Below are 49742 nucleotides of genomic sequence, written 5' to 3'. Positions count from 1 at the left end.
AATTTGTTATTTATGTGTAGTTTTAATGCGTGTAGATATAACAAAGCTTGCAGGGAAATTTATGAACGAATAGTGGCCAAAGGAAAGAGCAAAAAATTGACTTTAATTGCCGTATGTAATAAGTTATTGAAACAGGCTTTTGCGATAGCAAAATCAGGACTATTTTATGATGATTCTCATAGAAGTAATTTAGTAAAAAATTAACCTAGATTTACTTGTTTTTTACCACAGTACTTTGTTGTGTGCAGTTATTTTAACCGATTTTTTAATGTTTCGACAACTGTCAGTAACAAATTTTGAACAGGTTCTAATAGCATTCTTTGATGTTCTTCAAGATTTTTATATCCGTGTACCAAATTGCATCTAACATTATATATTACGCTTAATACTGCTTTTGCTCTGATTGAATTATCTTGTTCATTCACTAAATTTTTAGATAACTGTTTGTCAAATTCTTCTTGACCAATTCCGTCTTTTAAATTTATATGAAATATTTCGTTATCTATTAAATCCGAGATTGCCTTGATATCATCAATTCTATTATCATCTTTCAAATTATCAATTATCAAGTCTGCACCAATAAAATCTCTTACAAAAACTGTTGCTTTTTCATAATCAGAGATTCTATTCAGTTCTTTATTTTTAGCTTTTTCAATTCTAAAAGCATCATTGTAAAGTCGATTGTAAATTGGATATAAAGTTTGAAACCTATTAAAAAAATCGGTCAGTTCATCTCCGTTAATTTTTTTCAATTCCTTTTCCCAATTATTTATATAGTCTATTGTCTCGTTAGTCATTATTTTTCTTTCAGATATTTTTTAAGGTCTTCTGCTAATATTCCGCCTGTTATAAGTTTATCTATTAAGTCGTCTGGTAATATAAACCAAGTTGAATGTCCGCGTGAATTTGGTTCTCCCAAGCATACATTTTTTCCGCTAATTTTATCTTTATCGTGAATTTCATTCTCGGTAATATTCCAACGCACTCCAATTACGTCATTTCCGTTCCATTTCAGTTTAGCCACAGAATACTCGCCAGGAACTGCACCGCCATTGTACAAGACAGTTACATTTTTTACATTTTTCCTCGGGCTTAATACGTTCGCTGGGTTATTTATTCGATACGGCATTTTTCAAATTTTTAATGTTTAGCAGAATGTTTGTTTTAATTGCACACAACATGCGAATAAACGCATGGCGTTTATCTACACTATATCACTACTTCAAATATAACTAAATTATCGGTCTTCTAAAACAACAAGAATGGCAAAGAGCAGGGGAGGGAACCACAAAACCTAAAGCGACTTGTCTCCTATGATAGGGCCGCAAAGAGGGTAAGGCATCAATAAAAAACCCGCTTTAATAGCAGTTTTGCCATTGCTAAATCAGGCTTGCCATACTAGGAAGAATGGGGCCAAATTTAATGTAGAAAAGAGTTGGTTTTTATTTACTTTAATAACTTTAAACTCATCTTTTGATGGATCATCTTACTTTGCTAAAGACAGGATAGGGAAGTGATAGGCAAGAAAATTTACTGCAGTAGTTTTTTATTAAGTTTGGTCATCATGACTTCTTCTCGCTTTTTTTGGTATATTTCGTTGAGTTCGCGGGAGTAATCATCGAGTTCTTGGGAAGCCTTTTGTATAAATTTACTATACTTTCTAAGGTCTTTTTCATTCAAATTCTTCTCTTCCTGTAATAGGTTGTTAATCCCCAGCAAATTGGCCACGGGACGACGGAGTACATGCGATAGATCATATACTATATTTTCCATTGCTTTTTCATATTCTAAATGGCTGGTAATGTCTTCAATGTTTCCATACCAAGTTACACTTCCGTCCTGATGTAGCTCTGGATTTACTTTTAAAAGGTGCCATTTATTTTCGCAGTGGTTGAGTTTATATTCAATGACTTGTCTTTTTTTACTGTTAAGTAATTCTTGTAGGTGAACTTTAAATTTTTCACGATGCTCCGGATGAATAAGCTTGATAAACCACTCCGGTCGCTCAATAAATTTCTGAGGGTCCTTAATCATGGGGAATAATTTCTTGATGCCCCTGCTCACAAACTCTATTTTTACCTTATCGGAAGAAGGATAGAACTTTAGCTGAAAGATTAAATGAGGAACGTGATCGGTAAGGTTTTTTAACTTTTGAGCATTTTTGGCAATGGTATTTTGCTGATCTAATAAAGCTCTTCTATCGTTTAAAAATTTCATGACTTTATCCCCAATAATTTTTAAAGATTTTTTTTGGTCTTCATTTAAACAATAAGGTTGCTCGTGCAATACACTTAACGTACCCAGTACATGGCCGTTAGGTGATTTTAACGTAACTCCAGCATAATAATTTATGGTTTGTGTACCTAACGCCAAGGGTTCGCTAAAATGTTCATCTTCCGCAAGGTTTTTCACTTCAATAAAATGATAATTACCCTTTAAAATATGCTCTACAAAAGGATGCCGATTTTTATATTGGTTAATTTCTAAGCCTACTTTGGCTTTATACCAATTCCGATCTCTATCTATAAAACTAATTAAGGCAAAGGGGGTATTACAGCTAAGCGCAGCCAATTCGGCAAAATCATCTAATTCTTTTTCTTGTGGAGTATCCAAGATTTGATAGGTATATAATTCTTTGAGCCTATTCGATTGTTTCATGGTTACTCATTTAGGAATTACTAAAACTATTTAAAACAAGATAGAAAAGCAAATTAATTCAGGATTTATATTTTTTTTGGATATTTTGTTGAAATTATCATAGTAAAAAACATAATAAGGTGTTAATTTAATAATCGCTAAACCTTGTGGAATGAGATAGATAGAGATCATTAAAATACTAAAATTTACATGGAATAACTTGTTAGTTAATGGACCTCAGTTGAGGCTTACATCTCCTAATTTAACGACAGCTCTATAAGAATGCGAAAAAAACAGGAAGTTTTAATGAGGGAAAAGGCGTGCCAAGATAGATAAAGTAAGAAAACCTTTCCTCATGAATCAACTAAGCCTCTGCTTTTTAAAACAGAGGCTTAGTAGTAACTCAAGGATAAAGCTAAACTATAGCAGAACCCTTGAAAATTTTTCTTCTAAAGTAAACATAAACAGGATCACCTTAAGCTTAGCTTGAAGACAAGCTCGTTTTTATAACTCTTATGCTTTGACTACCATTTTTCCTTTGTTTTTCCCATCAAATAAATCGATAAAAGCTTGAGGGATATTCTCAAAACCTTCTACGATGGTTTCCTCATAATGAAGTTGATCTTCTTGTAGCCATTGGGCCAATTGTTGGGCAGCTTCTTTAAATTTATCGGCATAATTGCTTACAATAAAGCCTTGCATTAATGCACTGTTCTTTACTAAAAAAGGCTGTACAGCTAAAGCTTTTGGAGTTTCGGTTTTATTATAAACGGCAATAGCACCACAAATAACGATACGTGCCATTTTATTGATATGAAAAAGTACAGCATCAGAAATTTCGCCGCCTACATTATCAAAATAAATATCTACACCATCAGGACAGGCTTTGCCAATTGCTTCTTTCATATTTTCGGTAGTTTTATAGTTAATACCACCATCAAAACCAAACTTGGAAGTAAGCATTTCTATTTTTTCATCGCTTCCGGCAATTCCTACGACTTTTAATCCAAGTATTTTCCCTATTTGCCCAACGACGCTTCCTACAGCTCCTGCAGCGCCCGAAACCAATAAAGTTTCGCCTTTCTGGGGTTGGCCTATTTCGTTTAATCCTAAATAAGCCGTAAGACCAGTAAGCCCTAAAATACCCAAATAAGCAGAGAGTGGGGCTTGATCAGGATTTACTTTTTGGAGGTTATCGGTACTTACTACTTGTTTCTTTTTCCAAGCCATATTTCCCGATACATAATCTCCTTCTTTAAAGTTTTCGTGTTTAGACTCGAGTACTTTAGCAACGATATTAGAACTTATAGGTTCATTCAGCTCAAACGGAGGAACGTAGGATTTTTCATCTCTCATCCTTCCGCGCAGGTAAGGATCTACAGAAACGTAGAGCGCTTCTACTAAAAGTTCCTGTTCACCGGGAGTACCTACTTCTTGTTCTACAAATTTAAAATCAGATTCCTGAGGTTTTCCTTCAGGACGGTTGTTCAATAAAATGGTATTGCTCATCTTTTTTTATTAAAGTTAGGGCTTTCTCCTTAGCTTTATTCATAAATAAGACGGTTTAAAGTTTGTTTAACAAGGGAAACAATAGGGGAGCGTAGGTTGTAGGAAATAGGTGTGAGGTATTAAGAAAAGCTTAGTTCGTGTTTAAGAGTTCACTAAGGGGGGTGCCGTCTACTTCTACCTCTTTTAAAACCACCGATCCATCTTTTACAAATACCACTGCATAAACATTTTTGGTAGAATCTAGCGTCATCTCCCGTTGAAGTTTTTCCGCTTGGGGAGCTTTAAATTCATTCATATAAAATTCGTCAAAAGGATAATTTAGCTGTATGCTGCAATCCCGCGTATAGTGACTGGAGCGGACTTTAAAATAGTTATTTTTACCGGTATTGGGAGCGTTGGGGTGAATGGATTTTATTTGAGCATAGCCTGTTTCATCGGTAGTAAGCAATACATAAATCTCCTGTCCGGTCATCCAAGGTTCTATATGGGGAACGGTAAAGGAATCTTCCTCATAGATCAAGCGAATGTATTTTCCCTTTAAGGGGTGCGAAGGGTCAATGGGTTTTATTTTAAATTTATAGGATTTCCCGGATACAAGAATTTCTTCTTTTTCCCAAATCATATGAGCGGGTATATACCACTGGGCGATTACCATCACCATAAATAAAGGCAAGAGTATTTTTTTATGCAGCATTTTGCTTTTTTCGTTGAAGGGTTAAATAATTTGCAGCAAAAAAACCGGCTCCCACAAGTAGAAATAAAACTCCACGGACGATAAAACTTAAATTGGTATCAAAAAACCGGCAAATAATTAATACAGTAATAATGCTAAGCCCAAAGTTAAGAATCCCAAAATGAGGTTTTTTATTGCCTAGTCGAATGGTATATAGCCCTAAAATTAATAAATATATATTGATGATAACGGCCCCTAAGGAGAGGTGAATTCCTGTGAAAAATATACCTATACAAATGATATAACTGATCTGATAAGGGGATATTTTAAAAACTTTTTTTGTCTGGATATATTGTTGCACTATAAAATAACCTGCTGCCAAGCTAAAAGCCAAGCCTAGTAGAAATTCTGGGGAAGTAAAAAAATTATGTGCGAGTAGTTCTGAGCTAAAAGATTTCCAAATACCATCCCTAAAACTTAATATAAATAATATCACCAAGGTGCCACCATATCCCACAAACGCATAAGCTACTTGAAGACTGGATGTACTTTTAAATGTATTGATCTTGGATAGCCCTAAGAAAAATGCAAACATGCTTAGGTAGGTAATGTAAATAAACGGTTGATGTTGATGGGAAAAAGCACCTAAAACCATCAGCAACGATAAAGCGATCCCCCAGCTCTGGAAGGCTAACGCATGGGTGTTTTTACTTTTCTTAATTACATGATAACCATAAAAAGGAAGTATAGCTATCAATAAAAGCCCGTATAAATAGGGTGGGGCGGTAGGATAATTAAAATATCCTACTAAGAAAGCATAAAAGGTGATCCAACCAAGGTAGAGTAAAAAAGCGATACTGGAATTTAATAAGTAAATGAGCGGTAAGGCCAAGAGCATCCACGTAAGCATAAAACTTTGGGAATCACCTTGAATATGATAAATCTGACTCACCAAGGAAATACTAACACCAATGGCCAAAAATAAAAAAGACGCTACGCCTTCCCGCCAAGCGATATGGGTATATTTCTTAAACATCACATATAAGGCAAGAACTTGCCCTATAGCGAGGGGGATAAATGCAAAAAAGCTTTTAAGGCCAGTAGAAAAATTGTCCCAGTTATGAGCAATAATTAAGATAATGCCCAAGCCTATCAAGATTGCTCCTAAAACACCGAAGATGATATAGAGTTGGTTGGGGGAACTTTGGTTTTTTTGAAGGTAATAGTGCTTGATCTTATTAGCAGTTTCAGTACTAATAACATTTTGTTCGATCAGTTCTTCTAATTCGTGATAAATTTTCATGCGATAGTTTGAAGGGGCTAGGCATACTCAAATATACTATTTTACTTGAATTTGAATAAAGATGGCCACCTCCAGCTTCCGTTATTTTAAGGGATTTCAAATAAAGTTTTAAAATAGATAGCCTACCGATAGCATGACGACTGAGTTTTTATAGGAATAATCTTCAAACACTTCTTGTAGCCCATAAACATAGCGGGTCTGTACAAATATTGCATGGTTAAAGTAATAACTGAGCCCTCCAGCAAGGCCTAAATCTGTACTATTAGGATCAGATTCAATTTCTTCTCCATCAATACTGGTTTTATCACTTACCAAAAAACTAATTTGCGGACCTATTTCTACGCGTAACTTTTTAAAGACTATAAGTTGAGCTACCAAAGGCACTTCTAGGTAAGAGAGTTTACTTTCGGTATAATAGCTTTTAAAACTTCCTGAACCTATTTCAGTTTTCGTAAATGCCCCGCCCTTTTGAAGATAGTGTAACTCCGCCTGCACCGCAAAAATATCGGTTGCTTGATAATTCACCAATCCTCCTACTTGAAAACCATGAAGATCTGTATTGGTAGAATTTTTGGTGTGAAAACCACTTAGGTTAGCCCCTGCTTTAATACCATAAGTCCAAGGGCTTTGAGCAAATAAGCTCACTGAACTGAATAAGACTAAAAGAATAAAGTAAGTTTTTTTCATAAAAAATTAGTTATAGTAAGATTAGTAGTTTAACTCTTTACTGACTTCTTTCCAACGTAAGAGTTCTTGTTCTCGGTTTTTTAAACGTTTGTAAGCGCGCTGGTCTTGCCAAGCGAATATAAAATGGGCAATTATAGCCACGCTACAATAGCCGATAAAAATACAAATTACTAATTGATAGTAGGGGAGATCACTAAGTGCCAATGCTGAAGTTCCGGAACCTTTATAGCCGGTATGATAAAAAGGAGAAGTGAGCGAAACAAATAATCCTATCACTAAAACTTTCCATTTATTTCTAATAAAATAATGACGTTCTTGAAGATTGACAGCTATTTTGCGTTGTACTGCTTCTAACTCTTTTTCCCTAAAAAAGCTCATATCTTTTACGTTGTATAGGGACGAAAATAAGTATTTTTTATAAAATTCTATTTTGATTAAATGGAAAGGAAGATGTACTTCAAGTAAGCTATAAATTTTCTGAGCATACATTATTGACAACCCTCTAGAAATATAAAAGATTATTTTTTCTAAGTAAAGCCTATAAATTTTTTAGTGCCTTCTAATGCTATAACTATTAAAACTTCTAGCGGCATTCATCTGCTGAAGCCAAAAAACAAAAGGGATAATAAATAATACGGTTCCTATCAATCCAAAGGCTAACCAGATCACTATAGAAAGAAGGGTAGAAGCTCCAAAAGCAATAAATAAGTGAAAACTGTTTACTTCTGCACGAATTTTATGAAGTGGTTTTTTCTCTAATTTTTCACAATGTTGACAGTTTACCTGCATTTCGTCACCATATTTCATTTGTAATTTTCCACGATCGGTAGCAGAGGATTTAATCTTTATTTCTTCTCCGCATCCGGAACAATGGGTATATAGTTTCATAGGCTTAGTGTAGGTGTATTAGGTGAAGTTATAAAGTAACATAATTTTTAAAAGGCATCGATTTAAAACTTTATTAAAATAAAAAAACATTTTATGCCGTTAATCCAAAAATTAGTTTCACCTTTGTCACTTAATAATTAATATTTTATAATGAATAAAGGAACAGTAAAATTCTTTAACGAAAGTAAAGGATTTGGATTTATCACCGAAGAAGGTGAAGAAAAAGACCATTTTGTACACATTAGTGGATTGGTAGATGAAATTCGTGAAGGGGATGAAGTAAAATTTGACCTAGAACAAGGGAAAAAAGGATTAAATGCAGTTAACGTAGAAGTTATCTAGTATATTCTTTTATAAACGAGTAAAGCCTATCTAATTTTAGATAGGCTTTTTTTATGCGCTATCATTTCTAAAATAGAATAAAAAAAACAGGGTTTATCGCCCTGTTTTTTTTATTTATCAAGAGAGAAATAATCTTTTATTTCAAGTTATATTTCTTTAAAATGACTTTATCATTTGTAGGATCATAAGTTTCTACAATAAAGTTTCCATCATTATCAAAATAACCAAAGGCATTTTCGTTCTCTTTTACTAAGATATATGATTCACGATCGGGCATTTTTCTAATTTTCCCATAAATTTTGGTTTCCCCATCTTTTTGCTGATGCATCATATAACCATTAGCATCAGGTTTAATGATGTAGTTCTTACCGTCACTAATAAACGTAGTTGATTCAATGATCTTTACTGGATCTCTTCTTACGGCTTGATTAGTTTGATTATTGTTTTCTACCTCTAACTTTTGTTCGGCAGTATATTTTTTTTCTTTAATAGCTACCTCTTCTCCCTTCGAAGATTTGACTTTTGTTTTAGTAGTGACCGTTTTTGTCATTTTATCTTCGTTTTGGGCAAAACCAAAAGCGAAGCTGATTAAGGCTATACTTAAAATTAATTTTTTCATAATCAATTGTTTATAAAGTTTGATTTCAAAATTAGGGCAAGAGAATGTTAAAATCTGGTAAGGGAAGGCTAATATTTAGCTAAACTTTATTTGTAAGGCTTCTTGTAATTAAAGGTCTAAAAAAGTAAATCAAATTGTATATTTGTCGCTGGTTAAAAAAATATAATTGAATGAAAGCAGGTATTGTAGGCTTACCTAATGTAGGAAAATCAACATTGTTTAATTGTTTATCCAATGCAAAGGCGCAAAGTGCTAACTTTCCGTTTTGCACCATAGAACCTAATATTGGAGTGGTAAATGTACCAGATCCAAGGTTAAAAAAATTGGAAGAGTTGGTGAACCCGCAGCGAGTACTTCCCGCCACAGTAGATATCGTAGATATTGCCGGTTTGGTAAAAGGAGCCAGTAAAGGAGAAGGTTTAGGAAATCAGTTTTTAGGGAATATTAGGGAAACCGATGCCATTTTGCACGTATTGCGATGCTTTGATAATGATAATGTAGTTCACGTAGATGGAAGTGTAGATCCCATTCGTGATAAAGACACCATAGATATGGAGCTTCAACTTAAAGATTTGGAGACCGTAGAAAAGAAATTAGAAAAAGTAAAAAGAGCCGCCAAAACCGGAAACAAAGAAGCCCAGAAAGAAGAAGCTACTTTATTAAAGCTAAAGGAAGGCTTGGAGTCCGGAATCTCTGTAAGGGCTATAGCTATAGATGAAGACGATAGAAAGGAATTTGTTAAACCCTTACAATTTATTACCGATAAACCGGTGATGTATGTATGTAATGTAGATGAAGGTTCGGCTGTAACTGGTAACAAATATGTAGAACAAGTGAAGGAAGCCGTAAAGGATGAAAATGCAGAAGTATTGGTGTTGGCCGTAGGCATAGAAGCAGATATTGCTGAATTGGAAGATTATGAAGAACGACAAATGTTTCTAGAAGATGTAGGTTTAGATGAACCCGGCTCAGCAAAACTTATTCGTGCCGCCTATAAACTATTGAATCAGCAAACTTATTTTACAGCCGGAGTGAAAGAAGTAAGGGCTTGGACCGTTAATGTAGGAGCTACAGCACCCCAGGCCGCAGGGGTTATTCATACCGATTTTGAAAAAGGATTTATTAGAGCAGAAGTGATCTCCTATGAAGATTATGTTAAGTTTGGTAGTGAAGCAAAGGTAAAAGAAGCAGGGAAATTAGGAGTAGAAGGGAAAGAGTATATTGTGAAAGATGGAGATGTGATGCATTTTAGGTTTAATGTTTAATTTTTATAGTATATTGTATTTCTATAGAAAAGCCAATAGAGTATAGCTATTTGAAAAAAAATATTTTCATACTATTATTTTTAATGCAATTGACTTCGATTGCACAGGAAAATAAAGTTTCTTCAGATTCATTACGGTTTTACTTAAATAAAGCATATGATTACAATACCCAAGCAGATTTTGTTAAATCTGTTCAAACCGGTAGAAAACTTTTAGAAAAAGCCTATCAACAAAATGATTCGGCTTACATAGCAGAAGCCTATTATCTGTTGGGTTTTAATGATGAAACGGTACAAGATTATGATGGGGCTAAGGAAAAATACCTTAAAGCCTTAAAAATTGCTGAAAATATAAAAGATAGTACTTTAATCATCGATATCTATAATGAATTAGGAAACTTATACTCTCAAAACGACAAAAAATTTGAAGAATCTGAGAAGTACTATTTAAAAGCACTTGAATTATCTAAAAAGCTTCAACGTCCTACCATCTATTTTTATATAAATTTAAGTTGGAATTATCTTGAGCGAAATCTAATCTCCAAAGCGCGTGACTATATTCCTTATTTAAGAGATTACTTAAAGCAAGAAACCCCTGAGCTTTCAGAGGATAACAAAATTATTAATATAGCAAATATTTATTTTGTATTGGGTTGGTATGAAGGGAAAATTGGTAATACCAATTTAGGCTTAAACTATCTCGACAAAGCCATAGAAATAACGACCAAAAATAAATTATACGAAGAAGCCAGTGAGGCCTATAAGCAAAAAGCTCTATTGCTTAAAGCAAATGGAGAACAAGAAAAAGCTTATGACAGTTTAGAAAAGCATGTAGAATATTACACTAAATTATTAAACAAAAAAACTTTAGAGAAGCTACAAAGCGAACAAGTAAAATACGAAGTTAATGAGTATGAAAGGGCTTTAGCCACTTCGCAAAAAGAAAAAGAGTTGGCTAAATCGGTAGCTGCCTCTAAAAATAAGTTAAATATTCTTTTTATTGTCTTATTAGGGATTTTAATAATCTCTATTTTTATAATCTATAAGGCTTATCAAAATAAAAAACAACTCAATAAAAACCTTAACGAAAGTAATGCAGAGTTAATTAAAGCTAAAAAAGAAGCAGAAATTGCTGTTGAAGTAAAAGCGAGCTTTATCTCTAATATAAGTCATGAACTAAGAACACCACTTCATGGAGTAGTAGGGATCACTTCTCTTTTATTAGCAGAAAAAAATATTTCAGAAAGCAATAAAGAATTGCTTAGATCATTAAAATTTTCCGGAGATTATTTATTAGGGCTTATTAGTAATGTTTTGCTAATGAGTAAGATAGATAATAAAAAAATAAAGGTAAAACCAGAAGCCACCAACTTAAACAGGTTGGTGGAGAATATAAAAAGTGCCGTTAAATTTTCTGCAGATCAGAACGAGGTAATGGTCAATTTTGCCATCGATAAAAATGTTCCCCCTAAAGTGATTTTAGATGGGAAAATGGTTTCTGAAATTTTGATTAACCTGGTAGAAAATGCGACTAAATTTGCCAAAGGAGGTCAGGTAAATGTAATGATTAAAAAAGTAGTGAGTGAAGAACACATAGAAAACCTAATGCTCCGATTTATTGTAGAAGATGATGGAATAGGAATTCCAGATGATAAAAAAGAGCTTATTTTTCAAAAATTCTCTCAGGTAGTAGTAAGCAAGAATGGAATGGAGGGAGGTTCTGGAATAGGTTTGTCTATCGTAAAAAGCTTATTGCTCCAATTAGGCAGTAACATTCATTTAGAAAGTGAGGTGGGAAAAGGTTCTACCTTTTATTTTGATTTACAAGCTAAGCTTCCATCCAAAAAGGATGGGGTTGTAATTCAATCAGATCAAATGATTGATAAATACAACGATAAAAAAATACTGTTGGTAGAAGATAATGCCATTAATAAAATGGTTATTGAAAAATTCTTATCCCCCTACAATTTTAAAGTAGATACCATTACCGATGGAAAGGAAGGCTTTAAAGTTATTCAAGAAAAAGATTATGATATCGTTTTACTCGATATTAATATCCCTTCTATGAATGGTTACGAACTAGCAAGAAAATCTAGGGAGTTAGGGATAAAAACACCTATTATTGCCGTCACCGCTTCTGAGTTAAGTGAAATAAAAGATGACGTGTATGCCGCAGGAATGGATGATATTCTTATCAAACCATTTCAAAAAGAAAAGCTTATCAAAAAAATTGGTAAGCACCTCGGTTAATCCGTCAATAACTTTGTTAATTATTTTTGGAAAAAGGGGTTTCTAAATTCCCTTAATCGTACTATATTAGCCTACATTCCCTAACATTTATGACTGAAGAAACAAAGTACACAGAAGAAAATATACGTTCGCTCGATTGGAAAGAGCATATTAGAATGCGTCCAGGTATGTATATTGGAAAACTGGGCGATGGTTCTAGTGCAGATGATGGTATTTATATTCTATTAAAAGAGGTCCTCGACAACTCTATTGATGAATTTGTAATGGGATCTGGGAAAACCATAGAGGTTTCCATTCAAAATAACCGTGTCATTGTACGCGATTACGGAAGGGGAATTCCCTTAGGAAAAGTAGTCGATGTTGTCTCTAAGATGAATACCGGAGGTAAATATGACACCAAAGCCTTTAAAAAGTCGGTAGGATTAAACGGGGTGGGAACCAAAGCTGTTAATGCCCTTTCTAATTATTTTAGAGTAGAATCTACCAGGGACGGAAAATCTGCTTCTGCTGAATTTGAGCAGGGGAACCTCACCAATGAAGAGTTTTTAGACGAAACTTCCCGAAGAAAAGGAACCAAAGTTACGTTTACTCCTGATGAAGTCATTTTTAAAAACTACAAATACAGAAATGAATATGTAGAAAAAATGCTGAAAAACTATGTGTACCTTAATCCCGGGTTAACCATAGTTTTTAATGGCGAAAAATTTTATTCTGAAGACGGATTAAAAGATTTACTTTCCGATAGTATTCATGAAGATGATCGGATGTTTCCCATTATTCATTTACGGGGAAACGATATAGAAGTAGCGATCACCTACAACAAATCACAATATAGCGAAGAATACCATTCTTTTGTAAATGGTCAACATACCACACAGGGAGGTACCCATCAATCGGCTTTTAGGGAAGCTGTGGTAAAAACCGTTCGGGAATTTTACAATAAAAACTACGATGCTTCCGATATTAGAAAATCTATTGTTTCTGCCGTGAGCATTAAGGTTATGGAACCGGTTTTTGAAAGTCAGACCAAAACAAAGTTAGGCTCTACAGACATGGGAGGTGAACTTCCTACCGTAAGGACCTACATCTTAGACTTTGTCAAAAGAAACTTGGATAACTATTTACATAGAAACACAGAAACCGCTGAAAAGCTACAAAGAAAAATACTTCAGGCAGAGCGCGAGCGTAAAGACCTTTCCGGTATTCGAAAACTGGCAAAAGAGCGCGCTAAGAAAGCGAGTCTTCATAATAAAAAATTAAGGGATTGCCGCGTTCATTTAGGAGACGTAAAAAAACAAAGAAACTTAGAAACTACCCTTTTTATTACAGAGGGAGATTCTGCAAGTGGTAGTATTACCAAATCACGCGATGTAAATACCCAAGCGGTTTTCAGTTTAAAAGGAAAACCCTTGAACAGTTATGGCTTATCTAAAAAAATTGTTTACGAAAATGAAGAATTCAATTTACTGCAAGCCGCTTTAAATATCGAAGATTCATTAGACGATTTACGATATAACAATATTGTTATTGCGACCGATGCCGATGTAGATGGAATGCACATCCGTTTATTATTAATTACTTTCTTTTTACAGTTTTTTCCGGAATTAATTAAAAAAGGGCATCTATATATTTTACAGACTCCCTTGTTTAGGGTGAGAAACAAGAAGGAAACCATTTATTGTTATTCTGAAACAGAAAAACAACAAGCCATCAAAAAACTCAATGGAAAGGTTGAAATCACACGATTTAAAGGATTGGGTGAAATTTCCCCTGATGAGTTTAAACATTTTATTGGCGACGATATAAGGTTAGACCCTGTAATGTTAGATAAAGACACGGGAATAGAAGAATTACTAAGTTTTTATATGGGTAAAAACACCGCTGACCGTCAAGGTTTTATTATTGATAATTTGAAAGTTGAATTAGATGTAGTTGAAACCAATTAATTACAAAAAATGAGTTTTAATAATTGTAATTTAGATACGGATCGATTTTTATTTATATTTTTTTGAATATGATGGGGAAGCCCTTTGTTTTAGATGTTTAGGTATTTTTAGTTCAGAAAGAATTAATTACCACAAAAAAAGCAGAGTTTCCCAGTGTTAAATTAAAAGTTATATTATTATAAAAAGTTGTATGTCTATGTAAAATACAGTAGAATACCTAAAAAGTAACAAAAATATCTTTCGATATTATTTTTGTAAAAACGAAGCGTATCCGTTTACTGATCGCTTCTTTAAATAAAGTTGTTTCTAAAAATAAGAAATAAGTTAAATGTCCCAAGATAACGAACCTCAAGACCAACAACCCTTAGAAGAGAATACTAACCAAGAGGTAATTACTAAAATTACCGGAATGTATAAAGATTGGTTCTTAGACTATGCTTCTTATGTGATTTTAGAACGTGCCGTTCCTGCTATTGAAGATGGCTTTAAACCCGTACATCGTAGGATCATGCAATCCATGAAAGATTTAGATGATGGACGGTACAACAAAGTAGCCAACATCGTTGGGCATACTATGCAGTATCACCCGCATGGGGATGCCAGTATTGGAGATGCCATGGTTCAAGTAGGGCAAAAAGAACTCTTAATAGATACCCAAGGAAACTGGGGGAATATTCTTACCGGAGATAGTGCTGCGGCTCCTAGGTACATAGAAGCAAGGCTTTCTAAATTTGCCTTGGAAGTACTTTACAGTCCTAAAGTGACCGAGTGGCAAGCTTCTTATGATGGACGAAGAAAAGAACCGATTAATTTACCGGTTAAGTTTCCGTTACTTTTGAATCAAGGAGCTGAAGGAATTGCCGTTGGCTTGAGTACAAAAATTTTACCTCATAATTTTAATGAACTTATCGATGCTTCCGTCAATCATTTAAAAGGAAAGCGTTTTAAAATCTATCCAGATTTTCCTACGGCCGGTGAGATGGATATCAGTAATTATAATGATGGCTTAAGAGGAGGGAAAGTTCGTGTTCGTGCGAAAATTAACCAACAAGATAAAAATACCCTAGTCATTACTGAAATTCCTTACAGTACGACTACTTCAACTTTAATAGAATCCATTATTAAGGCCAATGAAAAGGGAAAAATAAAGATCAAACATATAGAAGATAATACGGCAGAACATGTCGAAATTTTAATTCATCTTCCCAATAATATTTCTCCAGATAAAACCATTGATGCGCTATTTGCATTTACCAATTGCGAAATTTCCATTTCGCCCTTGTGTTGTGTGATTATAGATCATAAACCGCACTTTATTGGAGTTTCAGAAATACTTCGCTTAAGCACAGACCATACTGTCGAGTTACTTAAAAAAGAACTGGAGATAAAGTATGATGAATTACAAGAACAATGGCATTTTGCTTCCCTTGAAAGAATTTTCATTGAAAAAAGAATTTATCGGGAAATTGAAGAAGAAGAAACTTGGGATGGCGTCATAAGAGCCATCGATGAAGGTTTAAAACCTCATATTGCTCATTTAAAAAGAGCCGTAAACGAAGAAGATATAACGCGACTCACCGAAATACGTATTAAACGAATTTCTAAATTCGATTTAGATAAAGCCCAACAAAAAATTGAAGCTTTAGAAGATGAAATAACACAAGTTCAATACAACTTAGATCACCTTATTGAATTTTCTATCTCCTATTTTGAAAAACTAAAGAAAGATTACGGGGGAGGACGCGAGCGTAAAACAGAAATTCGCCTATTTGAAGATATAGAAGCTACCAAAGTAGTGATTAGAAATACCAAGCTCTATGTGAATAGAAAAGAAGGCTTTGTGGGTACTTCTCTAAAAAAGGACGAATATGTGACCGATTGTAGCGATATAGACGATATTATCTGCTTTATGGAAGATGGAACGATGATGGTCACCAAAGTAGATACCAAAGCTTTTGTGGGTAAGAATATAATTCACGTAGCCGTTTTTAAGAAAAAAGATAAACGTACCATTTACAATATGATTTATAAAGATGGAGGTAAAGGTACTACGTATATAAAACGTTTTGCCGTAACTTCTATCACTCGAGATAAAATCTACGATGTAGCTAAAGGAAGATCGGGGAGCAAAGTCTTCTATTTTTCTGCAAATCCGAATGGAGAAGCCGAAAAAGTAACCGTTTACCTAAGGCAAGTAGGCAGTATTAAAAAATTGAAATTTGAAGTAGATTTTGCAGACCAATTAATTAAAGGACGTGGAGCTAAAGGTAACATTGTCACTAAGCATCCTGTGAAGAAAGTAGAACTGAAAGAAGAAGGGGTTTCTACCTTAAAGCCTAGAAAAATTTGGTTTGATGAAGTCGTAAAAAGGCTAAATGTGGAAGGACGAGGAGATTTACTTGGTTCCTTTAAAGGAGAAGATAGATTGTTGTTGGTGACCCAAAATGGAATTATAAAAACCATTATACCAGAACTCACTACCCGATTTGATGAAGCTTATATATTGATGGAGAAGTGGGATCCTAACCGACCCATTACCGCTGTGTATTGGGAAGGGGAGCGTGAACGTTATTACGTAAAACGCTTTTTGGTTGAAAATAAAGAGAAGGAAGAAAGCATTATTACCGATCACGAAAAATCTCAATTAGAATTGGTTTCTACCGATGAAATTCCAGTGTTGGAAATTATTTACCGTAAACAACGAAATAAGGAACAACGTCCTAATGAAGAATTAAACCTAGAAGAATTTATTTCCGTGAAAGGAATAAAAGCAATGGGGAACCAATTAACCACAGAAAAAGTAACTCAGCTGAACTTACTGGATCCTATTGTGCCTGAAATTGACGATAATGAAGAAGAGGAAGAAGCTGATAATGAAGAAACCTCTACTCAGGAAGAAAACCATAACACTTCTGAAGAAAATAAAAATTCTGAAAATCAGGGATCTTTATTCGATTAAAATTTATGGGAAAGTTTTTTAAAGAATTTAAGGAGTTTGCGATCAAAGGCAATATGATTGATATTGCCGTTGGGGTAATTATTGGAGCAGCATTTAATAAGGTTATCGATACCTTGGTGAAGAAAATTATCATGCCGCCCATTTCCTTGCTGACCGATGATTTTAATTTTGAAAACAAAAAATTCGTTCTTCGGGAAGCCGTTGTAGATAACGAAAAGGTAATTAAAGAAGAAGTGTTTATTGGGTATGGTGAATTAATTACGGTTTTAATAAATTTCTTTATTATCGCTTGGTGCGTGTTTTTAATCGTCAAACTTTTTAACCGATTAAGAAATAATGCAGAAGATACCAAGAATAAAAAAGTAACTACCCCAAAAGATATCGAGCTGTTAAACGATTTAAAAGAGATTATGCAAGAGCAAAATGAATTGCTAAAGAAACAAACCAAACAATAATCAGCTCAATTTCATAAAAAGTTACTGCTCAATTTTTTTGTCTAGATCATCACTTTTCACCATAGGAGAAGAATTTTTCTTCATTTTTAAATTTAGAAATTCTACCAATAAAGAAAAAGCAATCGCAAAATAAAGATAACCTTTGGGGATGGCCCCAATCTCCTGCTGGAACACCACTGCATCAGAAAGGTGAGCTGCTTCAGTAATGAGCATAAACCCAATTAAGATTAAAAAGGAAAGCGCCAATAATTGCATAGAAGGGTTTTCATGAATAAATTCCCGAATTTTATTGGCAAATGCCATCATAATCAAAATAGAAATCACCACAGCAATAATCATAAGGATTAAAGAATGTTCTGGTTTAGAGCCAATTCCGTTAGTCATTCCCACGGCTGTTAAAATAGAATCTATCGAGAAAATAAAATCGATAACTACAATTTGTAAAATCGCTTTCGAAAGAGAATTAATGGTCTTTTTCTTGGCATTTTCCTCTTCGTGTTCCGGCATGTCTATTTTTTCGTGAATCTCACTGGTACTTTTGTAAAGTAAAAATAAACCTCCCGCAAACAAAATAATCGCTTGGCCACTTATTCCAAAACTAATCCAAGAGGTTTCAACGTGATAAAAAGCCTCTTTTAGTCCTACTAGATAAGAAACCAAAAACAACAAAATAATCCGCTGTACCATTGCTAAAAGAAGTCCTAGATTAGTGGCTTTCTTTTGTTGCTCTTTAGGCAGTTTATTAGCGGTAATAGAGATAAAGACAATATTGTCTATCCCTAACACAATTTCCAGAAAGGTAAGCGTAAGCAGAGCTACCCAAGCATCTGGAGAGGAAAATATTTCAAACATCAATCAATTTTTTTAGCCGTTCCTTTTTTCTTTTTATCCTCACCAACCACAGAATATTCAAATGTATACGTATCTCCTTTAGTAGTTAGGATTTTCATATGCAGAGGCTTTTCTTCGGCCATATTTTTAGGATTCATATTTTTTAAAATGTATTCGCAATCATTAATCCATCGTATAGAAGAAGAATCAACTTTATTATTAAAATAATCTACTTCTATCGAATCGTTTCTCACGAACGTAGTTTTTACGATTTCTCCATCGAGATAAGTTTCAAATTCAAACCTTCCGGTTCTAAATTTTTCACAATTTCTTTCAGGCTGAAAACAACTCACTAAAGATAATAGGAGAAAGGCAATCGGCAATTTTTTCATAGTAAAATTTTCTACTTCAAAAATAGCTATTGCAGTTAATTTTCGAAAGCTTCAAATGAGCCATCTTCATAAAAAATTACAATTTTATGAATTTTCTTTTTTCCGGTAGCAGGAAGATTTTTTTCAGGAATAGATTTTTCTTCACGAGCAGTCGAGGGGAAAAAGCTTGTCTGTAAAGATTCTTGATTGGAAGACTGTGGTTGTTTTTCAGGAATTGGAGTAGTGGCTTCTTCTTCACTTTTTGGAAATATTCCTTTTCCATTTAAAAGCCAATACAGTTCTACTTCGGGAAATTTTTCGATGATTTTCATCACAAAATCCAGACTGGGTTTATTTCTTCCAGATAAAATATGAGAGATAGAAGAGCGCCCCACATTAATTTTATCGGCAAAAGCAGCGGCAGATAAATCATAAAAATTCATCACTTTTTCCAATCGTTTAGAAAACTCCTTACTGTTTACCATTGTGAACAAAATTGCTTTTGGTTATATGTTACAAATGTAAATAAGTAATTCCTAATAAGCAAATACAATCTATTTAAGTTGTATTTATACTAAAGTTTAGGTTTAGGTGAAACATTTTAAATAACTAAAATTGATGTATTTAAGTTTTTTAAATTAGAGGATTGGAGTTTTTCCCATAAATAGATCAGCTAGATATTCTATAGTGTTTACAAAATTAAATTATAAGGGGTATTTTTTTGTTTACAATTGTAAAATATAGAATGTTTACTTTTGTAAACTATGAGAGCAACGTATTTATTAGAGCACTATAGAGCATTTAAAGTTGAAGAGATAAAAGGACGTTACCTTTCTTATCCCAACTTAGTGACTTACCTAAAAAACCTTCCCGCATACATGCGATTAACTACCGAAGGAACTTCTGTATGGGGAGAAAATATTTATTCTATTGAATTTGGAAATGGTCCAAAAAAGATTTTGATGTGGTCCCAGATGCATGGGAATGAATCGACCACGACAAAAGCGGTGTTAGACTTATTGGAATTTATAGTTACCGATCAAAATGATGATTTTAAAAATTCGGTGATGGAATTGTGTACCCTAAAAATAATTCCGGTTTTAAATCCAGACGGACTTATTAATTACACCCGTGTAAATGCCAAAGAGGTAGACTTAAATAGGGACGCTTCCAATTTAACGCAACCCGAAAGCAAAATCTTGCGAAGGGTTTTTGAGGAGTTTGAGCCGGAATATGGGTTTAACTTACATGATCAGCGAACTATTTTTAGTGCAGGAAAGCAAAATAAGCCAGCTACGGTTTCTTTTTTAGCGCCGGCCTATAATGAAGCTAGGGAAGTAAATGAAACCCGTAAAAAAGCAATGCAAGTGATTGTAGGGATGAATGAGTATTTACAGACAGTTATTCCTAACCAAATTGGGAGGTATGATGATGGTTTTAATTTAAATTGTGTGGGAGACTATTTTCAAAGTAGGGGAACGAGTACCATTTTATTTGAGGCCGGACATTTTCCTGAAGATTACGATAGGGAAGAAACCAGAAAATATATTTTCTTGGCTTTATATTCAGCATTAACAGAAATTATCTCTTCCGACTATCGAAATAAAGAGATAGAAGGGTATCAAGAAATACCGGAGAATGAAAAGTTATATTATGATATCATTATTAAAAATGCAGAAGTAAATGGAGCGGTAAAAGATGTTGCTATACAGTATGAAGAAAGCTTGCGGAATAATCGATTACATTGGTTGCCTAAGGTTCAAGGAGTTGGGGATTTTACGAATTTCTTTGCTCATAAAACCGTAAATGCTAAAAATAAGATTTTACGAATAAATGGTGTTAAAAACTTCGAAAACGAAACTTATATTGAAGAAATCAGCTTAAATAATGAGATTTTTTCAATGAAATTAACAAATTCTTAAACCTGAAATTGGGTTGGTGAATAATTTTGTTTTACTTTTGTCGTTTGAATTAGACGAATTACAATAAAATTTCAAAATGGCAAGATTTAGATTAGACGAAGTAGATCATCAGATTCTGGATATCTTAATAGATAATACCAGAACTCCTTTTACAGATATCGCTAAAAAACTGAGCATATCTGCAGGGACAGTACACGTAAGGGTGAAAAAAATGGAGGAAGCGGGAATTATCATCGGTTCTTCTTTAACCTTAGATTACAAAAAATTAGGCTATGCATTTATTGCATATGTAGGCGTGTATTTAAATAAGACCTCGCAAACAAAATTTGTGTTGGAACGTATAAACGAAATACCTTACATTACGGTAGCGCACGTGACTACCGGTAAATTTAACGTATTCTGTAAAGTTAGGGCAAGAAATACAGAACACGCTAAACAAGTGATCTTTCAATTAGATGATATTGAAGGCGTTTACCGCACAGAAACAATGATTTCTATGGAAGAAAGCTTAAACGATAAAAAACGTTTAATGCATTCTATCTTTAATGATATGTAATTAAGAATAGAATTCTTATAAAAAAAAGGAGCTAAATTATTTAGCTCCTTTTTTTGTTAAACCTTCCAATTTTCCAATTGGTAAGCACTATTCCAAAACATAAACTCTAGTCGGCTAGCGGTCTTAAAAGCTTCTGTCATTTTTAATCGCTGTGTTTCAGTGCAGTTTTCAGCAACGGAGTCGCAAATTCCTTTTGCTTTTATGACCAAGGTTCTAAATTCTTCACCTGCATAAGTAGCTATCCATTTTTGATAGGGATTCGCTACTGCTGATTGATTTTTATAGATATAGTCACCCACTTCTTGATAAATCCAAAAGCAAGGCAAAACTGCCGCCATAGCAACCTCTACTTGATCTAAAGCAGCACAACTTTTTAAGAAATTAATATAATGATGCGTGGTGGGTTCAATGATACCACGGTTTTCTAAACCAAATTCTTGAAAATAAGAATCATGCAAAGCTTTTTCTACCACGATAGCTCCTTCGGCAAAACGAATAAAATCTAAGGCGTGATCTACACGTTCTGCTTTTGCACCAATGAGTGCTAAGCTTCGTGCAAAATTCTCTAAGTAAAACGAATCTTGTCCCATATAAAATTGAAATTTTTCAAGAGGAAGTGTTCCGTTTTGAAGTTCCTTAATAAAAGGCATTTCAATAATTTTTTGATAAATGGGTTCAATAGTTTTCCAAGTCTTATCGGTCCATTTCATTTTTGATGAGTTTTTGTGGATTAAAAAAGTGATTTACCGGTCCGTTGCCTTTACCTATTTTTACATTTTTCCCGTGGTAAATAGCTTGATGAATGTATTCTTGTCCTAAACTTACCGCTGCTAACAAACTTTTTCCTTGTGCCAGGTAGGAAGCAATAGCAGATGAAAGCGTACAACCCGACCCGTGTGTGTTATTGGTTTTATATTTAGGAAATTCAAAACTTTTCATACTTCCGTCCGGTAAAAAATAGAGCGAGGTAAGTTGTTGCGTTTTTAAATGTCCGCCTTTTAATAAAACCGATTGGCAACCCAGCTGCATAATCTTTTTACCGGCAATTTTCATTTCTTCTACCGTTTCAATTTTCATATTGGCTAAAATTTCGGCTTCATCAAGATTTGGCGTAATTACATTGGCGATAGGGAATAATTCCTGAACAATAGTTTGTATGGTTTCTTCTTCAATTAATTGATCACCGCTGGTGGCGACCATGACCGGATCAAAAACTACGGGAAGCTTAGGGTAGGGACTCAATTTTTCAACTATTGTTTTAACCAATGCTGACGTATGTACCATCCCTATTTTTACGGCGTCGGGAAAAATATCTTCCAAGATGGTTTCGAGTTGTTCTTCAACTACTTTTTCAGGAATACTGAAAATAGATTTTACACCTGTGGTGTTTTGTACCGGTAAGGCGGTTAGGGCAGAAGTGGCATAGCAGCCTAAAGCTGAAATAGTTTTCATATCGGCTTGAATACCGGCACCACCGCTTCCATCAAAACCTGCAATCGTTACTACAGACGGATAGGTATATGTTTTAGAATTCATTATTTTTCAATTTCGTTTCTTAATTGTTCTGCTGCTTTTGCTGGATCTTTGGCTGCGCAAATGGCAGAAACTACGGCGATACAATTGGCACCGGCCTGGATAACTTCAGCTGCATTTTTTGCATTCATATGCCCAATAGCCACCAGCGGTTGATGGGTTAAAGAACGTATTTTGGCAACTCCCGATAATCCCCATTCAATAATGGTATCGGTTTTAGTTTCTGTTTTAAATACAGGACTTATGCCTAAATAGTCGGCGGTTTTGCTTTCTAAAGAATCTAGTTGTTTTAAATCTTCTATAGAATACCCTAAACAGCTTACATCTTGCCAAGTTTTTCGGATTTGGGTGGGGGATATATCTGATGTACCCACATGAATGCCGCTAGCTTCGACTTTCTGAGCTACTTCTAAATTATCATTAATAATGAGCGGTACTTGGTAACGGTCTAAAATTTCTTTTAGTTGAAATGCTTTTTGCTGAAATTCTTCTGTAGTAGTGTTTTTCTCTCGAAGCTGAACCAAATCTACGCCGCCTTTTACCGCTTGCTCAGCAACTTTCAAAAAGTGGTGGTGCAAACAGGCTTCTTCAGAAATGACCAAGTATAGTCGATATGGAAATGAATTAACCACGTTTCATTTCAATTTTTAGAGTCGACGTAAATTCAGCTTCCGTCATATTATGCAGTTTATCTAAAATGTTTAGTTGTAAACTTCCGGGTCCCTTGCTTTCTTTTGCAGCTAATTCTCCTGCTACTCCAAGTAAAGCCATTGCAGAAGTTACGGCTTCAGCTTTATCTTTGATAATCGCTGAAAAAGCGGCAACCAAAGCTGTTGCAGAACAGCCCATTCCTGTGATTTTTGCCATTAAAGGATTTCCGTTAGAAAGGTGAATCTCTTTTTCGTGATTAATAATAATATCGGTTTCTCCGGATATACAGACGGTAGTTGGATAATTTTCAATTAAAAACTTAGCGGCAGCAACAGCTTCATTACTTTCGGCTGAACTATCAACACCTTTGGTGGGCGTAGTATTGTGCTTGGCCAAGGCCATGATTTCTGATGCATTTCCGCGAATAATAGTAGGTTTCAGCTTTAATAAATCGGCTAAGACCTCATCTCGATAGGGAGTTGCTCCGGCTCCCACAGGGTCGAGCACCCAAGGCTTTTGGAGTTGGTTGGCTTGTGTGGCAGCTTTTTTCATGGAAGTTACCCAGTATTCATCTAAGGTCCCAATATTCACGACCAAGGCTTGGCAAATATTCATCATAGCTTCCATTTCAGGATGTGCATGTGCCATAATAGGGGAGGCTCCTGCCGAAAGTAGAGCGTTTGCTGTATTGTTCATCACTACATAATTGGTAATGTTATGAACGAGTGGCGATTGTTCTCGAAGTCGTGTGATATTTTTCCAAAGGAGATCTTTCATCATTTAAGTTTTTAAAATTTATAAATGGCTGAAGGACGAATTCCTCTAGAATAAGAAGAAACAAAAATTCAACTTTTCCCTACGCCGGTGCTAACCGAATCAGGTTCAAAGGGACTCTCTCAATTCTTTTCAGAATACCCCTAAAGCCATTTCAAAGGTAAAGATAATCTGAGAAAATGGCAGCGTTTTTCTTTGTAAATTCTAGGAGAACTTGGAAAGAGATCAAAATCATTGGATACAAAAAAAGAGCGTGAAATTGATCACGCTCTTTTATTTAAATAAAAATATTTTGTTTAAAATTTAAACCCTAAGATGAAAATTACACGGTTACCATCATTACTATGGTAAAAACCTAAATTACCGGTAAAGGCTTGAAAACCGTTAACAAAAACAGAACCTCCGTAACTATTGTGCCATCTTTCAGAATCTTCGTCATCAATCCAAACACGGCCATAATCAAAACCGGCAGTTACTCCCATTCTAATAGGGATAAAATTTGTTTTAAACTTGGTTAATCCAACCCTCAAATCTGATGTTTGATAGAAGGCGTACTTTCCGTTGAAACGTTCGTACCTAAATCCTCTTAGGCTTGTATTCCCGCCAATAGTTGCTCCGTGATAAAATTCATATTCATCACCAAAAATAGCTTTACCACTTATTTTGGTGGCTAATACCGCCAATCCACTTTCATGTAGAGGATAATCAACAGAAATGGTAGGCTCTACATAGGCAAATTTATTATTGTAGTCATCAATATTGGTTTTATACCCGGTTACCAGTTTAAATTCCATTCCTCGACGGATAAAGGCTAATTGCCCCGGTTTGTTTTTATACTGAAAGCCAATTTCTGCTCCGGCGTATAATTGATTTTCGAAGAGATCGTTATTTTCATTAAAAAGTAAACCTGTCACTTCGTTAGCTTCATATTCTACCTCATACGATTCAATAGAAGGTTTAAAATAAAAGTTATAGCCTAAATTATTTCTCCAAATTAAGGATGGGGCTAGACTCCATTGACTTACACCTACGCGGTTAAAATCCATCGTGACCGCATCATCGTTATAATCGGTTTTGTTACCATAACCAAAAAAGTTAATGGCATAGGTGGGGCTGGTAAATCTTGCATCGATCCCTAAATTCCAATTATAAAAAACATTGGCAAATTCTCCATAATAATCAAAAGAAAAACCATTGGTGGCTGCATAATACCTAGCATCAAAAGTATGTTGCGCTTTAAACGGATTATTGGTTAGGCCATATTTTGTATACGTATCTTTAACGCCCACTTGAAATCCGGCATCAGGATCAAAAGCTATACTGGGTAATAGTACATTCTGGTCATATTTTCTTTTATCGGGGTCGTAGGTATTGATTTCGTAAGAATCTACTAACCATTTTTTACCGGCATTTTTAATGGTATTGTCTTTAGACTTATAATCGTATAGTTTGGTTTTTCTAGAATTCTCAAAATCATATATATCATTTTCTTCTCCTCCTAGAATATTCAGCCTAATGTAATTACTTCCGTTACCTTCAACCTTAAATTCATCATCACCATCTAATCCGTATATCCAAATCTCTTTGGTTTCATCTTTGGTATATTCTTCATCAAACACCAATTCATCATCTTCATTGATAATTTGAATTTGAGTAATACCATTATCTTTTCTGGTGATTAAAAATTGATCGTCATCTTCTGTACCAATTACAGTTTCAAACTTTTTTTGATACGTATAATAGCGTTTAGCAATATCGACAATATTAGCTCTTCTAGCTTTTAGGTCTTTTTTAATCTGCTCAATGCTTTCATCTTGTACATCATCAGGTAATGCTGCAAAGGCAGCATCGATTTTACTATCGGTGAGGTTGTTTTGAATGTACTCTGCCTGTTCTTTCCATTCTTCCCAAGTAGCACCGTTAATAAAGGCTTTGTCTAAAACATAGCCATCACGGTTTAACCATTTAACGCTTTTTATATCGGGACCATAACTTTGCATTGGTCTAAAATCTGGTACGCCAAATTTTAATAAAGAAACTGCTACACCATCATATTTTGAAAATGCCTGATCACGGTCTCTTGGAATAGCTTTATATATTTTTTTATCATCATCTTGTTTAAATTCAGCCCATCGCCATTGGTCATTGTGACGATCCCAATCTCCTAAAAGCATATCCATAATTCGAGCTCTAATAAAAACACTTTCATCAATTTGAATGTCTTTAGACTCTCTTTGCTCTAATAGCATATCTGCAGTACTTAAAATATCATCTGCATCGCCAAAATCTTCAAAACTTTTGTTTTCATCGCCAACGTGTTCTTCTAACATATAAAGTTTATCGCCGTAGTCTTCGTTATAAATTCCTAAATTTTCTTGCTTCGGAACATAGTATAATTTTGGGTTCGCATGATAAATATCGATAGCTTGTAATAAATCGTTAACCGCAAAAGGAGCGTAGGGGTGAGCTGTGGTATAAAAATCTGAAACCAAATCTTCTGCAATGGTTTCTTTCATATAGTCACGTACATAATGATTTTTAATAAAAGATTGAAGAAAACGTAAGGCACTTTTTCTCACTTCACGTAGCGTATATTCGTGATCGTCGTCCCCTTTAATTCTCAATGATCTAGATTGGTGACCTCCACCTTCACGGATAGCTTTCGGATTTCCAGGAAGGGTATCTATAAAAAGAACCGGAGCTTCAATTTCCCGACTATAAACATCTCGGTAATGATCGCCCCAAAACCATTTGTATAATCCACTTTTATTGGTTTCCTCTTTGGTATAAACAGAAGCTTTGTAAGTATCACCAAATTCATTTTTAGAATGATAGCTTACTTCATCTATAGAAATGCGTTCCCTTTTAATTTGATGTTCTCCTATTTTTTGTGAATTTCCATTAGCAACGCTATAAAACTCTACTTTAGAACTACCATCTTTAAAAACGGTAAGCTTTGCATAACCAACATCGGTTGAAGCAATATGATCGTCTTTATCTTTTTTAACCTTTTGGGTATTGGTAACGGCAGTACCGCTAATAATTTGCGGAATACCATCATCCTCTAAATATTGTAAATTTTTATCGTGACCCGATACAAAAATGACATCTTCAAATTGACTGGCTAGGGTTTCCATTCTTCCGGCTAGTTCTTGACGTTCTACGCCATAATAAGCCTGAGAGTTAAAACCTCCCAATTTATCGAAAAAACCAAGTTTGGAGGAAGACATAATAGGGTGGTGTACTACCACTATTACGGTTTTACCCTGCGCATCTTTTATATCGTCTTTAAATTCTATAAAGAATTGTTCACGGGTTTTAATATCACATTTATTGTTGATGTACGGATGCCTATCCCAATCTTCTAAAAACCATTCAGAATCCACCATAATCAATTCAACCTCATCACTTAAAGTTTCATTTTCACTGGCACAACCATCATCCGGCCAAAAGTCTGAATTGCTATTATCTTGTAAGAAAGACTCCATATCGTCGATATTTTCATGCCCTTCTTTATTCCATTCGTTTACGCCGGGACCAAAAATTAAATTTCCATTAAAATCTGCTAAAGGATTTAACAATTCCTCTTGAAGATATTCCTTTATTTCCTGTCGTTTTTTTTCTTTATCCTCTGGAGGGAAACCACCTTTAGGGGTTAAATTACCGATGAGCACAAACGAAGCATTTTTTGCTTCTTGAGAAGCTTTCGTAATAGCCTTTAATACTTCCTTAGAAGCAGAATTTTTCTTGAAGCCTGTATTTGCAGTAAAAAATAAGGTTTTAGACACTTCTTTATTCTTATCTGATTGTGCAGCAGCAGAAAAAAAAGAACCTATTAAACCAACTATAATTAGTGATTTTAAACTTAGTAGTTTTTTCATATAAATTAAAATGACGTTTGTTTTAACGTTTCAATTTTCAAAAAAATTCCGAAAGAATTTTTAATTTTAACGCATTATAACATTTGCTAAAAATTTATTTAGAAAGTATTTGGAGTTTGCAAATAGGAAATCCTTTTTTTACAAAAAAATCTATTATTTATTCTTTTCGGAAATAAAATCAAATTTTAGACGTTTTTTAAAGAACTAGCTATTAAAAACCGCTAGTGGTCAATTAAGGAAAACCGTAAAGTTGTTCTTTTATAAATTCCCTATTTTTGGGATAAACAAATGCAAAATCTATAAGAAAGAAAGGCTACTCATATGAAAATTCATGTATTCTTGGTAACATCTGCAGAAAAATGCTAAGAAGTTTTAAACAAATACGTGGGGTAATTTGTTTGAGGGTAGTCTTTCGATTTTAAAATTTAACTAAATTTCAACATTTTACTTTTCTCTAACATCTTTCTACGATCTATATTGGTGAGCTAGAAGTAAAACAATCTGTGAACCAAGAAAAACCAACCCATAAGACCAAAAAACGTTTAAAAAAAACGTTTAAAATTATAGCAAGAATTATTCTTGTACTTCTCATTATTTTTATTTTGTTAGTGTTGTTTGTGAGAAGTCCGTGGGGACAAAATATTATTGTAAATAAGCTCACTAATTACGTTTCTAATAAAACCAATACTACTGTAACTATAGATAGATTGTTTATCACCTTTTCTGGTGATATTGCATTAGAAGGATTATACTTAGACGATAAAAAAGGCGATACGCTTATTTATTCACAATCTTTACAAGCAGATATTCCCATTTGGCCGTTAGTAAAAGGCAATGCATTTAGCATAGATAATTTGGAGTGGAAAGGCTTAAAAGCCAATATCATCAGGAAAGATTCTGTTGCCGGATTTAATTATCAGTTTTTAATTGATGCCTTAGCGAGTAGTGATACCACTCAAACCCAACCACAAAATTCAAAACCGATGGAAATTTCGATTGGTGATCTTAATTTATCAGAATTTGAGGTGGTTTATAAAGATGCGGTAACCGGAATTGATGCAGATGTGAAATTAGGGGAGTTGTTTTACAGCGGAGAAAACTTTGATTTGCAAGAGATGAATTTTGAAGCCGCAGAATTGCGATTAGAAAATACCCAAGCAAAGATTGTTCAAACTAAAATAACGGTTTCTGAAGATACTACCAGTACTACTTTACCACGATTTAAAGTTGATGAATTTACGTTGAAAAATGTACAAGCCAGTTTTCAATCAATTCCACAGCAGATGGAGATGAGCGGAGACTTTCAGTATTTTTATGCAGAAATGCCACAGCTGAATTTACAAGGTCAGGAAATTGAGTTCAATACCATTAATTTAGAAAATTCACTGGTCGAACTACAATTACCGGAACCGGAAACTACTTCTTCAGAAAGTTCAACAGAAAATCGCCAAGAGTTAAGCGTGGAAGAGCTTTGGCCCGATTGGAAGATAAATGTTTCATCGCTTAATTTGGTGAACAATCAGCTTCTTTATCAGCAAGGAAATCACAAGCCTCTTACCCATCAATTTGACCCGAAGAATATTCAGCTTTCCCATTTCAATTTGAAGGCAGAAAACCTTCAGCTTTCTAAAGAAGTTTCAGCGAAACTTAACATTACTGAATTTAACTTTAAGGAAAACGTAAGTAATTTTCAGCTAGACGAATTAACCTTTGAAGCCGATTTATCTTCGCAGAAATTCAGCTTCAGCAATCTCCAATTAACTACCGGAGAGAGTCAGTTAGCAGGAAATGTTACTGCTAATTATTCAAGTTTAGAAGAAGCGCTTCAGCATTATGAAAGCGTTCAAATTTCGGCCGATGTAAATTCCATTTATTTACAAATGAGTGATGTGATCAAATTTAATCCGGCACTCCGTCAAAATAAATATATCGCTCAATTACAACAAAAGCCTATTACCGGAAGTGTTTCTGCTAGAGGAACGGTAGAAAACCTTCAGTTAAACAACTTCCGCTTAAATTGGGGAAATACCACTAAAATTAGAACGCATGGTAAGTTGGTTTCTGTTACTGATCCAGAAAAACTGCAACTCGATTTACAACAAATCAATATTGTTTCTACCAAACAAGATTTAACCCAGTTTGTAAAGGAGAAAGAGTTAGGTATTTCATTGCCCAAAGAGCTACAACTTACGGGGAATTTAAAAGGAAGTTTGGATGAGCTTTCTGCCGATATGGTTTTACAAATGCCGGAAGGGAGAATAGAAGTGGTGGGGGATTATAAGAATACCAATCAGCTTGCTTTTGATGCTCAATTAAAAACCGTGGAATTAGATTTAGGAAAATTGTTACAAAATGAAAGTTTAGGAAAAATTTCAGCAGAAATCAATACCAAAGGTAGTGGAAGTACTATAAATACCTTAGATGCCGAATTAAATTCTAAATTTTCAAGGCTCACTTATAACGATTACGATTTATCAGGTATACAACTTTCCGGTCAACTCACAAATGGTCAAGGTGATGTAAAAGCTTCTTTTAAAGATAATAATATCAATTTAAATGTAGATGCGTTTGTAAAGTTAGACAGCATTGCTCCCGAAGCCGATTTTAATGTGAATCTACAGGGAATAGATCTTTATGCACTTGGATTTACCAAAAAAGATATTCGTGGGAAGTTGATCTTGGATGGGACTTACAAAGGAGGGAAAGATGCGTTTACCGTAGATGCTCATGTAGATGAAGTGGTTGCGGTTTATGATAACGAACCCTATTATGTGGGCGATTTAGCCATACATACCAGAATTGCACAAGATAGCACGGCATTTACGATAGATGGTGGGTTTTTAAATGCAAAATTACATTCTAACGCCAATCCCGCACAATTTTTAAAAGCTTTACAACGGCATGCGGTTCATTATTTTAAAAAGCCGGAAGCTCGGGACAGTTTACAAAAACCGGTGAATTTATATTTTGAAACTAATATTACTGATCGTCCTATTATTTCTGAAGTTTTTGTAGATGGGATTGAAGAAATGGATAGCATCCATATAAAAATGGATTTTAACGAAGAAAAAGAAGAGTTGACAGCAGATTTTAATTTACCATATATTAAATACAAAGAAAACACACTGGATAGCCTTCAACTAAAACTGAAATCTACCGAGAAAGATGCTGATTTTACCTTTGGTTTTTCAGGAATAGAAGCCGGACCTTTGGCCATTGAAAAAACTTATTTTGAAGGTCATTTAACACGAGATACACTTCGATTGGACTTTAATTCAGATAAAGACCAGACAGAACTGTATCATATTTCAAGTATGCTAACGAGTAAGGATGGTAAAATTCAATTTTCCATTGATCCTGAAAATTTAATATTGAATAGAAATCCATGGCAAGCTCCAAGTGATAATTATGTGGTTTTTGAAGATAAAACACTGGTATTTAATAATTTTTCGTTTAATAGGAATCATCAGCAAATTAGCTTTCACAACAATTTTGACGTTGAAGGAGAACATTATGGAGCCGAAATTAAAGATTTTAAACTCTCTACATTACTAGGTTATTTTAATCCAGATGAATATTTATCTTCTGGAATTGTTCAAGGGAACTTTATTCTTGTTAATCCATTTGAAGATTTGGGGATGATTGCCGATTTGAGCATTGAAGATTTAAAAGTGATTGAAGTTGCTTTAGGTAAATTAAGCATTGACGCAAAATCTAAAGGTGGAGGCAACTATGATTTTAACCTAGATTTACAAGGGGAAGAAGTCAACCTGGCTTTAAAAGGTGATTATGTGGCTAATGAAACCGCTGCCAATTTAGACTTGAATTTAGATTTACAAAAACTCGGTTTACCATTAATTCAGCAATTTATTCCAAATGAATTAAAAGAATCAAAGGGTAATTTAAGCGGTCAAGTAAAGATTAAGGGGACCACCCTTAACCCGGAATATTCAGGAGAATTCAAATTTAACAATACACAATTTGTGGTGAGTAAATTAAATTCAGAATTTTCGATAGCTGAAGAAAGTATTCAAATCGATAATGATGGAATTAATTTTTCTAAATTCTCCATTTTAGATGCCAATAATAATGAGTTTGTAGTAAAAGGAACTATTTCAACAAAAGAAAGTATGGTAGATCCTGCTTTCGATTTGCAAATTAATGCCAATGATTTTCAAGCCTTAAATTCAACCGAAGAAGATAACGATTTATACTACGGGAAAGCCATTTTTGATGTAGATGCTACGCTGGGAGGGAAGTTAAGTTTCCCAAAATTGGAGGTAGATTTAACGGTAAATAAAAACACCAATGTTACCTATGTAGTACCTCCTTCACAAATAGGGATGACGGAGCGTGATGGCGTGGTGATTTTTGTAAATAAAGAAAATCCTGATGCTATTCTCACCAGAACTGATCGGGAAGATACTTCGGCCATTTTAACAGGAGTTGAATTAAATGCCGATTTATCGATAGAACCCGGTGCGACCGTGAACGTCATTTTAAACGAACGTACCGGCGATAATTTAAAATTGGTAGGAGAGGGAGATCTACGTTTTAATATAGAACGAAACGGAAGAACCACACTTACCGGAAGGTATAAGGTAAATGATGGCCATTATGAAATGAACCTGTACAATTTGGTGAAGCGTAAATTTGCTATTGCTGAAGGAAGTACGATTACTTGGACAGGTGATCCTATGAATGCCGATTTAGATGTACGTGCGATTTATAAGGTTGAGACTTCGGCTTTATCCTTAATGTCAAGTCAAATTTCTGGGGCTTCGGCTGGAGATGCCGGGCCTTATCGACAAAAACTTGAATTTTTAGTTTATCTAAATGTCGATGGAGAATTAATGCGACCGCGTCTGAATTTTGGACTGGATATGCCAGAGGATGAGCAGGGAGCTATAGGCGGAACGGTTTACGGCCGTATAAGACAGCTGAACCAACAAGAAAACCAATTGAACAAACAGGTATTTTCTTTATTGGTATTGAACCGTTTTTATCCTGAACAAGGTGCTGATGGAAGCCAAGGAGGAGCGGCTACCGTTGCTAGAGATAATTTAACGCAGGCGCTTTCCGATCAGTTAAATGTATTTTCAGATCGTTTAACCGGAAAGACGGGAATCGAGTTAAGTTTTGGTATAAATAGTTATACTGATTATCAAGGAAATTCACCACAAAACCGTACCGATGTAAATGTTAACGCCCGAAAAAAATTGTTTAATGACCGTTTGGTGGTGCAGGCAGGAAGTGAAATTGGGGTTCAAGGGGAAAATCGTCCCGGGGAAACCAATCCTGTAATTGGAAATGTGAGTATAGAATATTTATTAACTGAAGATGGCAGGTGGCGAATTCGTGGATTTAGAAAAAATCAGTACCAAAACATTATTGACGGGCAAGTTTTTGTAAATGGAGTGGCTTTAATTTTTATGCGGGAGTTTAATAAATTCAACGAATTATTTAAAAAGACCGCTACAGAATTGGCTCAAGAACAAAAACAAGAAGAAAAAGAAAAAGAGAAAGAAAAGAAAGAAGCAGCAAATGCTGCCAATAAAGAAGCTGTTGAAGAAGAAAACTAAATGAAACCCATTTTAAAAAAACCAAACCATTCCTTAATTCTGCTACTATTATTGTTGGCTGGATATTCTTGTAGCGTGAAGAAGTTTATCCCGGAAGATGAATATTTGTACCGCGGTGCCAAAATGAAGTTTATCGATACCAGTCTTCAAAAAAACTATAAAGAAATAAAAGCAGAAACGCAAGCAGTTTTGTATCCCGAGCCTAATTCAAAGTTTTTAGGAATGTATCCCGGCTTGTATTTTTATTACAAAGCCCAACGGAAAAATCCAGGATTCCTCAATAAATTTTTCAATAAAAAAATAGGAGAGGAGCCGGTTTATTTTTCTGATGTTGATCTTTCAGAAACCGAAGAGTTAATCAATAACCGATTAGAGAACCGGGGTTTTTTCTATAACCTTATAGAATCTAATTCTACCATAGATTCTTCCGCAAAAACAGCGAAAGCCAATTACAAAGTCACTTTAAGAAAGCCTTATGTCCTTGAAACTTATCAATTGGAGGAAGACAGTTTAAGTAGTATGGATAGTTTACGGTTAATAGACCAATTAAAAAAAGTAGTTTACGATGAAAATTCAATCATCGAAAAAGGGATGCGTTTTGATTTGGCTAATTTTAAATCAGAACGTGAACGGATTGATAATTATTTAAAAGAAGAAGGTTATTATAACTTCAATGGTAATTTTTTACTTTTTGAAGCAGATACAAATGCCTATGACAATAGAAAATTTGATTTGTATTTAAGGTTAAAAGATAATGTTCCCGATAAATCGAAAGTTCCCTATATCCTTGATGATGTAGATGTTTACCCCAATGAATCGGTAGAGACGCAAAAAAAAGAGAAAGATACCGTTACTTTAGATAGTTTAGATTTTATACAAGCAGAAGAATTTTTTAAGCCGAAACGTTTATCTCCTTATATTCTTTTAAAACCGGGACAACGCTATAATCCAACACTTTCTAAATATACCAGTCGCAGGTTATCGTCTATTGGAACCTACAAGTTTGTGAATATTCGATATAAAGAAAAAGACAGCACGGTAGATGAAAATGGATATCGGCATTTAGAGGCGATTATAGAGCTTTCCCCTTTACGGAAAAGATCGATTCGTGCCGAATTACAAGCTGTTACCAAATCTAATAATTTTGCCGGTCCGGGATTAGGCTTAACCTATACGAACAGAAATTGGTTTAGTGGTGGAGAACAGCTAAATATTCGCGGAAATGTAGCTTACGAAAAGCAATTTTCTTCCGGGCAACAAGCCGGTTTAAGCAGTTTACAATTAGGATTAGAAACTTCAGTAAGGTTCCCAAGGCTTTTATTTCCTATTGTAGATGTGAACAAACGATTTAAGTATAGCATTCCACAGACTGAAATTAAACTGGGACTAGATTATTTAAATAGAAGTCAGCTGTATAGTTTAAACTCTTACAACACTTCCTTTGGATATATCTGGAAAGCCAATCGTTATGTTACTCATCAATTAAACCCGATTAACATTAACTATGTAAAATTGGGAAATACAACCGATGAGTTTGAGACGATCTTGGAAGATAATCCATTTTTGAGAAGAAGTTTCGATCAGCAGTTTATTGCCGGGCTTACGTATGGTTTTACGTATAATGAATTGGTGGATAATCAACGAAAAGGAGCTTTGTATTTCAACTTTAATTTTGATATCGCCGGAAATACCGTCAGCTTATTGGATAATAAAGGCACCGATGATAAGGGGAATGAAGTAAATAAATTTTTGGGATTGCAGTATGCGCAATATGCCAAAGGTGATGTTGATATACGTTACCATTATAAGTTAGACAATAAAGGGCAAGTCTTAGTAGGAAGATTATTTGGAGGATTGGGATATTCTTACGGAAATTCAGAATCTTTACCTTTTGTAAAACAATATTTTTCCGGTGGTCCTTATAGTGTTCGTGCTTTTAGGATTCGAGGTTTAGGCCCCGGGAATTACCAACCAGAAAATGAAAGTAATTATGATGCTTATTTTGATAGAGCAGGAGACATCCGTTTAGAAGCTAATTTAGAATATAGATTTCCGTTATTTAATTATGTGAATGGCGCTATTTTTACCGATGCCGGTAATGTTTGGTTATTACGGGAAAATGATGCCCTACCGGGAGGTAAATTTACTTCTAGCTTTCTTAACGAATTAGGTATTGGAAGCGGAGTGGGCGTTAGGGTAGATATCCAAGGATTTGTCATTCGTTTTGATTTGGCTTCTCCTCTAAAAAGACCATCAAAGTCTTGGAAGTTTGAATACGATTCCCCTAAATTGAATTTTGCAATTGGTTATCCTTTTTAAGTGATTTTTCTTGAAGTGTACCGAAAATAAAATTCGTTAGTGCGGTTAATTTTGTGCAGTGAAACGAAGTAAAATTGTATCAAGAACCAAATTTTCACTTTAATGTGAAATTTAAGTAAAAATTCTATTAAACTAGCATTAAAAATACTTGTTTTGTAGTTCAAAAAAATTACCATGAGTAAAACCTGTATTTTTTTTCTTTTATTAGGCTTGACTATAAATTTAGCAGTAGCACAATCAGATTCTTTAGTTTCTCAAAAAAAGCAAAACCTTACTACATGGGATGTTGCAAAACATGATGCTAAATTAATGTGGGGCGGTTTTAAATATGTGTATTCACGTCCGTTTCAATGGGACCAAGATGATATCGCAATTGCTACAGGAGTGGTCATTGGTACCGCAGGTTTAAATATTATAGATGAAAGGGCTAAAAACTTTTTCTTGGAACAAGAAGAACATGTTCCCGGAGTTGTAAAAGAGTTTGGTTGGTATTTTGGTTCCCCGCAGAATAATTATGGGGTAAATGGAGCGATTTACTTGGCCGGTTTATTTACTAAGAATAAAGAATTAAGAAAGACTGGTATTTTAATGATTTCTTCCGCTAGTGCTGCCGGGTTAATACAAACCATTAGTAAAAATGTTACCGGTAGGGCTAGGCCTAATGACGGAGGCAAATTTACCTTTAAACCCTTTAGTAAAGAAGGAGCTTATCACTCTTTCCCTTCAGGGCATACCATTTTATCGTTTACCACTTTCTACGCCCTCTCCAAACAATTTGACAATATCTGGGTAAAAGGTGCTTTTATTGCCGGTGGAATGGTTTCTCCCGTTTCAAGATTATTGGAAGGTGCTCATTGGCTTACCGATGTAGCTTTGAGTACAGCCTTAACGGTATTTGTAGTTGATTCTATCGATAAATATTTAGATCGGGAGATGAATGAAGATCCGTTAATACAGGAAAAAAATAAAACCAAAGTTTCTTGGCGTTTAAAATTTGGTGGAAACCAAATTGGGATAATCGGTACGTTTTAAGCTTATTAAATTCTATTTTTGTATTCTTTCTCTATGACTTTACTAAAGATTTTGATTCTATTTTTTAGCAATGAGTAAGTAGAATTTTTTTTGAGATACTTTTCGGTACAATTTTGTTATTGGTATTACTCTGCTTAAACACTTTAAAGTATTTGATGAGGCTTATTCTTTTAAAGCTTAGAAACAATCCTCCTCACTGTCCACTGCTTCTTTCTTCCCGATACAATTTTATCCTTGCTATCGCTTATCCAAAATTACTCTCGAATAAGCCTACTATGAATGTTATTGGTACGATTATATATTTTTCTTTTAATCTAGAAATTATAAATATCCTCTTATCCCATTGTTCACTGCTTTTAGCTTTCTGTCAAGAATAATTGCTAACAATTATAAAATAATTTTTTAGGCTGCTTCTTCATTTTTTCTAAGAATAAATCATCAATATAGTATTGATGTTAATATTAAATTTATATCAGTTAACTTAATATTAACATTTTTATATGTTGTGAAGTTGTTTTTTTATTAATTTTAAACACTTATTTAACAATTACTTTGAATATTAGTTAATACTTATCTGTTTATCGTTAACGAAATCTAAAATTTTATGAAGCAAAAATTACTTCCATTGTTCTTTTTAATTTTTACGGTTTACAATTTAGTGGCACAGGTGCAACAGATGGCTCCGGTTAGTACGCCAAAATTTCCTGGTGGGGTGCTAGGGGCAGAGATGTGGTATATCTGTGATCATGATGATTTAAGCCAAGAAATATTTACTAACCATGCACAGAATAATATTAGATTATCCCCTTGTGGAAGCCAATATGGCAAGGATTTATTAAATTTTAATCATGCTATTAATAGTGGAGAATTGTGCTTACAATATAGAGCATCGATAGAAAATTTTATTTCTAGGGATATTTTTTTTGTAGGGAAGCCTAAAGTAGATCATAATTTTTCTCATCTACATACTTCACTTAATCCTTCCATAGGCAACTTAGCTTTTATGGAGTCTGATTCTGTTATCAATCATTTTGATTTGGGGTTAAAAGGATCATATATCAAAAACTTAGCTTTAAGTTATGATAGTGACAACAATGCACAGGTAAATTATTACCGTTGGAATAATTATAGAATCGACAAAAAATACAAATCTTATGGAGCAAAAGGAGAATCAGATTTTTTTATAGGGAAAGAATTTTTATTTCCGGAAAATGATGAGCCTCAAAGTTCTTTTTTGGGACGCTTTCCAGAATTTATTTCCTTCCCAAGGGAATTAAATGAAAATGAAAAAATCAGGGTCGAATCTTATCTTGCTTTAAAATATGGAATAACCTTATCGAGACAAGTATCTTATAAAAGTGCCACTAACATAAAAGTTTGGAATAAGTCCAATAATGATATTTTTTCAAATAATATTTTTGGATTGGGCAAAGATGATATTTCCGGACTCAACCAATTACAGAGTGAGAGCGTGCATAGAGAGAACTATTTAGTTGCCGCTATCGGGAAGATTTTAGTTACTAATCTGGAAAAGCAGGCGCAAGTAACTATTAAAGACAAGAACTTTCTGGTGATGGGTGACAACAACCAAGGAGGAAATGTAGGCCCTAAAAACCAACATGACGTAAGACCGCTTCGTACAGTTTGGCTTTCTCAAAAGACAGGTAAGGAGATGGAAGGTTATCCCATATCCTTTAAAATAAATATAGACGATAATGTGTTGGGGAGTTATATGCAACAAGACCACCTAAAACTATGGATGCTTCATGATAGGTTTGTGACCAATCAAGAAATTTCTTCGTTTAACGATAACTATGTAGAATATTATGAAACCTCAGATTTACAGGGATTTGACTATGGGTTCTTTAAAGATGTATTTTTTGATACCGATAATAATACCTACGACCAATATACCTTTGGGGTAGGTCCTGAAATAATTGTACAGGTAAGGCTAAAGGGAGATTGTAGAGAACCTCGTTATAAAGCTGAGGTAGTGATCTCTGGAGGGAAAGCAGATTATGACTTGCTGGTTTATAAAGATGGTACAGAAATAGGGCATTGGCTAGTGAGTGATAATAATTTTGATCTTCCAATTCCTGTGGAAGGGCCTGCAGATTATTTATTTTTTGTAAAAGATGCCCAGGGAATAACCGCTGAAGTAGAGTTAGAAGTGGTGCCTTATCAAATAGAGGTGGATTTGGGACCAGATCAAGAATTAACCGTTAACCAGCCAGAAATATTATTGGATGGAAGTAATGGTGTATCAGACCCTAACGCTACTTATCAGTGGTATTTTAACGGAGATTTAATAGATGGAGAATACGATTCTACCTTATTGGTTACCGAGGAAGGTGAATACACTGTAAAGGTGCTCTCGGAAGATCATTCTTGTGAGAGTAGGGATGGTATTACGATCACCCGTGCGTTTTCCATGCAAGCAGAATCTCCTATTGTTTGCGGTAGTAACTCAGGCTTTTTAAATATTGACATTTTCGGAGGTACTCCTAATTATTATATTACGCTACATTCCATCGAGAGTGGGCAGGAAAATCCCACTCCTGACTATATTTATGTAGGTAATGGAGATGTAACGGGAATCACCGGGATAGCATTTGGCGAATATGAAGTTTATGTAACCGACGACAGTAATAATGAAAATGGTAATGGGGAAACACTACAGCAAACACTGGAGGTAGTCGATCCTCATGAGGGTCTAGCGGTTGATCTTATTCCTCAATTGGAAAACTATTTTTCGCTGAGTTATTCTTACTATATTTCCAGCTATCCTTTTATATCGTCCCAATATGATGAAAATATAGATGTATTTATCGATGCGTCAGTATTGGTTACTGCCACTAATGTAAGTTATGAATGGTATAGAAACGGTGAGTTAATTCAAACAGATCCTGTCTTAGAATTAGAGCTACAAAGTGATCCGGAATTAGTAGATGTGGCCATTTATGAAGTGATGATATATAATAATAATACCGGCTGCTTTATAGAAGACGGTTTTGCTTCCAAGGGGTATTGGACACCCCCCAACTCTAGTACTAGTAGATCTACTTCTTCACTAAACTCGACCAATAATAAATTTAGCTTTACCACCAAAGTCTATCCTAACCCGAGTGCTCCCTATGAAGTATTCAATTACGATATCTTAGCAGACCAATCTACAGATGTAACGGTACAACTGTATACCCTGCAAGGCGTATTATTGGCGCAACGAAAAGGAAGAAACAATTCCAGGTTTACCTTTAATTTTAGTATACCTACTTCCGGGGTTTATTTTATTAAAACTACTTCTCGTGGGGAAGTGGTGACCAATAAAATAATTATAGAATAAAAAGATACAAAATACCAAGCATTTACCTTAAACCTTATTCCATGGCATTTCATCCTTTTAAAGCAATCAGGAACTCCTACCTAACCAGTACTTTATTAACCACGATTCTTAGTAATGTGATCGTGTTTGGGCAACCTATTCACCAAATAGGGTTCCCGGAACATTCTTATAGAAAAATTAAAAGCTATGTTTTAACTAATATAGAAGGAAACTCTTCTAAAAAGGTACCATCTAAAAAAGAAGATGTCTCTACTTCCCATTTAATTCCTAAAAATAGTAAGACGAACCAAGTCTTTGTAGCTCATCAACAATTAGGGGTTATCGGAATAAATGAAGAATCCAATAGAGATAACCCTATCGATAACTTTTTTACCATCAATTTGCCTGAAGATATCAACCTAACCAATTATAAAGCGGTTTTGTCTTATGATCTATTTGGCTTAGAAGAAGCTAGGCAAACTACCAAAAGTATCAATCAGTCGGAAGCTTACGGAGGGCAAATTATTCAACTAAATAAAAAATGGCAGAACGTAGAGGAGCAACTAAGTATAGAAGAACTAAATAAAGGTATAAACACTATTTTTTTTAATAGAAGGACGAATGAAGATTACCAATACAAGGTAAAAAACCTTTCTATCGCCTTACTTCCCCTTAACAATCTTGAACAAGCACCAACTATTTCCAGATATGAAAATGACTATTACTTGGTAGGGAATTTTGATTTTAAAAATGCCAATAAGCTAGAAGTATTTGGGAAGTTTTTTGAACTTAAAAACGGAGTGGTTGATGCTGTAGTTCAACATACAACAAAAAAAGACGACTATCATCTACCGATTTCTTATTACAATGGAGATCAATTCTTGGGAGAACGAACCCATGCCGTATCTAAGAATAAAGGGGACTACCGTCTGTTAAGCAATAATCTAGAAGAAAACACACGGACTTTTCATTTATTAGATGAACGGGTTAATTTTGATGAAGTTTTATCCATTCAGCCTCAGGGACAAATAGCCTCTATAAATAAGAGCAGGATAGAGGTTAGTGGGCTTAACTTTAAAGATATAAGAATCTTAAACGCAGAGTTGAGCAATGTAACTGCGGGAAATTTCGGGGCCTATAGACTAAAAAAAATTAACTCACAAGATAGTGTATCTCTCCAACTTCATCTAAAATACGATCTAGCTAAAATTCCTGCCGGGTACACCCCAAAAGATGTACGTACCTTTTATTTTGATAAAGAAAAAAGAAGCTGGAAGTCATTGCCTGTAGATAGCTTAGATTATGAAAATAAAATAATCATAGCTACTACAAATAACGAAACAGATTATATAAACGGCGTCATAAAAGTGCCGGAATCTCCTGAAACCGGCAGCTTTGCTCCAACCACTTTAAAAGATATGGATTTTGCAAATCCTAGTGCCGGGGTGGTGAGCGTTAACCCGCCAACACCCACAAATATGGGAGCGGCCACCACAGGATTTCCTATAAAATTACCCCAAGGTAGAAATGGGATGCAGCCTACTTTAAATGTTTCCTATAATAGCGAAGGTGGTAATGGCTGGATGGGAATAGGTTGGAACATGAATACCCCTGCTGTTACGTTAAATACAAAATGGGGAGCCCCTCGATTTGACAATTATGAAAGTGAACTCTATTCGTTAAACGGTAGTGATTTAGTACTAAAACATAATGGTACTTATACCAATCCTCACCGTTCTCAAACTTCCTTGTCAAGGACCAGTGAAAGACAGTTTTACCTAAGAAGGGAAGGTAGCTATCAAAAAATAATACGTCACGGTAATGGTACAGATAATTATTATTGGGAGGTAACCGATAAACGAGGAAATAAAAGTTTTTATGGCGGTTATAATGGGAGTGTAGTAACCAACGCTATACTAACCGATGAAGATGGTAATATAGGTCATTGGGCTTTGGTAAGAAGGGAAGATACAAATGGCAACTATATTAATTATACTTATCATCAAGCAGAAGTGAATGCCTTTGGTAATAACAATACTATTTTAGCCAAAGAATTTTATATAAAAGAAATACAGTATACCCTTCACAATAGCTCAGGCAATACTAATTATTACAAAGTAGAATTTAAACGGAATGCTTATACCGTACCTTCTGTACAAAGCTTACCCGTTAGAAACGATAAAATTTTGAGTGCACGTAATGGCTATTTACAACTTACGGATGATCTTCTTACGGAAATTAAAATTTCTAAAGTACAGGGAGGACAAACAGAAACCATTCGTACCTATCGTTTTAATTATGAAGAGATGGCTTTCCAGAAACAGCAACTTGTAAAAGTCGCTGAATACGATAAGAATGGAGACCTATTTTACGATAATACGTTTGAGTATTTTGAGTTTGATGATAATAATTCTATTATAAATACGAGTGTTGTATCATGGTCTAATGGAATAGGTCCCATTGGGAATCAAGAATTAATGAATCGAGCACCATCAGGTGAAGTTGACAATATTCCTACAGGTTCTCAATTAGGTTCGTCAAATTCTTTCGGAGACTCTTTTGGAATGCGTTTAGGAGTTGGTATAGGAATACGGCCCTGGTCTACAAGCACTACCGTTGGAGGAACCATTAACTCTAGTCACGTCAATAATAATATTCAATCTAATTTGTTAGATGTAAATGGAGATGGACTCCCTGATTTGGTTTATAAAGATGGAGGTAATATCAAATATAAAGCGAATCTAGGGAAATCTAATACGGGAACTCCTTTAGGATTTGGTAGTATTAGAACGCTTAATGGTTTAAATAAGCTATCCCATACCTCATCTTATACTACTGGGGCTGGAGTAGAAGCTAATATAGGAGGTTTAGCAGGTGCAGGAAAGAGTTGGACTTGGACCAAGTCTTCAACTGATAGTTATTTTTTAGATTATAATGGAGATGGGCTCTTAGATATAGTGAAGAATAATAGAATCTTATTTAATTCTACAGAAACTACTCAAGGAGAACCTGATTATAATGAAAGGGATTTTGTTTACGAAGTAAATGAAACAGAAAATTCTTTATTATCGGGAGCTTTTGATCAAGATATGATTGATCAATTTGAGTTAGAAACATTAGTAGAGTTAAGAGGCAAGTATCCACAATTTGACCATGTTAAAATTTGGAGAGCTCCTTATACAGGAACGATAAATATTAATAATCAAGCTGAATTAACAGATAAAAATATAGATGATGATCTAAATTCTAATTCTTTTCGATTATCTATAGAAAAATCTGAACACAACCAATCTTCAGGATTAACAACTATCATACCTGTAGGAAATAGTTATGGAAATTATTTAATATTAAATAATGTAGGTAGCTCGGCTTCATTTAATAAAAATGGTATTCAAGTCGATAAAGGAGATAAGCTTTATTTTAGGATTCATAATTTACAGAATGGTTATGGAGGTGAAGTTGTATGGAACCCTGCCATTGAATATATCTCAAATCCTTTTGGATTAATATCTCAAAATGAATATATTGATGAAAATGGCGTAGATTTAGTAAATTATGATGCTATTGACGATTTCATTATTAATAATGGAGAAGCTTGGGCTGTAAAAAATTCAATAACATCATTGAATATAGATTTTCAACTCAACACACAAGATTTTTCTCAATTTTCATTTTCAGATGATATTACTTTTAAAGTTATAATTGATGGTATTGATTCAGATGGGGAGGTAACAACCTCTGTAGTAGAACGAATTTATCAACATCAAAATAATTCAGCTACGGGTTCTTTCAATAATTCTAATATGACTGAATTTTTGAGTCTGGACCAGAATAACCTTAATTATAGTTTAACATTTATTGTTGAGAGTGATTCTAACGTGGATTGGCAGTCTTTAAATTGGAAGCCAAAAATAACGGCCAATAATGAAACTTTTTATCCATCTGTTTCTTACGCAGTATACAGCAATAATTTGAATTCTACTAAATACTGGATAAAATCCAATGATCTTCCTTCTCCTACGATTAGTACAATTGAGCCTAATGATGGAGAGTCTAGTTACTTAAAGATAAAACATGATTTAGATGATATACAAGTATTAGGAGGTAATCCCACTAGTAGTAATCCTCTTAACTCTTTAAGTGATGATGATTTTCCTATAAAAATTAATTGGATTACAAAGTCTGAAGTCAATGATATAGCTAAAGTTATTTATAAAAAAACCTTTTATTTACATAGATCTCCGTATGTAGATTTTATGTTTAACGAGGGCTATTTTTACAAATTGACTAATTCTCCGGCAACACCATCAAATTATACTGATCCCGATCCAGCCTTAACGGAAGCATACTTTTCTAAGATTTTCTCTAAATTAGACATACAAGCACTACAGGCTGATTCTGATAGCAGAATTTATTCTGCTTTTTATTCTCAATATGGAGAAGTTAATGATAACCTACAGATTAACTTTGAGGTTTATGATGATAATCAAAGTGAATTTCTAGAGTTAACAACTCCAACTATTCAAAAACCATTTTTTGCTCTAGCACCATTATTTACAGGTTATGCATATAAAAATTGGGGTCAATTTTTATATAATTCAGGAGTTAAAATTGAATATGACGAAGAAATGAACCCTAATTTAGATCCTAATTCTATAACTTATTATGATGGAAATATAGACATAGAATCCTTAGGAAATGGAGATACATTATATGAATCGACTGAAGAAATTGAAGAAGTAGCTGATAACCTGCAAGATGAAAATAATGAAAGTATAAGTGTGAATGATGCCGAAGTAAGGTATTCACTATATAAGCAGAATAATTACCTTGGAGAATATTATAATGAAACAGTTATAAATTCTTTTTATGGATTTTCAAACAATACTTTAACCACTTATATAGGAAGGTTTGCTGAAGAAAATATATATGATATATATGTAGAACCTAGTTCTCTTTTAGAAGCTGATAACGGTGTATTTTTAGGTTTGAAGCAACGTACAAAGTCAAAAGGAAAAGCAACTACAGGGCAGCTTGGCTTAGGAAGTGGTACCAAAAGTAAATCTAGTACAGATGTAATAGTAGAATATGTTGATTTAAATGGAGACAATTATCCGGATATCGTTACCAAAAATAAAATTCTTTATACCACTATGTTAGGGAATTACCAAGCAGAATCAATTGGTAATGATCATCATTCCGGTTCAGAAAGTATAGATTTCACAGTTGGTTTAACAATTCCAGGTATTAAACCAACTTCAGATCCCCAAGGTGGAGAAGTTTATAATCCTTTAAACACTAATTCAATTGCGGGAATTAATACAGGAGATGGAATTACTCATAATGCGGCTTTATGGATAGATATGAATGGTGATGGCCTAAATGATAAAGTGAAAATGAAAGAGAATTCTATTCGGGTAAAATTGAATAAAGGGAATGGTTTTTATGATGATGAAATCATATGGGGGGATAACTACTCGAATAACGATAATGAAAATAATTTAGGAAGCCAGTTAATAATTAGTTCCAGAAAAAAAGTAGGTGCTGGAGTGCCTATAGGAATAAGTGATTCTTTTGCACTAGGGTTTGGGGCAAATGTAAGTACTTCAGATAGCTCAATTAAAATTATAGATGTTAATAGTGATGGTCTTCCAGACCTTATAACTCCTTTACTATCTGGAGGGGGATGTCAGTATCATTTAAATACCGGTACAGGTTTCATTTCTCCCAAAACATTTACTTCAATTGATAATATTCAAGAGAGTATATCTTATGGGGCAAATATTTTTGGAACTATTACAGGAGGTTATTGGTTTCCTGTTTTTATAGTTCCACCTGCATTTATTCCTGTAAAAATAACAGCTTCCGTATCTGCCGGTTTTAATTTAGGCACTACAAAGACACAAATCTCTTTAGGAGATATTGATGGTGATGGTCTTGTAGATGTATTGTCAGATGATTCCTTTGGGATTTCAGCAAGACTTAACCGTATAGGCAAAACCCACTTGCTTAAAAAGGTAAATACCCCGTTAGGTGGAAGTTGGGAGATCGATTATGTAAGAAATGGCAATACCTATAAGTTGCCCCAAAACAAATGGGTGTTGGAAGAAATAAAAACCGATGATAATTTTGGGGGAGATAGCGATTATACTTTCGATCATAGCCTTTCCAGAATCTCTTATGAAAACCCCAATTACGACAGAAGGGAAAGGGAGTTTTTAGGCTATCAAGGAGTAAAAATAGAACAGTTAACGCCCAGTGGTACTAGCGGAAACTCGGGCACCACTTACCGTTATACTGTCAAATCCTATTTAAACGATAATTATTACGTAAAAGGAGCCGAATATTCTTCTGCTCTCTACGATAATAATGATGTTTTACTTTCAGAAAAAGAAACCTTTTACACCTTAATGGATGCCGACAACCCTTCCGTAGATCTAAACTTTACCAACGCTTATTACAACACCCAATCCATCACCAGTGAAGAACTGGATAAATCACGTTTGTTTTTGGGAGTGGCCAAAATGATAAGTACTAACTATGAAGAAGATGGGGGAGCATTAGCTGCTGAAAAACGATTTACAGAATACGATGGTCATGGAAATATAACCGAGTATGTAGACGTAGGAGAGGGGGGAAGTGATAGCTATGTGACAGCAATTACCTACCCGGGCTTGAGTGGACTCGAAAATGCCTACGGATATCCCGAACTCATTAGCGTTCACCAAAACAATAACAATCAATTATTAAGGCAACGCAAGGCCACCTACAGTCCTACCAATGGAAACTTAACTAAAGTGACCACTAAGTTAAATGAGGACGAGCAAAATCAAGTACAGCTCAATTACGATAATTATGGTAATTTAACCCAAATTATTCAATTGGATAACTTGGGATTAAATGGAACGCCTTTTAGTCAACAAATATCCTATGATTCAGATTTTCATACCTATCCCATAGGGCTTAACAATTCATTTACAGAAAGTTCCACTACCACTTACGATTATTCCTTTGGGATTCCCGTATTCACGACAGATATGAACGGCCAATCTATGCGTACCCGTCTTGACGACCGGGGCAGGGTAGTAGAAGTCACCGGCCCTAACGAACTGGCCTTGGAAGGGATGTCCGGTAATAGCGAACCCGCTTGGACCATTCGGTATGAATATGAAGACGAAGCTTTGGTAGAAAGCTTGGTGCAAAACCTTAATCCAGACGAGTATGTGGTAGATGCTCAACATGCGTTTACTTCTACCTCTTCGCTGGCAGAACATTATGCGGTCACCCGCCATTTTGATCCTGCTTTCGCTACCGCCAACAGTACTCCCAGTACCAACCAATTAATCACTATTAGCATTGTAGATGGTTTTGGGAAAGCCGTACAGCTAAAGAAAACCCATTACGAAGGGAGCGCACAATCCGGTAACTTAGAATGGCAAGTAAGCGGGAAAGAAGTAAAAGATGCATTTGGCCGGGTAACCCAAGCCTATTTACCTATGATTGAGGGCGGCTACCCTTCTAACTTAAATTCCCTAAGCAATGCCACCAGTTTTATCGCTTATAATGATGGCAATTTAAGTACGCCTGAAAGCGGTATCCCACCCACTACCATGGATTACGATACCCGAGATAGAAAAACCCAAATCACCGCTCCGGGTTCTACTACAGAAACCTTGGAATATACCATAGACGGAGCTAGATGGGTGACCGATTATAAAAATGCAAGAGGGAATCATACCAAAACCTATAAAGACAATAGGGGCAGGACGAGAAAAACCATTCAATCTGACGGGCAAGAACAAATTATGGTAGCATATGAATACAATGCCGTAAACGAACTTACTGATGTGGTCACCAATGGCCAGGCTACACAAACTACGCACAGTAAGTACGATCTTGCCGGTAGAAGGATAGAATACCAACATCCCGATCAAGGAGCCAGCGTTTTTGAATACGACAAGGCAGGAAATCTGCTCAAGCGCAGAACCTCAAATTTATTAACTGCCGGCAACCAACAAGCTATAGAATATGTATATGATTATGGTCGGTTAATGGAAATTAATTATCCCGAAAATCCAGAAAATAAGGTCACCTACACTTATGGCCAAAACAACGATCCCTTGGCAGAAGAAGTAAATGCCGTAGGAAGGCTTTTATACCAAGAAGATGCCTCTGGGATACAGCTTTTTGGTTACGGAAAAATGGGAGAGCTTACCAAAAACCTACGCTCAGTAGATGTCGCCGGTCGCCACTCTTATTATTTCTATACCGCTTGGGAATACGATAGCTGGAACCGGGTACAGAAAATTACCTATCCAGATGGCGAAGAAGTAAGCTACCATTACAACTTAGGAGGAGAGTTACAGTCGATTACCAGTGAAATAGATGGGCTTTCCAACCCAAGTACACAACCCGATATTGTACAGGATATTATTTACAATGGCTATGGGGAGCGTTTACGTATAGCCTATGGTAATGGTACGGCTACAAATTTTCACTACGATCCTAGGAGAAGGATGGATAATTTACACCATTTCTTTGCCAATAACTTCGATATCGAAAAGGTCTATGAATACGACAATAACTCTAATGTAACCAAGATCACTACCAATGATGATAACAATGGGTTATCTTTAAACGGGGAGTTAAGCGGACCTAGCAATTATACGTACAATTATGATGGTTTTGACCGTCTTATTCATGCCGAAGGTATTTATACCGGGCCCAACGATTTGCCGGGGGGCAATTATTTGCAACAACAATATAAATTGGATATGGAATACGATACCCAAAACAGCCATACCATTCTGAGCAAAACCCAGACCCACCAGTTTGGTATCGTTTCGAGTCCGGGAGCCCCGATGAGTAATATCCAAACCAATTTAGATACCCATTATAGCCTTTCTTACGAAGAGTATGGGCAGGGTGCAGAAGTGGCCGGAAGCGTTTTTTGGTATACCCAACCCCATGCGCCTACAAAGATGGTACAAAAACCGGACGAAAATTGTTGTGGCAATAGCGACGATCCACGCATACAAACCCAATACATCGATTACGATGCCAATGGCAACCAATTAGAAATTACCAAAGAAGTGGGCGAAGAGCAGTTTAGCCTACGTAAAAACCTTTGGGACGAAGAGAACAGGCTCTTGGCGGTCGATTTAAACCCTGAAGGAGATAAATACCGTCCCATTGCCGCTTATACCTACGATGCCGGTGGGGAGCGTATCATTAAATACAACATTAACCGGATAGAGGCCTATTCTAATGCTAAATCCCAGGGACATACCCAAGAAAACAATACGATGATGTACCCTAGCGGTTTGGTAACCGCAAGGCCTTATCTTGATAAAAAAAGAGAACGCCACGTAAAATATACCAAACATTATTATGCCGGTAGCCAACGGGTGGCTAGTAAAATAGGAACGGCCATGCA

General features: G+C 34.9%; 31 protein-coding genes, 1 pseudogene and 1 riboswitch. Of the genes and pseudogenes, 14 read left to right on the top strand and 18 right to left on the bottom strand.

Annotated features, from left to right (window positions below; genetic code table 11):
- Positions 1–204: pseudogene (locus FVB9532_RS19790) on the top strand (IS110 family transposase); the annotation flags it as partial.
- Between the two features lie 44 nt (positions 205–248).
- On the opposite strand, the gene FVB9532_RS17945 reads toward FVB9532_RS19790, so the two are convergent.
- The 9 genes from FVB9532_RS17945 to FVB9532_RS17905 form a co-directional block, all read right to left on the bottom strand.
- The gene (locus FVB9532_RS17945; RefSeq protein ID WP_150546563.1) at positions 249–797 is read right to left on the bottom strand and encodes a hypothetical protein; all 549 of its coding nucleotides are present in this window, start codon (positions 795–797) and stop codon (positions 249–251) included.
- Positions 797–1129: a hypothetical protein gene (locus FVB9532_RS17940; RefSeq protein ID WP_150546562.1), complete on the bottom strand. Its 333-nt coding sequence runs from the start codon at positions 1127–1129 to the stop codon at positions 797–799. The genes FVB9532_RS17945 and FVB9532_RS17940 overlap by 1 nt, the downstream gene beginning before the upstream one ends.
- Positions 1130–1530: 401 nt before the next feature.
- Positions 1531–2658: a hypothetical protein gene (locus tag FVB9532_RS17935; RefSeq protein ID WP_150546561.1), complete on the bottom strand. Its 1128-nt coding sequence runs from the start codon at positions 2656–2658 to the stop codon at positions 1531–1533.
- Between the two features lie 492 nt (positions 2659–3150).
- On the bottom strand, positions 3151–4146 hold the full coding sequence (locus FVB9532_RS17930; RefSeq protein ID WP_150546560.1) for an NADP-dependent oxidoreductase: 996 nt from the start codon (positions 4144–4146) through the stop codon (positions 3151–3153).
- 130 nt (positions 4147–4276) lie between these two features.
- Positions 4277–4840, bottom strand: a complete 564-nt coding sequence (locus FVB9532_RS17925) for a GDYXXLXY domain-containing protein (RefSeq protein ID WP_150546559.1) — start codon at positions 4838–4840, stop codon at positions 4277–4279.
- Complete coding sequence (locus FVB9532_RS17920; RefSeq protein WP_150546558.1) at positions 4830–6122, bottom strand: DUF2157 domain-containing protein; 1293 nt, start codon at positions 6120–6122, stop codon at positions 4830–4832. The genes FVB9532_RS17925 and FVB9532_RS17920 overlap by 11 nt, the downstream gene beginning before the upstream one ends.
- Positions 6123–6230: 108 nt before the next feature.
- Positions 6231–6809, bottom strand: a complete 579-nt coding sequence (locus FVB9532_RS17915; protein ID WP_150546557.1) for a porin family protein — start codon at positions 6807–6809, stop codon at positions 6231–6233.
- A gap of 21 nt (positions 6810–6830) precedes the next feature.
- Positions 6831–7187, bottom strand: coding sequence for a hypothetical protein (locus FVB9532_RS17910; RefSeq protein WP_150546556.1), 357 nt, complete (start codon positions 7185–7187; stop codon positions 6831–6833).
- A gap of 171 nt (positions 7188–7358) precedes the next feature.
- Positions 7359–7697: a hypothetical protein gene (locus FVB9532_RS17905; protein ID WP_150546555.1), complete on the bottom strand. Its 339-nt coding sequence runs from the start codon at positions 7695–7697 to the stop codon at positions 7359–7361.
- Positions 7698–7847: 150 nt separating this feature from the next.
- Here FVB9532_RS17905 and FVB9532_RS17900 point away from each other — a divergent pair, with 150 nt between their 5' ends.
- Positions 7848–8039 (top strand): cold-shock protein, encoded by a 192-nt coding sequence (locus FVB9532_RS17900; protein WP_150546554.1) that lies wholly within the window; start codon positions 7848–7850, stop codon positions 8037–8039.
- Between the two features lie 136 nt (positions 8040–8175).
- On the opposite strand, the gene FVB9532_RS17895 is transcribed toward FVB9532_RS17900, so the two are convergent.
- Positions 8176–8658, bottom strand: a complete 483-nt coding sequence (locus FVB9532_RS17895) for a hypothetical protein (protein ID WP_150546553.1) — start codon at positions 8656–8658, stop codon at positions 8176–8178.
- Between the two features lie 170 nt (positions 8659–8828).
- On the opposite strand from FVB9532_RS17895, the gene ychF reads away from it, so the two are divergent.
- The 5 genes from ychF to mscL all read left to right on the top strand — a co-directional run bounded on the left by ychF (position 8829) and on the right by mscL (position 17532).
- Entirely contained in the window at positions 8829–9923 is a 1095-nt protein-coding gene (gene ychF / locus FVB9532_RS17890; RefSeq protein WP_150546552.1) for a redox-regulated ATPase YchF, read from the top strand.
- 83 nt (positions 9924–10006) lie between these two features.
- Positions 10007–12172: a tetratricopeptide repeat-containing hybrid sensor histidine kinase/response regulator gene (locus FVB9532_RS17885; protein ID WP_194716577.1), complete on the top strand. Its 2166-nt coding sequence runs from the start codon at positions 10007–10009 to the stop codon at positions 12170–12172.
- Between the two features lie 89 nt (positions 12173–12261).
- Positions 12262–14118, top strand: a complete 1857-nt coding sequence (locus FVB9532_RS17880) for a DNA topoisomerase IV subunit B (RefSeq protein WP_150546550.1) — start codon at positions 12262–12264, stop codon at positions 14116–14118.
- Positions 14119–14446: 328 nt separating this feature from the next.
- Positions 14447–17077: a DNA gyrase/topoisomerase IV subunit A gene (locus tag FVB9532_RS17875; RefSeq protein ID WP_150546549.1), complete on the top strand. Its 2631-nt coding sequence runs from the start codon at positions 14447–14449 to the stop codon at positions 17075–17077.
- A gap of 5 nt (positions 17078–17082) precedes the next feature.
- Positions 17083–17532 (top strand): large conductance mechanosensitive channel protein MscL, encoded by a 450-nt coding sequence (gene mscL, locus FVB9532_RS17870; protein WP_150546548.1) that lies wholly within the window; start codon positions 17083–17085, stop codon positions 17530–17532.
- Between the two features lie 21 nt (positions 17533–17553).
- On the opposite strand, the gene FVB9532_RS17865 is transcribed toward mscL, so the two are convergent.
- From FVB9532_RS17865 to FVB9532_RS17855, 3 genes are read right to left on the bottom strand one after another with little or no spacing between them, the layout of a single operon-like run.
- Positions 17554–18384, bottom strand: a complete 831-nt coding sequence (locus FVB9532_RS17865; RefSeq protein WP_150546547.1) for a TerC family protein — start codon at positions 18382–18384, stop codon at positions 17554–17556.
- Entirely contained in the window at positions 18384–18755 is a 372-nt protein-coding gene (locus FVB9532_RS17860) for a DNA topoisomerase IV (protein ID WP_150546546.1), read from the bottom strand. Before FVB9532_RS17860 ends, FVB9532_RS17865 begins: the two co-directional genes overlap by 1 nt.
- A gap of 35 nt (positions 18756–18790) precedes the next feature.
- On the bottom strand, positions 18791–19219 hold the full coding sequence (locus FVB9532_RS17855; protein WP_150546545.1) for a helix-turn-helix domain-containing protein: 429 nt from the start codon (positions 19217–19219) through the stop codon (positions 18791–18793).
- A 279-nt stretch (positions 19220–19498) separates the two neighbouring features.
- Here FVB9532_RS17855 and FVB9532_RS17850 point away from each other — a divergent pair, with 279 nt between their 5' ends.
- Positions 19499–20656 (top strand): M14 family metallopeptidase, encoded by a 1158-nt coding sequence (locus FVB9532_RS17850; RefSeq protein ID WP_150546544.1) that lies wholly within the window; start codon positions 19499–19501, stop codon positions 20654–20656.
- A gap of 76 nt (positions 20657–20732) precedes the next feature.
- Positions 20733–21212, top strand: a complete 480-nt coding sequence (locus tag FVB9532_RS17845; RefSeq protein WP_150546543.1) for an Lrp/AsnC family transcriptional regulator — start codon at positions 20733–20735, stop codon at positions 21210–21212.
- Positions 21213–21268: 56 nt separating this feature from the next.
- Here the strand turns inward: FVB9532_RS17845 and tenA are convergent, their stop codons facing one another.
- From tenA to FVB9532_RS17820, 5 genes are all read right to left on the bottom strand, one after another.
- Positions 21269–21922: a thiaminase II gene (tenA, locus tag FVB9532_RS17840; RefSeq protein ID WP_150546542.1), complete on the bottom strand. Its 654-nt coding sequence runs from the start codon at positions 21920–21922 to the stop codon at positions 21269–21271.
- Positions 21906–22748, bottom strand: coding sequence for a bifunctional hydroxymethylpyrimidine kinase/phosphomethylpyrimidine kinase (thiD, locus tag FVB9532_RS17835; protein WP_150546541.1), 843 nt, complete (start codon positions 22746–22748; stop codon positions 21906–21908). The genes tenA and thiD overlap by 17 nt, the downstream gene beginning before the upstream one ends.
- A complete protein-coding gene (thiE, locus tag FVB9532_RS17830) occupies positions 22748–23377 on the bottom strand; it encodes a thiamine phosphate synthase (protein WP_150546540.1) in 630 nt (209 codons plus the stop codon). Before thiE ends, thiD begins: the two co-directional genes overlap by 1 nt.
- On the bottom strand, positions 23370–24173 hold the full coding sequence (gene thiM / locus FVB9532_RS17825) for a hydroxyethylthiazole kinase (protein ID WP_150546539.1): 804 nt from the start codon (positions 24171–24173) through the stop codon (positions 23370–23372). Before thiM ends, thiE begins: the two co-directional genes overlap by 8 nt.
- 59 nt (positions 24174–24232) lie before the next feature.
- Positions 24233–24325: riboswitch (TPP riboswitch) on the bottom strand.
- A gap of 141 nt (positions 24326–24466) precedes the next feature.
- Positions 24467–28051 (bottom strand): bifunctional metallophosphoesterase/BamA family protein, encoded by a 3585-nt coding sequence (locus FVB9532_RS17820; protein WP_150546538.1) that lies wholly within the window; start codon positions 28049–28051, stop codon positions 24467–24469.
- A 503-nt stretch (positions 28052–28554) separates the two neighbouring features.
- Here FVB9532_RS17820 and FVB9532_RS17815 point away from each other — a divergent pair.
- From FVB9532_RS17815 to FVB9532_RS17795, 5 genes are all read left to right on the top strand, one after another.
- Positions 28555–33633: a translocation/assembly module TamB domain-containing protein gene (locus tag FVB9532_RS17815; RefSeq protein WP_150546537.1), complete on the top strand. Its 5079-nt coding sequence runs from the start codon at positions 28555–28557 to the stop codon at positions 33631–33633.
- On the top strand, positions 33634–35952 hold the full coding sequence (gene tamL, locus FVB9532_RS17810) for a translocation and assembly module lipoprotein TamL (protein ID WP_150546536.1): 2319 nt from the start codon (positions 33634–33636) through the stop codon (positions 35950–35952).
- Between the two features lie 174 nt (positions 35953–36126).
- Entirely contained in the window at positions 36127–36984 is an 858-nt protein-coding gene (locus FVB9532_RS17805) for a phosphatase PAP2 family protein (protein ID WP_150546535.1), read from the top strand.
- 604 nt (positions 36985–37588) lie between these two features.
- Positions 37589–40327, top strand: a complete 2739-nt coding sequence (locus FVB9532_RS17800) for a T9SS type A sorting domain-containing protein (protein ID WP_150546534.1) — start codon at positions 37589–37591, stop codon at positions 40325–40327.
- Between the two features lie 41 nt (positions 40328–40368).
- Positions 40369–49742, top strand: a 9374-nt coding sequence (locus FVB9532_RS17795; RefSeq protein WP_150546533.1) for a SpvB/TcaC N-terminal domain-containing protein, incomplete at its 3' end; no start/stop codon positions are given.

It is taken from the genome of Mesonia oceanica (assembly GCF_902499555.1).
Taxonomy (GTDB): Bacteria; Bacteroidota; Bacteroidia; order Flavobacteriales; family Flavobacteriaceae; genus Mesonia; species Mesonia oceanica.
This window is presented reverse-complemented; position numbering and strand designations above follow the sequence as displayed.

Excerpts from the sequence above, each read along its gene's own strand:
- FVB9532_RS17940 (WP_150546562.1), bottom strand. The coding sequence starts at position 1,129 with ATGCCGTATCGAATAAATAACCCAGCGAACGTATTAAGCCCGAGGAAA.
- FVB9532_RS17820 (WP_150546538.1), bottom strand. The coding sequence starts at position 28,051 with ATGAAAAAACTACTAAGTTTAAAATCACTAATTATAGTTGGTTTAATA.
- mscL (WP_150546548.1), top strand. The coding sequence starts at position 17,083 with ATGGGAAAGTTTTTTAAAGAATTTAAGGAGTTTGCGATCAAAGGCAAT.
- FVB9532_RS17925 (WP_150546559.1), bottom strand. The coding sequence starts at position 4,840 with ATGCTGCATAAAAAAATACTCTTGCCTTTATTTATGGTGATGGTAATC.
- FVB9532_RS17845 (WP_150546543.1), top strand. The coding sequence starts at position 20,733 with ATGGCAAGATTTAGATTAGACGAAGTAGATCATCAGATTCTGGATATC.
- FVB9532_RS17930 (WP_150546560.1), bottom strand. The coding sequence starts at position 4,146 with ATGAGCAATACCATTTTATTGAACAACCGTCCTGAAGGAAAACCTCAG.
- thiD (WP_150546541.1), bottom strand. The coding sequence starts at position 22,748 with ATGAATTCTAAAACATATACCTATCCGTCTGTAGTAACGATTGCAGGT.
- FVB9532_RS17905 (WP_150546555.1), bottom strand. The coding sequence starts at position 7,697 with ATGAAACTATATACCCATTGTTCCGGATGCGGAGAAGAAATAAAGATT.
- FVB9532_RS17875 (WP_150546549.1), top strand. The coding sequence starts at position 14,447 with ATGTCCCAAGATAACGAACCTCAAGACCAACAACCCTTAGAAGAGAAT.
- FVB9532_RS17895 (WP_150546553.1), bottom strand. The coding sequence starts at position 8,658 with ATGAAAAAATTAATTTTAAGTATAGCCTTAATCAGCTTCGCTTTTGGT.
- ychF (WP_150546552.1), top strand. The coding sequence starts at position 8,829 with ATGAAAGCAGGTATTGTAGGCTTACCTAATGTAGGAAAATCAACATTG.
- FVB9532_RS17935 (WP_150546561.1), bottom strand. The coding sequence starts at position 2,658 with ATGAAACAATCGAATAGGCTCAAAGAATTATATACCTATCAAATCTTG.
- FVB9532_RS17900 (WP_150546554.1), top strand. The coding sequence starts at position 7,848 with ATGAATAAAGGAACAGTAAAATTCTTTAACGAAAGTAAAGGATTTGGA.
- FVB9532_RS17880 (WP_150546550.1), top strand. The coding sequence starts at position 12,262 with ATGACTGAAGAAACAAAGTACACAGAAGAAAATATACGTTCGCTCGAT.
- thiM (WP_150546539.1), bottom strand. The coding sequence starts at position 24,173 with ATGAAAGATCTCCTTTGGAAAAATATCACACGACTTCGAGAACAATCG.
- FVB9532_RS17945 (WP_150546563.1), bottom strand. The coding sequence starts at position 797 with ATGACTAACGAGACAATAGACTATATAAATAATTGGGAAAAGGAATTG.
- FVB9532_RS17800 (WP_150546534.1), top strand. The coding sequence starts at position 37,589 with ATGAAGCAAAAATTACTTCCATTGTTCTTTTTAATTTTTACGGTTTAC.
- tamL (WP_150546536.1), top strand. The coding sequence starts at position 33,634 with ATGAAACCCATTTTAAAAAAACCAAACCATTCCTTAATTCTGCTACTA.
- FVB9532_RS17920 (WP_150546558.1), bottom strand. The coding sequence starts at position 6,122 with ATGAAAATTTATCACGAATTAGAAGAACTGATCGAACAAAATGTTATT.
- FVB9532_RS17850 (WP_150546544.1), top strand. The coding sequence starts at position 19,499 with ATGAGAGCAACGTATTTATTAGAGCACTATAGAGCATTTAAAGTTGAA.
- FVB9532_RS17885 (WP_194716577.1), top strand. The coding sequence starts at position 10,007 with ATGCAATTGACTTCGATTGCACAGGAAAATAAAGTTTCTTCAGATTCA.
- FVB9532_RS17865 (WP_150546547.1), bottom strand. The coding sequence starts at position 18,384 with ATGTTTGAAATATTTTCCTCTCCAGATGCTTGGGTAGCTCTGCTTACG.
- FVB9532_RS17915 (WP_150546557.1), bottom strand. The coding sequence starts at position 6,809 with ATGAAAAAAACTTACTTTATTCTTTTAGTCTTATTCAGTTCAGTGAGC.
- FVB9532_RS17855 (WP_150546545.1), bottom strand. The coding sequence starts at position 19,219 with ATGGTAAACAGTAAGGAGTTTTCTAAACGATTGGAAAAAGTGATGAAT.
- tenA (WP_150546542.1), bottom strand. The coding sequence starts at position 21,922 with ATGAAATGGACCGATAAGACTTGGAAAACTATTGAACCCATTTATCAA.
- FVB9532_RS17910 (WP_150546556.1), bottom strand. The coding sequence starts at position 7,187 with ATGAGCTTTTTTAGGGAAAAAGAGTTAGAAGCAGTACAACGCAAAATA.
- FVB9532_RS17860 (WP_150546546.1), bottom strand. The coding sequence starts at position 18,755 with ATGAAAAAATTGCCGATTGCCTTTCTCCTATTATCTTTAGTGAGTTGT.
- FVB9532_RS17805 (WP_150546535.1), top strand. The coding sequence starts at position 36,127 with ATGAGTAAAACCTGTATTTTTTTTCTTTTATTAGGCTTGACTATAAAT.